Origin of the sequence: Halococcoides cellulosivorans, assembly GCF_003058365.1 — an archaeon.
In the GTDB taxonomy this organism is placed as follows: Archaea; Halobacteriota; Halobacteria; order Halobacteriales; family Haloarculaceae; genus Halococcoides; species Halococcoides cellulosivorans.
The window spans coordinates 280,170-333,949 of record NZ_CP028858.1; the positions used below are offsets into that span (position 1 = coordinate 280,170).

Genomic DNA, 53,780 nt, shown 5'->3' on the forward strand with positions numbered 1-53,780 from the left:
GCCGTCACCTCGAACTCGCCGTCTGCGATGGCGTGCTCGATCTCCCCGACCTGCTCGCCGTACTCGGGGCCGACGGTCGCGTAGTCCAGATCGACGTCTGCGATCGATTCGGTGATCTCGGGCGCCGATTCGAGCACGTCGAACGTGTCGACGTGCATCGCGCCCGCGATGGCGTCACCGAAGGCCGCGAGGTCGTCCTCGCTGTACACGGTGACGCGGTCGAGCGGTTCGTTCAGCGCGAGGCCCTGGTCGGTCTTGTACCCCCGGAGCGCGCCGATGACGCCCATCGCGGTCTCGCCCGCCGCGAGGTCGGCGTCGAAGCCCTCTGGGGTGGGCCAGTCGGCGGTGTGGATCGAGTCTGTGTCGCCCGCGTCGCCGTCTGCATACAGGTAGTGCCACAACTCCTCGGTGACGTGGGGGACGAGCGGCGCGAACAGTTTCAGGAAGGTGCGGTGGGCGTGATCGAGCGTGTACGCGGCGGACGCATCGTCGCGCTGCTTGGCGATTTCGAGGTAGTCGTCACAGAACGTCGACCAGAAGAAGGTGCGCAACTCGTCGCGCGCCTTCGAGAATTCGTAGTCGTCGAGCTTCGCGGTGACGCTCGCGACGGTCCGATCGAGCCCGGCGAGCAGCCAGCGATCGATCGCGCGCAACTCGTCGGGCTTCGCGGGCCGCTCGGCGGGGGTCTGTTGATCGACCAGTCGCGAGGCGTTCCAGAGCTTCTGGAGGAGGCGCTCGCCCGCTTCGAGGTCGTTTTCCTTGAACGGGAAGTCGTCACCGATCGACGTGCCCGCGGCCCAGTACCGCGCGGCGTCGACGGGGAACCGCTCCAGGACTTCGTCGGGGTGGACGACGTTGCCCTTGGATTTCGACATCGCCTCGCGGTGCTCGTCCAGCACCATCCCGTTGACCATCACCGTCTCGAAAGGCACCGCACCGGTGTGTTCGTAGCATTTGACGATTGTGTGGAATAACCAGAACGAAATGATGTCGTGGCCCTGCGGGCGGAGCGTCGAGGGGTAGAGTTCCGGGTTCTCGAAGGTGAACTCCTCGGCGTCGCTATCCCAGTCCCACCCGGCGTTGATCAGCGGCGTCAGCGACGACGTCGCCCACGTGTCGAAGACGTCCTCTTCGGCCTCGAAGTCGTCGTGCCCACACTCGGGACAGGCCTCGACCGGCGGGTCGTCGGCGATGGGATCGACCGGAAGGGCCGCCTTCTCCGCAAAGATCGGTTCGCCACACGACCCACAGTACCAGACGGGGAACGGAATGCCCGAGTCGCGCTGCCGGGAGATACACCAGTCCCATTCGAGCCCCTCGATCCAGTGCTGGTACCGGCTGATCATCTTCTCGGGGAACCAGTCCATCTCGCGGGCGGCGTCGAGGTACTCGTCTTTGCGGTCGAGCAACTCGACGTACCACTGCTCGGTGACGAGATACTCGACTTCGTGCTCGCAGCGCTCGTGAACCTGGACCGAGTGGTCGTGGTCGCGCTGTTCGAGGAGGTGGCCCGCCGCGTCGAGGTCGTCGAGGATCGCGTCGCGGGCCTGTTCGGTGCTCAAGCCTTCGTACTCGCCCGCGCGATCGGTCATCGTCCCGGACTCGTCGATGGCGATGCGCAGCGGGAGGTCGTGGGCCTGGTACCACTCGATGTCGGTCTGATCCCCGAACGTACAGCACATCACGATCCCGCTGCCGGTCTCCTGGTCCACGCGATCGTCTTCGATGATCGGCACCTCCTGGCCAAAGAGTGGGACTTCGGCGGTGCCGCCGACGAGGTGGGCATTCGCGTCGTCCTCGGGGTGGACGAAAATCGAGACACACGCGGGCAGGAGTTCGGGCCGTGTCGTCGAGATGGTCAGCGTTTCGTTCTCGACCGGCCCCGACCCGTCCGCCACCAGCGGGAAGGCGATGTCGTTGAACTGCGTCGATTTGTCGATGTCCTCCTGTTCGACCTGGCTGATCGCGGTCTCACAGTCCGGACACCAGATCGTCGGTGCGCGCTGGCGGTACTCCCGACCCTGTTCGTACAGATCGAGAAAGGAGAGCTGTGAGATGCGCTGGACTCGCGGCTCGATCGTCTGGTAGGTGTTCGACCAGTCCACGGAGATCGCCAGCGACTGGACGTCCTCGGTGAACGACTCCTCGTATTCGGCACAGACGTCGCGGCATTTCGCCTGGAACGCCTGGCGCTCGAAGTCGCCGTGACGCACCCCGAGTTCGCGCTCGGTGAGTCGCTCGGAGGCGATGCCGTTGTCGTCGAAGCCGAAGGGGAAGTAGACCGCGTCCTCGGACATCCGCCGATAGCGTGCGACGAAGTCCTGGAGGGTGAACTGATACAGGTGGCCCATGTGGAGGTCGCCCGAGACGGTGGGCGGCGGCGTGTCGATCGCGAAGACGGTGTCCGCGTCGACGGCCGCGTCGCTCGGCGCGTCGTAGGCGTAGGTGTCCGCCTCGACCCACCGCGATTGCCAGTCGGGTTCGACCTGGCGGGGATCGTAGTCGTCGGGCAGTGCGTCGGTCGTCGATGGCGTGTCGTCGTGGCTCATGATTTTCTGGTGTGTGGCGATCGGCAGCGAGGCGAATTTCGGGTCGACGTGAGAAAGAGGGGGCTCAGTGGGCCCCTACTACGGGTGGCCGACCGGCGGGTTCGATCGGTGCCGCGATCCACCCCATGGACGGCCCAGTCCGTCGCATAATAGCGATTGAGCGCGCGCCCGGATTGAGTGTTTCGAGTCGGGTCTCGCCCACGCTTGCCGCGACCCGAACGGCCTGGTCGCCGGCGGCCCCCTATCCACCATGGACCACGCCGATCTGGAAGCCCGGATCGCCGCCGACTTCGAGGACGCCGACGTGACCGTGACCGCGCCGCGACCGCACGACGACGATCATCTCGCCGCTGGCGTCGTCTCGCCCGCCTTCGAAGGTATGGACACGCTCGACAGACACGACCGCGTTCGCGACGCCGTGGGTGACCTGCTGACCAGAGAGATCCACGCGCTGAAGATCACGGCGCGCACACCCGACGAACTCGACGAGTGATCCTCGCGGACTGGAACCACGGCTCGCGGTAGTCTGTGACGCAGTCACGAAAACCGGACCGTGCTGCCGGCGACCGCGCTTTTTCCCCTCTGGCCGGCCTCGCCCAGACGATGACACCCGACACGTCCGATATCCAGACCGACGTCGACGCAGCGATCGCGGATCACGAAGTGATCTGTTTCATCAAGGGCACACCCGAGCGCCCGCAGTGTGGGTTCTCCCAGCGCGCGGTCGGCCTGATCGGTGAGCGCCGCGACGATTTCGCGGCGGTGAACGTCCTCGACGAACTGTCGGCCTATCGTGCGGCCCTTGAGGAACACAGCGGGTGGGAGACCATCCCCCAGGTGTACGTCGACGGCGAGTTCGTCGGTGGGAGTGACGTGCTCCAAGAGTTGGCCGAACAGGAGGAGTTGGCCGAGACGCTCAACGCCGTCGACGCCTAGAGGTTTTCGGGGCTCACCGACTCGCCGTTCGAGGAGTGCGCGCGGACCCACAACTCACCGATCCGTGAGAGGCGCGTCCGATACGATTTCCCGTGTTCGTCCTGTTCGATGTAGCCTTTCCCGCCCGGGCCGAGTCGATCGACGTTGTACAGCACTTTCGACCGGAAGCTGTCGGTGTACTCCTCGCCGAGTTCGCGGGCGAGCGACTGGGCAAGTTCCGAGACCGATTCGAAGGGGCCCTGATCGCCCAGCGTGAAGAGGATGACCTCCTCGAAGGGCTTGACGTTCGAAAACGAGGCGACCGGAAGTTCGAGGACGTACTGCCCGTCGATCTCTTTGGCTCCGATGGTCGTGCCGCGCTCGTCGAACTCTTCGATCAGATCGCGCGCGCTCGCGAGGCGCTCCGCGATGCGGTCGTCGCCCTCCACTTCCAGATCTTCCAGCAGGTCGATCTGGGCCTGTAACTCCTCGGCGAGTTCGGTTTCGAGATACTTCTCGGGGGCGGTGTAGTAGGTGTGGATCCGGTCGCGGTCGTCCTCGCGTTCGACCGCCAGCGAGTTCGCCGCGGTCGCGAACGCGAAACTCACCGTTCGAGGCATCGCGGAGATGTTCACCCACACCTCGGCGTCGGCGTCCCGGTCGAGTTCGTCGTCGATCAGGCCATACGCGCGCTCGAAGGCCGCGTCGTAGTCGTAGACGTCCGCGATCGAGATGCGCTCGGTGTCCGCGCCGAGCAGGTTCGCGAAGTCGGTTTCGAGTTTCGCCGCGATGGTCCGGGAGTACTCGACGTTGGCCTCGCTCCCGACCGCGCCTTCGAGCAGGATGGCCCGATCCACGTCGAGTTGCTCGCGGACGAGCGGCGCGATCAGCCGGTCGTAATCGAATCCGACCGGGACGATGTGGGTGTGCATGCCCGGAAAATAGAGCGGTGCCAGTAAAAGTGCCCAGTCTCGGGGTCGGTCGATAGGGGCTTGAGGCCGCCCCACGCAGTCCGCCCATGACCGATCGCGTCCAGGTGCTCGCGAGTCTGGCGGTCGCCCTCGGCGGTGCGATCGTCGCGCTGGCGAGTCTCCCCTTGCTCCTTGGCCCGCCTGGCGCGGCGTCGGCGGTCGCCGCCGTCGCGCTCGGCCTTGCGGCCAGCCTCGCCGCGAGCGCGAGCGCGCTCGCCGCCGCGGGTCGGACCGACCGCGTCGAGTACGGGGCTGCGCGCTGGGGTGGACTCTCCCTACTGCTCGCGGCGACCGTCCTCGTCCAGATTCCGGGGGCCGGATCGACGACCACCGCCCTCTTCGCGCTCGCGGCCGGCGTGTTGGTGCTCGTGGGCTTGGGCCAGGTGAGCGACGCCCTCGATTGATCGTCGGTCGCGCGCCATCGGACACGGTCCGGGGAGGCCCAGTCCCGCCCGGCGAGCCTCGCTGACGACCCGGACCGACCCGACCTGACAGTCCGGCACAGCTTTGGGGACCCCGGTCCCAGGTCCGTCGATGGACTCACGGCTGCAGATCGTCGCGAGCCTGGGGATCGTCCTACTGGGCGCGCTCGTCGCACTGGAACCACTTCTCTCGATCGTCGGCGGTCACGCCTCGCTTCTGGTGGTCGCCGCGGTCGTGCTCGTGCTTCTGGGAATGGGCATCGCGGTCGCGAGCGCCGCGGCGGCCGCGGGGCTGACGGGCAGGATTGCGTCCGGACCGGCGGTGAGAAGTGCGATTATGTTCGTCGGCGGTGGGATCTGCCTCAGTTCGATGCCAGCAGCCTCCCCACACAACATGGCGTATTTGCCGGCGGGCGCTTCGATATTGGTCACTATTGTCCTCGTGCTCGGGGCCGTCTATGCGATCGCCCTCGGGTCCCAGCAGATGCGCGCGGCCCTCGCCTAATCGGTCAGGAGCCACACGACCACGGCTACCACCGCCCCGAGCACGAGACACCATAGCGCGACCGAGAAGCCGCCGATCGCGGGAATCGGGCTCTCGGCGGGGAGCGGGCCGACCGTCGGCAGTCGGTGCCAGAACGCATCGATGACGAACACCGATCCGCCCGCGAGGATCCCGGCGATCGTGCCGCGCGCGGTCCTCTCCGACCAGTCACGTGAGACCACCACGGTCACCCCTGCCCCGAGCACGAGACACCACAGCGCGACCGAGAAGCCTCCGATCGCGGGAATCGGGCTCTCGGCGGGGAGCGCCCCGACCGCGGGGAGCAGGCCCCAGAACGTATCGAGGACGTACACCGACTCGCCCGCGAGGATCCCCGCGATCATGCCGCGCGCGGTCGTCCCCGACCAGTACAGCGCGAGCGCAACCGGGATCGCCAACTGGGCGTAGCCGTTGAACGCCTGCGCGCCGAGTTCGATCAGCGTCAGATCGGTCCCGAGGCTGAGCACGAGCGCAACGAGTGCGAGCGCGACGACGCCGATCCGGGCGACCAGATCCTCGCTCGCCTCGCTCCCGCCGACCAGCGGGCGATACAGGTCGCGGGTGAGATACGACGATCCCGAGAGGAGCATCGAGTCGCTGGAGGACATCATCGCCGCGACCGCGCCGGCGACGACGACCGCCGCGAACCACCCCGGGGTGGTGGCGTTGAGCAACGCGGGCAGAATGTTGCCGTTCGGGGTGGTCTCGATGCCCAACCCGGCGGCCCACGTCCCGAGCATGAACGCGGGCACGAAGAGGAGCACGACCAGGAGTGGCCACAGCGAGAGCGTGCGCTTGAGGACGCGCTGGCTGCGCGCGACGAAAAAGCGCTGGTTGATCTGGGGGAACATCGTCACGCCGACCGCGATGGTGATCGCCGTCGAGAGCACGTACTGGGGGCTGTACAGTCCGCCACCGAGTGCGAGGAATTCGGGGTTCGAGTCGCCGACCGCACTCGTCAGCGTCCCGAATCCCCCCGCATCGATCGCGACCCACGCGACGGCGACCCAGATCACGCCGAGCATGACGAGGCCCTGGAGCGTGTCGGTCCAGGCGACCCCGCGCATCCCCGCGATGGCGACGTAGAGGATCATAAACACCGTCAGCAGCGTCGCGCCCGCCCAGACGGGGACGACGCCGTCGGTCAGCGCCCGGAGCGCCCGGCCCGCCCCGACCTGCTGGAGCATGATGTACTGGAGGAGCCAGAACAGGCTGATCGTCGCGACGAGGACGCGGAGCGCGGTCGAGTCGAACTGGTCGTCGAGCAACTCCCCGATAGTGACTGCTCCGGTCGATTGCCCGATCGCCCACTGCTTGACGCCGATGACGTACCAGAGAATCCCAAAGAGGACGCCGTCCATCAGCCCCATCACGAGGATCCACTCGGGGCCCGCGGAGTAGGCCAGATTCGGCCCGCCGAAGAAGGTGAACGCCGAGAGGAGCGTCGCGAACGTCGTAAAGAGGAGGACGACCGTCCCGATGGTTCGACTCGCGAGATAGTAGTCCTCGGCGGAGCGCTCGGTGAGGCGGTACGCCACGAGGCCGATCCCGAGCGCGACGATCGCATAGCCCACGACGATGCCCAGATCGAGTGCGACGCTCACGGCTCACCTCCGTACGGGCGTTCGTCAGCGCCGTCGGGATCGGGAGTCTCTGCGTCCAGTTCCACGATCCCGAGCCCCCACGCGCGCCGGGTGAACGTCCAGAAGACGAGCGCAGTCAGCGCCATCCACACAATGTGCCACCAGATCCACACCGGGAGCGCGGCGACGACGGTGTCCGATCGCCAGAGAAACCACGGCACCGCCAGCGCGGCCAAAACGACGGCCACGCCACCCCAGAGCGCGATCCGCGTGCGGTCGGTCATCGGCCGAGCGTTGCCCATGGACGGTCTTAACCGCTGGCATTACCGACGAACTGGCCGATTGAAGACCGACGGTCTTCGATCGTGTCGATCGATCGCCGCCCGCCAGTGAAACATCCTCGGCGTACCCGATACGGCGCTGAACGACGACGCCGACGCGCCAGGAACGGTATTCTATGGTTGTGGGACTATTGCGAAATACTTTATTGCCAGCGTCCATAGTAGATGGCGTGACACGACAATGACAGGCTATGCAATCGTCCTCGCATCCCCCGAACTCGAACGGATTCAGGCAGTCAGCACCATCGCCTCCATCGCGGCCTCCTCGGACATCCCCGTCGAGGTGTTCGTCACGATGAACGCGCTCACGGCGTTCGAATCCGAGACCGTCGCCGAGGAGTCGTTCGAGACGGAGGGCGCCGTCGGTGAGGCCATGCTCGCGAGCGACGAGGTCCCGCTGTTCGTCGAACAGTTCGAGCAGGCCGCATCGATCGGTCCGCTCACGGTGTACGCCTGCGAGATGGCGATGGACCTCCTTCGACTGGAGACGGACGACCTCTCGGACGTGTTCGTGGACACGCTCGGGGTCGCCGGCTTCCTGAACAGCGCGCAGGACAAACAGGTCGTCTTTGTGTGATTCGCCCATGAGTGAACACGACCCCGACGTCACCGTCGACTCGCGTGGGGCGACCTGCCCCGGACCGCTGATGGACCTGATCGGCACGGTCAAAGAGTCTGAGGAGGGCACCGTCATCGACCTGTTGACCGGCGACAGCGGCTCGAAAAACGACGTGCCCGACTGGCTGGACGAGGCCGGCCACGAGCATCTCGGCACCGTACAGGCCGACGACCACTGGCGGATCTCGATTCGCGTATGAGTCACGTCGTCATCGTCGGCGGCGGGACCGGCGGCACGGTGCTCGCGAATCGGCTCGTCGACGCGCTGGCCGACCCCGACGCCCATCGGATCACCGTGATCAACGACGGGCCCGAGCAGACGTACAAGCCGGCGTTCCTCTACGTCGCGTTCGACGAACTCACCGTCGCGGACGCGCGCCGGCCGATCCGTGAGTTGCTCGACCGCCGGGTCGAGTTCGTCGAGGCCCGGGTCACCGACGTCGCGACCGACGCGCATGCCCTCACACTCGCGGACGGCACCCGTCTCGACTACGACGAACTCGTGCTCGCGACGGGGACCGGTGTCGATCTCTCGACGGTCGAAGGGCTCGCCGAGGGTGGCCACCAGTTCTACGACCCCGACGGGGCCCGCGCGCTCCGGGAGGCACTCGCAGCCTTCGACGGCGGCGACGTGGTCGTCTCGGTGATCGGCACGCCGCACATGTGCCCGGCCGCGCCGGTCGAGGTCACGCTGATGGTCGAGGACTGGCTCGACGAGCGGGGCCTCCGCGAGGAGAGTTCGGTCACCTACACGTATCCGATCAACCGCACGCACGGGATGGAGACGCTCGCGGCCTGGACCGACGAGCAGTTCGACGAGCGCGATATCGACGCGGAGACCTTTTTCAACGCCGAGCGGGTCGACCCCGAGGCGCAGGTCATCGAGTCGATGGAAGGGACCGCCCTGGAGTACGACCTCCTGATCACGATCCCACCGCACACCGGCAGCGCGCTGGTCCGTGAGAGTGGCCTGGGCGAGAACGGCTGGATCGACGTGGATCGGCATACCCTCGAAGTCACTGGCGTCGAGGACGTCCACGCCATCGGTGACGTGGCTGACGTGCCGACCTCCAAGGCTGGCAGCGTCGCGCACTACGAGGCGGGCGTCGTCGCGAAACGACTGCGGGCGCGTCTCGACGGGCGGACGCCGTCGGCACGGTACCACGGCAAGACCGTCTGTTTCGTCGAGAGTGGCCTCGACGAGGCAACCTTTGTCGAGTTCAGCTACGGGTCAGAACCCGAGGTTGGGCCCCCATCTCAGGCGACCCACTGGACGAAACACGCGTACAACAGTGCGTACTGGCTCACCGCACAGGGGATGATCTGAATGTCCGACGAATCCCCGACTGAGAACTCGGAGGCCGACACGACCGCGACTGGCGACGGGGCCGCCCTCGAAGCGGTCCTCGCGGACAGCGATGTCGACCCCGAGGCCGTCGCCCGATTGCTCGAACGGACAGACGACGTGCACGCCGTCCTCGATCTGGTCGCGGTCGCGACGGCGGCGCTCGACGACGAGTCGATCCGCACGCTGAGCGAGACGGGCGCGACGCTCGGTGGTCTCGCGAACCGTGCGACCGACGACGGAGCGGTTCGCGTGCTCGATTCCGGCCTGGTTGCGCTCGGCGAGGCCGGCGCGAGCGATCCCGAACCGGCCGGACTGCTCGATACGCTGCGGGCGCTTCGGGACCCGGACGTTCGGAAAGGCCTCGGCACGCTGCTCGCGATGGCGAAAGCGTTCGGCCGCGAACTCCGCGAGCGACAGGATTGAGGCCCGATACAGGTAATCTCACGATCGGGCAGACCTCTGACGGCTGGACCCGACGATTCACCCCCGGTCGCGCGACATCACTCTCGTCGATCCTTATTTCGTGGTGACATCACGACCGCCGTTTCTCATCGAAGTCTGCCACATCGAAGCCGTGTCGTCAGCATACAGAGAACGCGCCCCGATCGATGAAGTTGGCTGACCAGAAGAGATCCTGGAGTTCGTGCAAGGGTGCGGAGAGTTCGATGACGCCAACTCCGTCGGAGGTCTCCACGTTAATGTCAGTAATTGGGTCGAAAAAATCGGTGCCGCGTTGCTCGTACCGATCGATCACCTCGTCGATGAACTGTTCGACCTCGTCCGTACAGTCGGCCCTGATCCGCTCTGGATCAAATGATACCTCTCGTATAACCCCTGCATCGCCGTCGAATCCGGCGGTCGACCCGAAGAACATATTTGAATTGTGGAATGATATTTCTGACACGAATCCAGGGTCGAGCAGTGAGATAAACCGACCGAAATCGTCGTTCGTCTTCGTCATGCGCTTTGAACTGTCTAATCGGGTGTCCACGAGCGATTTGACGGACTCGACAGCCGCTGCGGGATCATCTAACAGGTTGGACACGACGACCATCGATTCGTTCAACGCAATCGCCCTGGTTGGTCCGGGCTTCACAAACCGCTGCCGATAGACGTCGAGCCCTCGATAGGAGTCGTCCGCTTCGACGGTGACATCGAGAATTTTCGACGGGTGCATCAACGCTTCGCGGAGTTGTCGATCTTCGAACTGTTGGGACACCAGCGAGTCCACGTCGATTTCACCGGTCGTCGCGAATCCCTGCCCGACCGATGTCGACGAGAACAGTGCCTCGTTGACGGATATCGCGTCTTGAAACAACTGCGCCCTTGGCCGAGGGCGCGCGTTTTCTATGAACAGCGGCCGCCGATCGGGCGAAAGTTTTCTCTCGATACGTTCGTACTGCGACTGATCCCAGCAGACGAGCCCGTTCTGCCAGTCTTTCTCGTGGTCCAGGGCCATCTCTTCGCCGATCCACTCCACTGGTGACCCGCCATCCCGCTGAAACAAATCCAGCGGATCGACCATTCCAAACACACCCGCGCCAGCGACAGTTGCCCCTGCCCCACCTGCCGCGAGCAGCTTTCGCCTGGTCAGATTGAAATCCATACTGCAGGTAATACTTTCACTGCAATAAACTCACGGAGAAAGCGTGAACGCCTCGTCGGCGGCGGTCTGGAGGGCGTCCGACCGGCCGTGATCGCCGGGCGCGATCGCGACCGTGTGGACGCCGTGTCGTCGGGCGACTTCGAGGACGGGCTTGAAGTCGCTGTCTCGTGAGACCACGATCAGCGTGTCGAGCGCCCCCTCACAGACGAGTTCGACCGCCTCGATGCCCAGGCGGACGTCGACGTCGTTGCTGGTGGTCACGACCTCGAAGCCACGCTCTTCGGCGGCCTGGATCAGCCCCGGCGTGGCGTGTTCGTCCACGTACAGCCGTGTGACGGCGCACTGGCCCCGATCGCGAGCGCGCTCGCGCAACTCGTCGAGATCGACGTCGAACTCGTCGCGAAACACGTTCGGCCCGTCGACGAAGATCCCGACGCGGGTCCGCGAATCCCAGGGTCGCCAGTCCAGAATGCCCATGCCGGGCCGTTCGCGCCCAGCGGCATCGATCTATCGGTCTGCGCTGGCCCGATCGCTCGGCTGTCCCGCTCTGTCACCGCTCGGCGTCGGTCCGGCGGACGGCCGTCAGATACCCGCGACCCGTGAGCGCCGTTCCCGACTGGCCGACCTCGACGAGCGATTTCGCGCCGAGTGTGTCCAGGATCGCGTCGAGGCGATCGGCGTCGACGTCGAGGAGCGCGGCCAGATCGGGGCGGGCGTCGGCGCTGGCGAGCGCGGCGAGGACGTCACGCTCGCCCGCCGAGAGCGCGATCCCTTCGATCTCGTTGACCTGATCTTGAAACGATCGCTTGAGAAACCGCTCGAACAGTGTCTGCAGGCGGTCGTCCCGGAGTGCGACCATCGCCGTCAGCATCCGGTTGTCGAGCAGGTAGCTGACATAGAGCACGCGGCGCTTGTCGGTGTCGACGTACTCGTGGTCGCGCTCGACGTGGACGACCTGACCCAGCGGGACGGTGAACTCTTCGGCGTCGCCGGTCGGCGCGCCGAACCTGATCTCGGTCGGGCGGACGTACAGCATCATCTCGGCGGCGTGCTCGCCCGTGTCGGCGCCGTCGATCGACACGGGGTTGGCCACGTCCGCGGGCGTGACGTTGAAGAGGAGGCGAAAGAGGACCGACCGGAACTTGTACTGCTTGCTCGGCGCGAGTTCGATCAACAGGACGTGCTGATCGTCGCCGTGTCGGTGCGCGATCGCGATCGACGACTCGAACTCCGCCGAGAGGTCGCTGGGGACGTAATCGAAGCCCACGTCGGAGACGGCCTCCAGCGGGATCAGGAGGCGTTCGGTGTCGGTGTCTCCGAAGGCGGCACTCGCGGTCTCGGTGAACGCCAGCAGTTGTTCCTGGCCCAGGAGGATGCGCCCGTCGACCACTCCTTCGCGGTCGAGCGCGTCGGAGACGAACCGCGCGGTGACGTTCGCGACCAGCGGCTTCGTGAGCAACTGTTCGGGGCTGCTCGCGGGGGCGGGTTCGCTGGCCGTCTCGGTCGGTGTCGGATCGGGCAAGCCGTGGCGGCGGCGTTCGGCCCGCCGGACTGCCTGGCCCAACTCGCCGTCGGCCCGGTCGACGCCCGCACCGTAGGGCCCACCGATCGACGGTTCGGGCGCGTCGCCCGGATCGACCGGTTCGGCCTCGAACGTCGTCGGATCGAAGGTGAGCGGAAACGCCTCGACGCTGTCGATCGTGGTCGGTGGGTCCCGCTCGCGGTAGAGTGCCGTCGCACTCGCGTCGGGCCGGCGGATCACCCCTGGCATCGACCAGGGGTCCCGACCGACGAGCCGCGCGATGCCCTCTCGGGAAACACCCACGTCGAGGAAGAACTGCACGCCCGTGCGTGCCAGGCGATCGCCGTCGACATCCGCCGGATCGAGCCCCGGAGCGGCCCGGGCGGCGTCTGCGAGTAGCCCCTCGACGTCAGTGATCGAGCCCTCGATGGCGTCGACCAGCGCCGCGAGACGGGCCGAAAAGCCGACCGGGATGGTCCGCGCCGCCCGCGTCTCGGGTGGCGTCCAGACGCCCGGCTCTCCGTCGGCACACGCCTCACAGTCACAGTCCGTCTGCGGGGGAATCGTGACCGTCATCCGGTCGCGGTCGAGCCACGCCGGGTCGAAATGTTCGATCTCGCTCGGCGCGAGACCGGCCCTGGCCCCGAGCAAGAGGGTGCCCGCTGCGGGCAGTCGACGCTCGGCATCGAGATCGAGTGCCCCGAGATAGAGCCCGTAGACCGCCGAGACGTCGAGTGGCCCGCGCTCGGTCATTCGTAGGGAACTCTCGGTCAGCCGCACTATTAAATCGTTGTTCTCGTTATCAGTTCGACTGAATATGATAATATATAAAACCCACCCCGCCGACGGATCGGTCGACCGCCACGTGGCGGCTGAAAACGATGGATCTTGCCGGATTCGCGGAGCAACACGCTCCACAGGACAGTGCCGAACAGTTCGACCTCGAAAACAGCAAACTCCTCGACGTGGCCGTCGACGGCACGGTGATGGCCAAGGCCGGGTCGATGGTCGCCTACGACGGGAACCTCTCCTTTACGGGGAAGTCCTCGGCCGAGGGCGGCCTGAAGGGGATGGTCAAGTCGAAACTCACCAGCGAGGGGACGCCAGTCATGGAGGCCGAAGGGACGGGCCATCTGTATCTTGCCGACCAGGGCAAAAACGTCCAGGTGCTCGAACTCGACGCGGGCCAGGAGCTGTCGGTCAACGGTGAGGACATTCTCGCCTTCGAGTCGCGGGTCGACTACTCGATCGGCCTGATCGACAGTCTCTCGGGGGTCTCGACGGGTGGGCTGACGAACGTCTTCCTCGAAGGCCCGGGCAAGATCGCACTCACGACCCACGGCGAACCGATCGTGCTCGAACCGCCGGTCCGGACCGATCCGGACGCGACGGTCGCCTGGGCGAACACCACCCCGAGCAGCAACGTCGACCGGAACCTCAAGGACATGGTCGGCCAGTCCTCTGGCGAGTCCTACCAGCTCGACTTTACGGGCTCGGAGGGCTTCGTCGTCGTCCAGCCGTTCGAGGAAGGCCCTGCTCAGCAGGCGGCGACCGACGGTGGCGGCGGGAACAACACGCCCGGGCTGGGTGACGTGATCAACGGCATCTGATCGGGTCGGTTTCTACTCGACAGCACCTCATAGCAGCGGGAGGAGCATGAACGCCGCCGCGGGACCGACCGTGAGCAGAGCGCTCACGGCGTAGACGCCCCGGTGCCAGTCGAGCACCGACCGGCCGTCGAGCGGGCCCGCGGGGAGCATGTTGAACCCCGCGAGCAGGAGGTTCACGAACAGGCCGAGGACCGCGATTCGCGAGAGGCCGGGGACGACCAACAGGCCGGCGAATCCGATCGCGAAGGCCATATTCGAGGCCGGGCCCGCGAGCGCGATCAGGCCGCGCTGGCGGGCCGTGATCCGGCCGCGATGATACACGGCGCCCGGCGCGGCGACGATCCAACCCGCCGCGCCCGCCAGGATCGAGAGGCCGAGCCAGGGGTAGGTCGCCCGGAACGCCGCCTGTTGGCCGTAGTGACGGGCGAGGGCTTTGTGGGCGAGTTCGTGGCCGATCACGCCCGCGCCGACGACCACCGCGCTCGCTAGCAGGGCCTCGACGATCACCGTCGGCGCGGCGTCGAAGATTCGGGGCGGCTGCATCGCGGGGTCGAGCGCCATCGTAAACGCGACCGTGAGCGCGGCCCACGCGGCCCCGAGGTCGCGTAGCTCCTGCCGATCGAACGGTCCGGGAACGTCGGCCACGGGTTAGAACAGCCCCACGACCTGGGCGAGCACGTCGGTGACGATGCCCCAGCCGTTGACGATCCCCTGGCGAAGCAGGCCCAGAAACTCCTCGCCCGACCCGATCTCCTCGGAGAGGCGGGGCAACATGAGGAGGAACAGGCCGCTCGCGATCATGCTTCCGACGTTCGTCATCGCGACGACGAGGATGAGTCGGGCGAGTGGCACCGCGCGCAGTCTCGCGAGCAACTCCATGAGCGTGGCCTCCTCGTCGGCAAGGATCTCGTTGAGCGTCCCGATGTCGCTGACGTTGACCGGTCGGGAGCGCAACTCCACGTAGCCCGCGAACCACCCCGGCGCGAGCGCGGGGTTGAGACTCGTCATCCAGGCGACGGCACCGCCGACGAGCGCACTCGTCCAGCGCGCGCCCGCGAGTTTCGCCATGCCCGCCGCGGCGATGCCGTTGACCAGAAACCACACCGCGAACAGGCCCAGCAGGAACTGCTGGGAGGCGCCGCCGAGGATCAGGAGGCCAAAGAGTGCGAGATAGCCGACGGTGAACACGTAGCCGACGATCTTCAGCCAGGGCAGGCCCGACCTGTCGATCTCGCCGGTCAGCGAGTCCATCGTGGGCAGCGTCTCGGGGTCCGCGAGATACTCCTCGATGCCGGCCTGGTGGCCCGCGCCGACGACGGCGATGACGTTGTAGCCCGCCTCGCGCAAGGCGATCAGGTTGTGGGCGAGATACGCGTCGCGCTCGTCGATCAGCGCCTCGGCGCCGCCCGGTGAGAACCGCCGAAACTCTTCGAGCATCGCGGTCAGCACGTCCGTGTCGGTGATGTCCTCGATGTCGAACTCTTCGACGGCCTCGGGGTCGTAGATCCAGTTGAGCCAGAGCGCCAGCGGCGTCCCGCCAGCGATCGTCAGGGCACCCCAGATGACCGCGAGGTCGACGATCCCGACGAGCGCCCCGGGGACGACGCCCGGTTCGACGACGACGGGGCCGATCGCGATCGTCACGAGCACGGCGAGAATGAATGCGACGGTCCCCACCGCGGTGTACGCCGTCGTCACTGGCGCGCCCATCTCTGCGAGGCCTTCGCCGAGCAGGCGTGCCTTCTCGCGGAACGTCAACCGGGTCCAGAACCGCTGGATCGTCGTCTGGATGTCTCGATCGACGAGTGCGAGGCCGCTATCCTCTTGTTCGGCGGCCTCGACGGCGGCGAGCATGTCCGCGCCGGGTTCGATGTCGAACTTCTCGCCCATCCGCGCCTGGACGTAGGAGAGAATCCAGTAGGCGATGAACTGATACAGCGTCCGCCCGCCGAGCAGGTCGTCCGGGTCGAGGTCGTCGGGCGTCTCGCCTTTGAACTGCCGGTACCGCCCCCGATCGAGTTCGACGGCGACGACGTCGTGATCGCGCTCGGCGATGCGCGATTCGACCTCTGCGACGCTCTCCGGGGAGACGTGGGCCGTCCCGATCACCTCGACGGACCCCTCCCCGGAGGGTTCGACGGGCCGTTCGAGGATTCTCGCCAGCCGTTCGTCGCTCATCACTCGCACGCCGGGCCCGACCCGCTTGTGCCTGTCGGGTCCCGCCCTGCGAACACCGTTTTGACCCCGGCCGTCGTAGCTCCGGGTATGCACGCGCGATCGCCCCACGCCGGGAGGGTCACCCGTGACTGACCTGACCGTCCTGTTCGTCCACGACCGCCCGGAGTGGGCCGATCTGATCGCTCGCCGCGTCGAATCCTACGACGGATCGATCCAGGTCAGGACCGTCGAGGACGTCGAGGCCGCCGAGGCGGCGATCGCCGAGGGCGGCGTCGACTGTCTCGTCTCGGATTATCGGCTGGAAGTCGCGGACGTCCACGTCCTGTTGAGTCGCCTCCGCGAGGCCGATCCCAGCGTGCCGATCGTCCTGATCGCCGACGACGGGCGGAGCGATCTCGCCGCGGGCGCGATCGAAGCGGGCGTGACCGATCACGTCCTGTTCGAGTCCGCCGCCGAGGAGCCCGCCGTGTTCGTCACCTGGGTGCGCTCGGCCGTCGAGAGCGCGGCGGACACGGGAGCGGAAGACGCTGGAGGGGCCGATGGGACCGATCAGACCGGGCGTGTCGGCATCGAGGCCATCCCGGACGCCGTCGCGATCCTCTCGCCCGAACGGCTGGAGGCGTTCAACGATCGCCTGATCGCGTTGACGGGGTTCGACCGCGCCGCACTCGCCGATCGCGATCTCGTCGAGGAGATCGTCCATCCCGCCGATCGACGGCGGATCGCCGCGTTGATCGAAAAACCACCCGTCGAGCCAGTCTCGATCGAGGCGAGCGTCGTCGACAGCGACGGCGCGGTGCGGATCTGTGACTGGCGGGCCGTCGGGCTGGCGGACGGGCCCGCAGTCTGTGTGTCGATCCGTGACGTCACCGAGCGCTCGCGCGACCGCCGCCGCCTGGCCCGCGATCGGTCGCTCCGGCGCGCGATCGCGCACATCGCGAGCGAGGCGCGCTCACGGTCGGAACTGGAGACCACGCTCGTCGACCGGCTGGCCGACCGGCGTGGGACGCGGCGGGTCTGGCTGGGTCGGATCGACGGCGAGTCGTTCGCGGTCACGGCCGACTCGGGCGGGGCAGAGCCACTGCCCGACCTGCCGCGCGAACAGGACGAGCGCGACCCACACCCGGCGATCCGCGCGGCGGCGACCCAGTCGCCCGCGAGCGAGGCCATCGACGACCGATGGACGCTCGCCGTCCCGATCGCGTTCCGCGAGGTGCTCGAAGCCGTCCTCGTCGTCGAGCACGAGCAACCGATCGACGACGCCGAGCGCGACCTCCTCGTCGAGACCGCCGACCTGATCGCCGTCGCGATCCACGCCATCGAGACCGAGGGCGCGCTGATCGCCGAGCGCGCGATCGAACTCGGCGTTCGCATCGCGAACGGAACGCCCTATACCGCCGCGCTCGCGGCGATCGACGCCGACGACGACGCCCGGGTCTCCGTGCGCGGGACGGTCCCGACAGGCGACATCGTCCGCCAGTTCGTCACGCTGCGGGACCTCGAGGCCGACGCCTTTCGCGAGGCGCTCGCCGAGCAGTCGGGCGTCCAGACGATCACCGCCTACGGGCCGGCGGACGGACCGGTCCGCCTGGAGGTGCTGCTCGACGGGCCGACCCCCGAGACCCTGCTCGCGGGCGCGGGCGTGCTCGTCGAGTCGGTCGTCGCGACCGCCGCCGGGACGGAGATCATCGTCGAGTGTACGCCGCGCCGCCCGATCGAGGCGATTCTGGACCTGCTCGAAGAGCGGGTCGGCCCCGTCAGTACGATGTGGCGTCGCGAGCGCGACCGCCCCGACGGGTCGAGCGTGCTCGAACGCGGCCAGGACGTGACGACGGCGATCCTCGAACGCGCGGATCTGACCGATCGGCAGCGCGAGGTGCTCGAAACGGCCGTCCACCGCGGCTATTTCGAACAGCCACGCGCGAGTTCCGCGAGCGAGATCGGCGACGCACTCGACATTACGGAGTCGACCGTCCGCGATCACATCCGTCGGGCCGAGGGCAAACTGTTCGGCGCACTGTTCCGGTGAGCGTGTCGAGCGCCGACGGTCCCGACCGCCGAACGGCCAGATTCAAGTTCGGCCGCGCGAAGGCGTCGGTATGAGCACCTGTCCCGAGTGCGCCGCGGATGTATCGTTGCCCGACTCCGTCGAGATCGGCGAAATCGTCGACTGCGGAACGTGTGGGGCCGAACTCGAAGTCGTCGACGAGGATCCCGTCGAACTCGACGTCGCGCCCGAACTCGAAGAGGACTGGGGCGAATAAGGCGTCTCGCGGTCAGTCGTCACCCGTTTTCCCAGCGGCGTCGCCGGTAGCGTCGGCGTCTTTCCCGTCACCCACCGCTCCCCGGACGCGCCGGCAGGCCGGCCAGACCGCCGTCATCGTGATCGCCGCAATGGCATTGACCGTCGCGTCGGCGACGCTCGCGGTCCGCCACGCCAGTGGCCACTGCAACAGTTCGATGCCCGCGCCGACGGCGATCGCGACGACCGGCGCGACGACGATGCCGAAGCGCCGATCACCGACCGCGCCGAGCAGCGCCGCCGTCAGTGCGGTGTAGCCCAGCACGTGCAGCCAGGTTGTGACTGCGAGGCCACCGAGTGGCCCTTCACCGGCCGGGCCGGCGATGCCGGGATCGATCAGCGAGGCTGCGAGAATCGCGGTCCCGATCACCGCGACGAGGCCCCACGAGCGATCGAGGGTCATGGGACCAGAACGGGCCAGTCGGCCTTAGCCGTTGGTCCGCGTTTCGGCGGCGCTGGGTCCGTATGGAACGTCGAGACCCCAAACCGGGGCGTGGGGGGAAGGAGGGGGAACCGGTCTGGACGACCGGTCGCGACAGTCACGTCCGAATCTCGATTTCTTTGCCCTGTGTGGTCGCACCGCGCTCGACCGGCAGGGTCACTTCGAGGAGGCCACTCTCGTAGTCGGCCACGATGTCGTCGTCCGCGATCGTCTTCGGGAACCGGAACCGGCGGTGATACGTACGCCGTTCGCCACGCGACTCCTCGGTGTGCTCGGCGGCGACGTTCAGGACCCCGTCGTCCCACGTGACCGTGATCTCCGCGGGATCGAATCCGGGCAACTCGACGCTGAGCACGAACTCGTCGTCCTGTTCGTACAGTTCGTAGTCGGTACCGCTGGTCTCGAACAGTCGAGGGAATCCGGTGCGCTGCAGCCAGGAACTGGCTGGGTTCGCTGGCAGTGCCATTGGCCGTTCACCTCGATTCCAGTTGATGATTGTCGGCGGTTCGTATTGAATTCAACTAAATATTTATGAGTGGAGAATTCTCGAAACATTCTGTGACCGGTCCGGATGGGTCTGCCGGGAGACCGGTCGATCGCCCGCTCGCGGCCGTCTCGCCGGTCGAACGCACAGAGTGCCGATTCGATCGACCTGGATCACTATCTTTTTAGGAAAGCCTAAATTACGGCTGGCCATGTCACCATCGCCCCCCGCGGTCGAGCGCGACGTCTGTGTGATCGTCCCGACGATACGCGAGTACGAGTGTGTGCGTGCGTACGTTCGGAACGCCCGCGAGCACGGCGTCGACGTCTCGCGACTCCATTTCGTGCTCGTCACCGAGGACTTCTGTGAGACCGGGGCCATGGAGACGATGCTCGACGAGTTGGGCGTCTCGGGCACGGTGTTCGACGCGACGGCCCGCGAACAGTGGTACGACGACCAGGGCGTCGCCGAGTACAGCCACGTCGTCCCTGCCGCGAGTCACGCCGAGACGAGTTTCGGACTCCTCTACATGTGGGCGAACCCGACCTTCGAGATCGGGGTGTTCATCGACGACGACACGCTTCCCCATCCCGAGGTGGACTTCTTCGGGCGTCACTTCCACAATCTCGCCTTCGAGGGCTCGATCGAAGCCGTCGAGTCCGACGAGCGGTGGGTGAACGTGCTCTACCAGAACGCCGACGAGCACGGACTCTACCCACGTGGATATCCCTATGCCGCGATGGACGAGACCGTCGAGACCGACACCACCACGATCGATCGCGGGTCGGTCGTCGCCTCGCAGGGTCTGTGGACGAACGTTCCGGACCTGGACGCCGTGCGCATTCTCATGGACGGCGACCTGGAGGGCCAGGCCCAGACCCGGACGACCGCTGACGATTTCGACGACGATTTCGTCGCCGCAGCGGGCCAGTATCTCACGGTCTGTTCGATGAATCTCGCCTTCCGCCGGGAGGTCATTCCTGCCTTCTATCAGTTCCCGATGGACGACAACGAGTGGGCGGTCGGGCGGTTCGACGACATCTGGAGCGGCGTCGTCCTCAAGCGGGCGTGCGATGTCCTCGGCCGGCAGATCTACAACGGCCAACCGCTGTGTGAGCACAACAAGGCCGCCCGGTCGACGTTCGACGACCTCCACAACGAAGTCGCGGGCCTGGAACTCAACGAGCACTTCTGGCGACTCGTCGACGAGGCGGGTTCGGAGGCCGACGACTACGCCTCCGTCGCGCGTGCGGTCGCCGATCGACTGGAGGCGGCCGACTCCGACGCCTACCGCAACGGTGAGTTCCTCCACCAGTGTGGGACCTGCTTGCACGACTGGCTGGACTGTCTGAACGCCCTCGAACGGGTCCCCGCGGTCGCGGACGACTGAATCGACACGGTTAACTGTATTTAGGCAAGCCTAAAAATATGCACGACGCGACCGACTGGATTGATCGACGACGGTTCCTCGCGGGCGCGAGTACGGCCGGTGTCGCCGGTCTCGCGGGCTGTTCGGGCCTGATCGGGGGCGACAGTGGCGAGGACGCGAGCGGCGCGGTCGGCCAGATCGGATCGGGCCGGTCCGGTCGGGGCGCACCGGGTGGGACGTCGATGGACGAGATGCCCGCGCTCTCGGGTGAACTGACCGTCTACTCCGGCCGGGGGGAGTTCCTCGTCGGTGACCTCGTGAGCTATATCGACGACCAGTACGACGACCTGTCCCTGTCGGTCCGGTACGGCGGATCGACCGATCACGTCAACAAGATCACAAACGAGGGCGATGGCTCGGCGGCCGACGTGTTCTACTCGGTCAACGCCGGCGCGCTCGCCGCGCTCGCTGCGGAGGGCCGCACGCAGGCGCTGCCGGGCGAGGTCCGTGAGATGGTCCGCGAGGAGTTTCGCACCGAGCAGTGGGTCGGCACCTCGGGGCGGGCCCGATCGATCCCCTACAACACCGACGCACTCGCCGCGAGCGACCTTCCCAGCGACGTCATGGCCTACCCCGACGTCGACGCACGACTGGGCTGGGCCCCTGGCTATGGCTCCTGTCAGGCGTTCGTGACCGCGATGCGCCTGCTGGAGGGCGAGGCGGCGACCCTGGAGTGGCTGGAGGGCGTCACCGCCGCGGGCATCCAGCAGTACAACAACGAGTTCGCGGTCTGTCGAGCGATCGCGAACGGTGACCTCGACGCCGGCTTCACGAATCACTACTACATCCAGCGCGTCCTCGACGGGTCGCCCGAGGCCCCCATCGCGACGACGTTCACCGCTGGCGACGCGGGCGCGATGTTCAACGTCGCCGGTGCGGCGGTCGTCGACACCGCCAGCGACCCCGACCTCGCGGCGAACTTCGTGCGGCATCTCCTCTCGGCGGAGGCCCAGGACTACTTCGCGCGGTCGACCTTCGAGTACCCCCTGATTCCCGACGTCGATCCGATCGGTGACCTCCCGACGGTCGACGAACTCGACGTGCCAGACGTCGATCTCTCGCGACTCTCGGAACTCGAACCGACGATCGACCTGATGCGCGAGGCCGGCGTCGAGATCTAAATCGCGTGTCGGTCCCTCGCTCGTCGACCGCCGCGGCACGCACCGTCCGCGAGTGGCTGGTCCGCCGGGATCGATACCCCCTCGCCGTCGCGCTCGTCTCGCTTCTCGCGGGCCTCGCGACCTTCGTGATCGCGGCGTGGGTCTTCCCGTATCACTCGACCAACCACGACGAGGCGGTTTATCTCATGCAGGCCGCACTCTTGCTCGACGGCCAGCTCGCGATTCAGGCCGGATCGATCGCGGACGCGGTCCGGCCCTGGTTTTTCGTCGCCGACGGTGGCCGGCTCTACCCGAAGTACTCGCCGGTCCCGGCGGCGCTGTATGCCGTCTCGATGGGCCTGGTCGGTGAACCGCGCGTGACGCTGGCGGTCGTCGCCGCCGCGAACGTCGCGCTCGTCGGCGCGCTCGGCACGCTCGCGGTCGATCGCCGGGTCGGCCTCGTCGCGAGTATGGCCTTCGCGGCCTCACCGATGGCCCTGCTCACCTCCTCGGTCTTCTTACCGTACGCGCCGACGACGCTGTTCACCCTCGCGTTCGCGGTCGCGTACCTCTACGGGATTCGGGAGCACTCGGCGATCGCCGCGGCGCTCGCGGGCGTCGCGATCGGTATCGCGGTGTTCTCTCGGCCCTACACCGCGCTGTTGTTCGCCGCGCCGTTCGTCTGTCACGCCGGGTGGCGGGTCCTCAGCGGCTTCCGCCGCCACGATCTCGGCCCGGCGCGTCGGCACGCGCTCACCGCCGTCGGCGGGCTGGGGGGCGTCGCGGTCACGCTCGCGTACAACGTCGCGACGACGGGCGATCCGTTGCTCTTTCCCTACGCCGCGTTCGCGCCGCTGGACGGCCCCGGGTTCGGGCATCGCGAGATCCTGGGCCACGCCATCGAGTACACGCCCGCGCTCGCCGTCCGCGTGAACGCGCACCTGCTCTGGGAGCTCGGGACGCGCTGGGTCGTCGCCGGGCCGCTCGGGACGCTGGCGGCGGTCGCGGGGCTGGCCGTGGCTACCCGGCGCTGGTGGCAGGGCCGCCCGGTGACCGATCGCGGGGCCGACCGGTCGAGCGAGATTCGAGCGGGGGGCCTGCTCGTCGCCGTCGTCGCGAGCGTCGTCGTCGGCAACCTCGCGTTCTGGGGCACCTACAACGTCCTCGGCGCGATCGGCGACCCGACCGACGGCCTGATCGCGCTGTTCGGCCCGTTCTATCAGTTCGATCTGCTCGCGCCGGTCGCGGTGTTCGTCGGTATCGCGAGCGTCGCCGTCTGGCGGGCGGGCCGCAGTCTCCGCGCTCGACTCGCCGACCGGATCGGCTCGCAGTCGGCGCGCGCGGCCCTCGGCGTCGCGCTCGCACTCGCCGTCCTGATCGCGGGCGTGTCCGCGGCGAGTGCGGTGGCGACCCCCGTCGAGCGCAATCTCGCGCACACCGACGGCTACGCGGAGGCGTACGCGCCGATCGAAGAGAGCGACTTCGAGCACGCGCTGGTCTTTTTGCCGACGCCGTATGGCGACTGGCTCCACCATCCGTTTCAACCGCTCCGGAACGACCCCGGTCTCGACGGCCCGGTGGTGTACGCGCTCTCGGGCGGGCCCGCCGAGCAGTTCGACGTGATCGACGCCTATCCCGACCGCCAACTCTACCGATACACCTATCAGGGGACGTGGACCTCGGGCCCGGATCGGGACGTGACGCCGCGTCTGGAGGACCTCGCGATCCGGCGTGCGGAGACGCTGTCCGTCGAGACCCGCGTCGGCGTCCCCGATCGGGTCGCCGCTGCGCAGGTGCGCCTGGAGACCCGCGAGGGCTCGATCACCCACTCGATCGCCGACCCCCATGGTTCGCTGACCGTCCCCTGGTCGCTGTCGCCCGACGGCGCACGCCTGACGGGGCTGCCCGACGAGCGCGTCGGACTCGCGGATTCCGATCACGTCGTCCTGACGATCACGCTGATCCAGCCCACGGGCGGGACGCTCACCTATCGCCAGGACCTCGACGTGCGCATCGCAAACGGCCGTGTCGCCGCGCTCTGGCCGCCCGAACGCTCGGTCTGTACGCTCGTGACCGACTGCGGGCGCGAGGGGACCTATCTGCCCGATCGACCGGAGACCCACCGCGACGGCGTCAGTTTCGAGACGCGCGTCGACTGATCGCGGGGAGAAGACTTAGAACCGCTCGTCGACCCAGACCCGCCCGATCGAGGCGGCGATTTCGGCCCCGCCACGGAGCGGGTCGAGCGTCGTCTCGCCCGCCCGATCGCGGTAGGGGATCTGTCGTTCTGCGACGTCGTAGTCCCGCAGGAGCGGACGCATGAGCAGTTCCGCCGAGAGGCCGGTGTTCTCGGTCCACTCGATCGACTCGATGACCTCGCGGCGGTACGCGCGCATCCCGGTCGTGGTGTCGCGGACGCGCTCGCCGAGCAGGACGCTCGCGAACGCCGCGAACAGGTGGTTGCCCCATCGGTTGACCGCCGGCATGGCCGTCGCGCCACCCGAGAGTCGGTCGCCGCTGACCACGTCGCGGCCAGCGTTGATCGCCTCCAGGAACGCGGGCAACTGCTCCATCGGGTAGGTATCGTCACAGTCGGTCGTGACGATCACCGGCCGGTCGGCCGCCGCGAGCGCGCGCTCGACGGCGACGCCGTAGCCCTGGGGCTCCTGGTCGATGACGCGTGCCCCGTGCTCGCGAGCGATTTCGGGCGTCCGATCGCTCGACCCGTCGACACAGACGACGTTGGCGCGGCCCCCGGTCACCCGGTCGATGTCCGTCAGGACGGTCTCGACGGCGGCTTCCTCGTTGTACGTCCCCATCACCACGCTCACGTCGTCGAACGTGTAGCGATCCTCGCCGGCGGCCGACGGCGCTGCGGTCGCCTCGACCGACGCCTCGACCGCCATCCCCGCCCCGCTCTGATCTGCGCTCGGTGCGCTCATATCCGATCCAGCGGCTGGGCACACTTGAGGTTTTAGGTTCGCCTAAAACACACTCGTGGCCACGATCAGCACTCACAGCCACGCATCGACCGCGTCGCTCACCCGGAGCGCGAGCGCGGCGATGGTGAGTGTCGGATTCATCGCCCCGCTGGTCGGGAAGACGCTGCTCGACGCGATCCAGCAGTTCGCTACGTCGTGGGTCCGACAGTCCGCATCGACGACGCTACTCGTGGGGTCGGTCCCCATCCGGGTCGTCCCCATCTGGTGGGCGGCGGGGCCGGTGTTGTCGGGGCCGACTTGCCAGGTGATCTCCGCGCCCAGAGCGTCGAGGATCGACTCCTGAATCTCGTTGGCGCGTTCGATCGTCCGGAGCGCGCGGTCACCGACCGCCCAGTCGATCCGCGGGACGGGATTGCCCCGGTCGTCGGTGCGCTCGGGGTCGAGGCCGACGGTGCTGTCTTCGCGCGGAAGTTGCTCGACGAGCGCGCCCACGCCGACGCTCGTCCCGTAGTCGGCCCGCAGGTCGTCGAGGAGGGCGTCGCCCCAGTCGTCGCCTGCGAGCGCGCTCTCGACCGGCGACGGGCCGGCGTAGTTCAGAAACTCCAGTTTGATCGGGCCGATATCCGCGTCGGCGTCGTCGTAGAACTGGTGGGACTCGCTGGTCGTAAACCCGACGTGGTGCTGGCGGGTCGGTTCGTCGAGGACGCCGCCGGTGCCCGCGAACAGGTGATCCATGAAGTAGCTCCCGACCAGGCCGCTGGAGTTCGCGAGGCCGTCGGGGAACTGTTCGGACTCCGAAAGGAGGAGCAGCCGCGGAATCTCGACGCCCCCGGCGGCGAGGACGAACGACTCGGCGGCCTGGCGATGGCGCTCGCCGTCGGGCGTGGCGTACACTGCGGCGGTCACGCGCTTAGCGTCGTGGTCCAGGCGCTCGACCGGAGCCCGATCGATCACGGTCGCGCCCGCGTCTTCGGCGCGCTCGACGTGGACGGTCGCGTCGTATTTCGCGCCCGCGGGACAGACCGGCTGGCAGGTGCCATAGCCCACGCAAGGCCCACGCCCGTCGTAGGGCTCGGCGTTGCGCGCGTTCGGGACCGCGTGCATCGCGACGTCGGCCGCTTCGCATGCCTCGGCGAACAGCGCGTCGCTGTGGGAGGGCTCGAACGGGCCCATCGGGTGGGGTTCCTCCCGGGGTGGGGCATAGGGCGTGTCCGCGCCGGCGACGCCGATCTCGCGTTCGGCCGCCGCGTAGTAGGGCTGGAGATCGCTATACTCGATCGGCCAGTTCGGCCCGACGCCGCGGGCCGACCCGGAGGCGAAATCGTCCTCGTGGAGGCGCATCACCATCCCCTGCCAGGCGAGCGTCGAGCCGCCGACACCCTTGACGCGGAGGTGGTTCAGCGGGTAGAACCACCCGTCGGTCGACGTGCTCGCGTCGCGAGGCCCGCCGACGTCCCACACGTCCGGACGGTCGTGGGCGGGCCGGAGCGCTCGCTCCATGCGTTCCTGGCGGTCGGCGTACTCGAATCGCGGGCCCGCTTCGAGGATCACGACCTCGTGGTCGTCGGCGAGGCGGTCGGCGACGAGCGCGCCCGCAGGGCCAGCGCCGATGATACAAACGTCGGCGTCGGAGGCCGGCGATCGGTCCACACTCGACGCGTCGGTCGTACTCATTGGGATCCTCGTGCGTAGCTCGTGATGCCGCCCGGATGCCCCGGGGGGTTCTCGATACCGACGAGTTCGCCGCCCGTCGGTGAGGCATACAGTGCCAACAGGAGTTCGTTGACGACGTAGTAGCGGACGCGCTCGGCGGTCGTCCCCTGGGGATCTGAGTCGGCGGTGTCCGCACCGACACCCCGGAGCAGTTCGTCCCGATCGCCGGGCTCCAACTCCGGGACCGGCGCGTCGTACCAGGATCGTGCGCGCTCGTCGAGCGTGGCGACCGTCTCGCGCAACTCCTCGGCCCGGTCGCTGTCGTCCAGGCGCCCCTCGAGATACCCCGAGACGAACGCCTCGATGCCCGAGACCTCGGTGGGGTAGACCACTTCTGCGACCGCGACCATCGTCTCGCGGATGTCGACCCCCCGCTCGCCCGATTGCCATCGCGCGACGCCCGCACCGACGCCGCCGGCCGCACCGATCGCCGCGAGCGCGGCCACCGCGTCCCGCCGCGTCAGTTGCATGGTCCATTTAGGCGAACCTAAACCCTTATACCCGTCGGACCGGTTCGACCGGATAGACGATGGGTCGCCAGTGACCATGCTTTCGAACGTCGACGATCGGCCAGTCGGGTTGACGCTGCTCAGCGGCGCGATCGCCGCGCTCTTGATCCTGCCGCTGACCTGGCTGGTCGTCGAGGCGACGACGGTCGAGCCCGCGCGCGCGATCGATCTGATCTGGAGTGTCAAAACTCTCCAGATCACGCTCGCCAGTCTCGCGCTGATGGGTGGGGTGACTGCGGCGTCGATCGCGCTGGGCGTTCCACTCGCCTATCTGACCGTCCGGACCGACCTCCCCGGACGGCAGTTCTGGACGGTCGCGGTCGCGCTCCCGCTGGTCGTGCCAAGCTACGTCGGTGCCTTTGCGTTCGTCTCGGCGTTCGGGCCGCGTGGGGAGTTTCACGACTTCCTCGCGCCGCTGGGGATCGAGCGCCTGCCGGAGATCTACGGGCTTCCCGGCGCGATCGCCGTGGTGACGCTGTACACCTACCCGTACGTCTATCTCACCACGCGAGCGGGGCTGATCGCGTTCGACAGTCGCCAGTTGGAGGCCGCCCGAACGCTCGACTCCGGTCGACTCGCGGCGATCCGACGGGTCGTCCTCCCGCAGATTCGCCCGTCGATCGCCGCCGGGGCGCTGCTCGCCGCGCTGTACGCGATCTCGGATTTCGGGACGCCCGCGATCATGCGCGCGAACGTGTTCACCCGGCGGATCTACGTCGAGTACCACGCCTACGGCAGCGAGTACGCCGCGCTGCTCAGCCTCCAGTTGCTCGCGATCGTGCTGGTCGTCCTCGCGCTCGAACACCGGATTCGGCCCGATCGCGACGTCACCAGTGGCGACCGATCGGCGTCGCCGGTCGCGCTCGGGCGGTGGCGCTGGCCGGCGACGCTGTTCCCCGCGACGATCGCCCTCCTCGCGCTCGCGGTCCCGATCTGGATCCTGCTGGGCTGGCTCGTCCGGGCCGATTCGGGCGGCGCTGCGATGGCCTTCGAGTGGCTCCAGGTGTTCAACTCCGTGGGGATCGCGACGGCCGCCGCGGCGGTCGCCGTGCTCGCGGCGCTGCCGGTCGCGTACCTCGCCGCTCGGTCGGACGACCGACTCGCGGCCGTCTTCGAGCGGGCGACCTACGTCGGCTTTGCCGTCCCGGGGATCGTCCTCGCGCTCGCCGTCGTCTCCTTCGGGTCGAGCGCGGTGCCCTGGATCTACCCCTCGCTCGTCCTCCTCGTCTTCGCGTACGTCGTGCGCTTTCTCCCGCAGGCGGTCGGGGCGGTCCGATCCTCGATCCTCCAGATCGATCCCCGATTGCTCGAAGCCGGGCGCACGCTCGGCGATTCGCCCACGCGGGCCGTCCGGCGGATCACGATTCCGCTCGCCCGGTCGGGGATCGTCGCGGGCGCGGCGCTCGTCTTCCTGACGACGATGAAAGAGCTGCCCGTGACGCTCGTGCTCCGCCCGACGGGCTTCGAGACGATCGTCACCCAGATCTGGCGCGCCCAGGAGACCGCGTTCTACCAGTACGCCGCGGTGCCCGCGCTGTTGCTCATCGGGATTTCGGGGCTGTCGATGCTCGTCTTGCTCGCCCAGGACGGCACTGACGGGCTCTAGACCACCTTTTTGCGCGGAGGGTTCGCACCGCGAACCCTCCGACGGAAAAATCTGTCTCCGCGAGCGGTTGCGAGGCACGAACGGAGTGAGGGCCTCGGAAATGCGAACGGCGCAGCCGTGAGCGGAGTGAGTCTTCCAGTGGATCAAAATGACCCGGACCCTCCTCGCCTCGCGGCGTCGCCGCTCGGCTTCCCGAGGTCGCTCCGCGACCTCGCACCGGTCGGGTCCGGTGAACCGCGCCGCGGTGCGGCGCGGACAGGCCTGTCACAGCCCGATCAGGCCATCAACCTCGAACGACGCCAATATAGTGACGACCGTCGGTCTCTGTCGTGCTCGCCCAGCGGGACCACGGGATTTGAGTCTCCGGCCATCACCGTCCGTAGACGAGCGCTGAGATCACGACGAATGAGAGTGCGAACCCGCCGAACATCACGCCGATGAGTGTGAGCGGGTGGTTCGGGAGCGCGATGAGGTCGAAATCGTGTGCGAGGAGCGTCGCGACCCAGACGACGATCATGCCCACCATCGATCCGAGAATGATCGCAGCGCCTTTCGCCCACGATAGCATGAAGTTGACGACCGGGTCGTCGCTCATACGTGTCCGTTTTCGTGATGGGAGATGTCGATTTCGATCGAGTGGTCCTGAGGGACGCCCAACCACCTTTTTCTTCGTCGGGTCGCCTTCGGCGACCACTCCTCGAAAAATCTGGACCAAAAAGACCCGGCCACTTCGTGGCCGGTGAACCGCGCCGCGATGCGGCGCGGACACTCTCCTTACGCCAGCAGCCACGTCAGTAAGCCGTTCTGCGCGTGCATCCGATTCTCCGCTTGCTGCCACACCACGCTGTTCGAGTGTTCGACCGCGCCGTCGGTGACCTCCTCGCCGCGATGGGCGGGCAGGCAGTGCATCAACTCGCGATCGCCGATCCAGTCGGCGGTGATCTGAAAGCCCTCGAAGGCAGCGAGCTTCTGGTCGCGCTCGTCTTCCTCGCCCATGCTCACCCAGACGTCGGTGTAGATCACGTCCGCGTCCGCGATCGCCGCGTCGGGGTCGGTCGTCGTTGCCGGGGCGGACCCGACCGCCTCGCAGCGATCGAGAACCGACTCGTCCAGCGCATAGTCGGCGGGCGTCGCGACGGTCAGATCGAGGTCGACCATCGCCGCGCCGATCGCAAAGGAACTCGCGACGTTGTTGCCGTCCCCGACCCACGCGACGCTCACGTCCTCGAACCCGCCGAACCGCTCGCGGATCGTCAACAGGTCCGCCAGCGTCTGACACGGGTGGGCGTCGTCGGTGAGCCCGTTGATCACGGGCACGTCCGCGTACGCGGCGAGGTCTTCGGCGTCCTCGTGATCGAACAGGCGGGCCATGATCGCGTCGACGTACCCCGAGAGCGCGCGCGAGGTGTCTTTGATCGGCTCGCCGTGGCCCAGATGGATGTCGTCGGGCCCGAGGAAGATGGCGTGGCCACCGAGGCGGGTCATCCCCGTCTCGAAGGACGTGCGCGTGCGCGTCGAGGGCTTCTCGAACAGCATCGCGAGCGTCCGATTTTCCAGCGGCCGTTCGTCTTCCTGGAGGCGACCGCCCGATTTGAGTTCGGCCGCCCGGTCGAGGACGGCGTGCAGTTCCGCGCGCGTCAGGTCGTCGATGTCGAGGACGTGCCTGGTCATAACAGATCCTCCGTCGCCGCCCGGAGCACGTCGATCGAGCGGTCGTACTCTGCGAGGACGAGATGCTCGTCGGGGGCGTGATCCAGGTCGGCGTCGCCGGGCCCGTAGGTCACCATCGGAACCGACCACGCGTCGGCGTAGATGTTCATGTCGGCGGTCCCGGTCTTGCGCAACATGCGTGGGTCGCCGCCCGCGCCGCGGATCGCCGCGCGGAACGACCGCGCCACGTCGGTCCGCGGACTCACCATCACTGGCTCGACCCGGTCGTCCCAGTTGACGGTGCCGTTCGTGAGGTGGCCGTCTGCGATCTCGCGGATCTCGTCGACGGTGTACTCGGGCGGGACGCGCAACTGCACGCGCATCGTCGTCTCGACCGAGAGGCCGTCCTCGCTCATCCCGCCCGAGATGTCGACGGGCTTGGGCGTGACGCGCTCGAAGATCGGCACCCACTCGTCGGGGTCGAACTCGTCTTCGACGGCGTGCCACCAGTTGATCGCGTCCTGGATCGCGTTGTCGTCGGGCCGCGAGGAGTGGCCGGATTCGCTCGTCGCGACGTACGCCCCGCCGAGCAGGCCCCGATAGCCCAGCGTGATCCCCGTCCAGCCCGAGGGCTCGCCGTTGATGACGGCGTCGGGTGTGTCGCGGTGCTCAGCGAGATACCGGCCGCCACGGGAGTCGACCTCTTCGCCGACGACGCCCGCGAAACTCGCGCCGGTCTCGACGGCGACGACCGCCATCGCCGCGAGCGGGCCTTTCGCGTCGACGCTGCCCCGGCCGGTGAGCACGTCGTAGGTGCCGTCCGGCAATTCGCCACCGACGTGGGCATTATCGAGCGAGCGCCGTTCGACGGCGACGGGAATGTCGCCCGGGACGGTGTCGATATGCGAGGTCAGGAGGATACCGTCGTCGGCGGGGGCCCGGACGTTGCCCACCTCGTCGATCCAGACCTCCCGATCGTGGGTCTCGAAGAAGTCGACGAGCCGCTGGGCGCACTCCGATTCCTTCGGCGCGATCGACGGCGTCTCGACGAGGTCGACGAGCAACTGGCGGGCCGCCTCCTGGCTCACCTCGGTGGTCGGGATCGATGCGCTCACGACGACCCCCCGATCGCGCTATCCAGCGCGTCGATGGCCTGATCGATCTCACTCTCATCGATCGTCAGCGGCGGGAGCAGGCGGACGACGGTCCGCCCGGCCGGGAGGGCGAGCACCTGGTGTTCGATCGCGAGCTCTTTGAGGATGCGATTGGCGTTGCGTTTCACCTCGATGCCGACCATCAGGCCCTCGCCGCGGACCTCACGCACGCGGTCGCCGAGGCGATCGCGCAGGCCCGAGCGCAGTCGCTCGCCCATCGTGGCGGCGTGGTCCGGGATTCCGTCGGCGACGATCGTGTCGACGGTCGCACCGGCCGCCGCCGAGATCACCGGGCCGCCCGAGAACGTCGAGGCGTGATTGCCGTAGTCGTCGGCGATCCAGTCCCGACAGAGCGTCGCGCCGATCGGGAACCCGTTGCCCAGGCCCTTCGCGGTCGTGAGCACGTCCGGGACGACCTCGGCCTGCTCGATCGCCCACAGCGATCCCGTCCGACCGAGCCCGGTCTGGACCTCGTCGACGATCATCGCGGCGTCGTTGTCGGCGGTCACCTCGCGGACGGCCTGGAGGTACGCCGCGCTCGCGGGGTTGATCCCGCCCTCGCCCTGGACCGGTTCGACGATCACCGCAGCGGTGTCGGGATCGACCGCCTCGGCCATCGCATCGGCGTCGTCGTAGGGCACGAACTCGACGCCGTCGATCAGCGGCTCGTAGTGTTTCTTGTACTTGTCTTTCCAGGTGGTCGCGAGCGCGCCCATCGTCCGCCCGTGAAACGCCTGCATCGTCGCGACGATTTTCGTACTGTTCGTCGCCGACCGGGCGAACTTCAGCGCCGCCTCGTTGGCCTCGGTCCCCGAGTTACAGAGCCAGACGTTGTCGGCGTCGCCCGGGCCCGCCTCGGCGAGCCGTTCGTACAGCGCCGTCCGCGCGGGATTCGGGTACGAGGCCTGGACGTAGGTGATCCGATCGAGTTGGTCCCGGACGGCCGACTGGACGGCCGGATGCCCGTGGCCCAGCGGGACACACGCGTAGCTCGCGCCCAGATCGAGGTATTCGGTGCCCCGATCGTCGACGACCGTGGTTCCATTGCCCGATTCGATCGTGATGGGTTTTTCCGAAAAGACGAATCCGCCACTCATGACTCGCGTGCCTCCTGGTGAACTGTCGTGCCCGCGCCGTCGAGGGCCGCACGGATCGGTGCCTCGGAATTCGCGTCGGCGACGATCGCCGTCGGTGCGCCCGCATCGAGTGCTTCGGCGGCGGCCATGACCTTCCGGGTCATGAAGCCCTCGGCGCTCGCTTCGAGGGTCGCCCACTCGTCGGCAGTCGCGACCGACTCGATTTTCGTCGCCGGATCGTCGGGATCGCGATACACGCCCTCCACGTCGGTCAAGAGGACGAGATCGGCGTCGAGCGCCCCGGCGATCGCCGCCGCAGAGCGGTCGGCGTCGACGTTCACTGGTGTGATCCCGTCATCCTCTTGTCCTGCCATCGGTGGCCCGACCACCGGGGTGTAGCCCGCGTCGAGCAGCGTCTCCAGCGGGTCGGGATCGACGGTCTCGATCGACCCCGAGTGATCGCCGCGCTTGATCTTGCGTTTGCCGTCCTCGATGATTCGGATCGCGGACGTGCGCGGGCCGCTGATGAGTTCGCCGTCGACGCCGCTCAGCCCGATCGCGTCGACACCGGCGGTCTGTAAGTCCGCGACGAGATCGGTCCGGATACGCCCGAAGACGGCCTCGACGACGCCCATCGTCTCTGCATCGGTAAAGCGGCCCACGACGCCGTCGGGCGTCTCGACGTACTCGGGGTCGACCCCGCGCGATTCGAGGGCCTCGTCGACGGCGGTCGATCCGCCGTGGACCAGCACGACGCGCTCGTCGCCCGCGAGCGCGGCGACGTCGGCGATCGCGCCCGCGGGATCGACCGCGCGAGCGCCGCCCACCTTGACGACGACCGTCATGGGGCCCCCACCGGGTGGAGGCCCCGCTGGTCGAGTCCCGCGGTCTCATCGAGTCCGAGTGCGACGTTCGCGGCGTGGACGGCCTGCCCCGCCGAGCCTTTCATCATGTTGTCGATCGCCGCGAACACGACGACGCGGTCGTCCTCGGCGGCGAACCCGATCTCCGCACGGTTCGTCCCCGCGACGGCCTTCGGTTCGGGATAGCGGTAGACACCACCGCCGCCGGCGACCAGATCGACGAACGGTTCGTCGCCGTACGCGTCACGGAACGCTGTCCAGAGGTCGACCGTCTCCAACTCGCCCGCCGCTGCGGCCTCCGGAAAGGTGTGACAGGTCGCACTCGCGCCGCGGATCATATCGACCGCGTGCACCGTGAAATCGACCGAGCGGTCGAGATACGCCTCGATCTCGGCCTCGTGGCGATGCCCCGTCGGCGCGTAGGGCCGGACGACACCCGACCGTTCGGGGTGACTCGACGCCGCACCACCGCCCGCGCCGCCCTCGCTACTTCCGACTTTCACGTCGACGACCGTCCGGTCCGACGGTTCGAGAATGCCCGCCTCGACCAGTGGATAGAGGCCGAGCATCGTCGCGGTCGCGTTACACCCTCCGGAGGCGATCAGATCCGCGCCCGGGAGCGCGTCGCGATTGAGTTCCGGCAGGGCGTAGGTCGCCTCCTCGAGGAGTTCGGGGCGGGAATGGCCGTCGTAGTACTCGTCGTAATACCGCTCGTCAGGCAACCGGAAGTCCGCCGAGAGGTCGACGACGGTGTCGGCGGCGTCCCGAAACGCGTCGATCTGGTCCATCGAGACGCCGTGTGGCGTCGCGGCGAACAGCACGTCCACCGATGCGAGATCGTCGGGTTTCGAGAAGCGCAGGTCCAGATCCCGCAGGTTCGGGTGAACGTGGCCGATCGTGCGGTTCGCATCGCTCCGCGAGGTCGCCTGGACCACGTCGAAGGCGGAATGGTCGGCGAGCAGGCGGAGCAACTCCCCGCCCGTGAAGCCCGTCCCGCCGACGACGCTCGCGGTGTAGGTCTCACTCATTTCCTTCACCAACTGTTTCGAGGTAATCGACGACGCGCGCGGGCACGTCTTCGTCGCTCACCCCGTCGAGGGCCTTGAACTCGACGGTGTGGTTGATCTCGTGGACGGTGTAGCCCGTGACTTCGTCACCGTCGGTGCGTTCCATCAGGTCGATCCCGAGCAGGCCGCCGCCGACGGCGCTCGAGGCGTCGGCGACCAACTCGCGGACCTCGTCGCTGACCTCGAAGGTCGCGGTCTCGGCCCCTTTCGCGGCGTTGGTCAGCCAGTGATCCGAGGAGCGCACCATCGCGGCGACGACGTCGCCGTCCGCGGCGAGCACGCGAATGTCGCGGCCGGGCTTGTCGACGAACTCCTGGAGGTAGAATACCTTGTGTTCGTAGTGGCCGAGCACCTCCTTGTGCTCGAAGACGGCCTCGGCGGTGTTCGGCGAGTCGAGTTTCGCCATCAGCCGGCCCCACGAGCCCACGACGGGCTTGACGACGCACGGATAGCCCAACTCGGCGGCGGCGTCCAGCGCTTCGTCGCTCGTGAAGGCCACCCGTGTGGTCGGCGTCGGCACGCCCGCCCCGTCCAGCGCGAGACTCGTCTCGACTTTGTCCGCACAGATCCGCGCAGTCGCGGCGTCGTTGACGATCGGGATCTCGTAGCGATTCGCGAACTGGGTAATGTAGCGACTGCGCGAGGTCGCGAGACACCGATCGACGAGGACGTCGACGTCCTCGAACGAGTCCGGTGGGTCCGACAGATCGAACGTCTCGCGGCGGACGTCGATCTTTGTGACCTCGTGGTCGCGCTCGCGGAGTTCGCCGAGCAGGAGCTTTTCGTCCTCGCGAATCCGGCTGTAGAGGACGCCGACGTTCACGGCGACCCCTCCCCGAGCGGCGATGCGTCGCGGCTGGTCGATAGGTGTTCACACATAGGAATCAACGGCCTCCTGACGGCGCGAAGCGGCGTCGGCGACGGCGTCGCGAGCGTCGTCCAGCGCGTCGGCGTCCCGATCCAGCCGGTCGACGGCCCGATCGATCGACGCTGCCACCGCGGTGGGGGCTGGGCCGCCGCGTGAGTCGCGGCTGGCGACCGATTCGGCGGGATCGAGCAGGGCGTCGAGTGTCTCTCGATCGAGGTCCGGCGGGCGCTCGTCCAGGGCGTCGTCGATCGCATCGAGGAGCGCCTCGACCGAGGGCGTGCCGTCGCCAGCGACCTGGGCGACGATTTCGTGGGCGGTGCGGAACGGGACGCCCGCCATCGCGAGGCGGTCGGCGACACCCGTCGCGGTCCCAAAGCCAGTGCCGGCGTCGACGTCGGCCGGCCAGTCGGCGGTCGCGACTGCGCCGATCGCGACGGGGAGCGCGTCGGTGACCGCATCGATCGCCTGCCAGGCGTGGCGGTCGGCACGCTGCAGATCGCGGTTGTATCCCCGGGGGAGGCCCGCGAGTGTGGTCGCCAGCCCCGCGAACCCACCGGTCGCGTCGCCCGCACGCGCCCGGACGAGTTCCATCGAATCGGGATTTTTCTTCTGTGGCATGATCGACGACGTCGATGCGTAGTCGTCGTCGAGGGCGATCAGGCCGTCACTGGCGAACTCGATGGTGTCGGCGGCCAGCCCCGACAGCGTGATCGCGACGCCGGTCGCCGCCGCCGTGGCTTCGAGGAAGGCGTCGCGGGCGGCGACCGCGTCGGTCGCGTTCTCGACGACCCCCTCGAAGCCCAGCAGGGTGGCCGTGCGCTCGCGATCGATGTCGAAGGGGGTGCCCGCGAACGCCGCCGCGCCCAGCGGCGAGCGATTCGTGCGTTCGTAGGCATCGCGAATGCGCCCGGTGTCACGCGCGAGCGCGGACTCGTACGATAGCGCCCAGTGGGCGACGGTCGTCGGCTGTGCGGGCTGGCGGTGCGTGTAGCCCGGAATCAGCGTCTCGCGGTGGGCTTCGGCGAGTGCGATCAACTGGCGACGCGCTTCGACGAGCGCCCGTTGCAGGTCGAGCAGCCCATCACGCAGTGCCAGGCGCAGACACGTCGCGACCTCGTCGTTGCGCGACCGGGCGGTGTGCATCCGCCCGCCCGCCGGACCGATCCGATCGATCACGGCGGTCTCGATGGCTTCGTGGACGTCCTCGCCGTCGGGCAGGGCGTCGTATCCCGACTCCTCGATGGCGTCGAGTGCGGCGAGGATCTGGCCCGCATCCCCATCGTCCAGAATCTCCCGTTCGGCGAGCATCACGACGTGCGCGCGGTCGACCGCGAGGTCGGCCTCGAAGATGCGCCGATCGGCGTCGATCGAGGACATGAATTCGCGGGCGGGGCCGCCGCTGAAGCGGTCGCCACGGACCGCCGGGCTGGCCGCGCGGTCCTCGTCGGTCATCACTCAGTCGCCCCCGTCGGGGGTCTCGACCGCCGCGTCGTCCTCGGTCGTGGCCGTGGGCGACGCCGACCGCGCCAGACGGTCCTGGAACCCGTGGTATTTCGCGACGCCGGTCGCGTCGTCCTGGGTGATCCCGCCGGTGACGGCCGACTCGTCGAACGACGCGGCGGACTCGCTGTAGACCGCGTACTCGGACTCGCGGGCGACGGGACGGACCTGCCCGCCTTCCAGGCGGACGGTCACCGTGCCCGTCACGCGCTGCTGGCTCGAATCGAGAAAGCCTTCCAGGTCGTCGACCAGCGGCGCGTCGATCAGGCCCTCGTAGGCCTTTTCGGCCCAGCGCTGGTCGATCTGGGTCTTGAACTGGCGCTGTTCGGCGGTGAAGACCAGTTGTTCGAGCGCCTCGTGAGCGGTGAGGAGCACGGTCGCCGCGGGGTGCTCGTAGTTCTCCCGAACCTTCAGCCCGAGCATGCGGTCTTCCATCATGTCGGTCCGACCGACACCGTGGGCCCCGGCGCGCTCGTTCAACGTCTCGATCAGTGCGACAGGGTCGATATTTTCTCCGTCGAGGGTGATCGGGCGGCCGTCCTCGAAGGTGATCGTGAGGTCCTCACGTTCGCGATTCCCGGGTGTGGCGGTCCAGTCGTAGATGTCGTCCTCGGGGATCGTGGCGGGGTCTTCGAGTTCCGAGCCCTCGATCGAGCGACTCCAGAGGTTGGTGTCGATGGAGTACCGCCCGCCAGAGCCGCCCTCGACGGGCAACTCGCGCTCGGCGGCGTACTCCGACTCCCATTCGCGGGTCAATCCGAGTTCGCGCACGGGCGCGATCACGTCCATCTCGGTCGCCCGCCAGACCGCCTCGAAGCGCAACTGGTCGTTGCCCTTGCCCGTACAGCCGTGGGCGAGCGCGCTCGCGCCGTGCTCGCGGGCCGCGTCGGCGATGGCTTCGGCGATGACCGGCCGGGCGAGCGCGGTCCCCAGCGGGTAGCCCTGGTAGGTCGCGTTCGCGCGGACGCTGTCGAGACACAACTCGGCGAACTCGGCTTTGGCGTCGACGACGACGTGCTCGAGGCCGAGCGCCTCGGCAGTCTCGCGGGCCTCGTCGAACTCCGCGGCGGGTTGGCCGACGTCGACGGTGACGCCGAGGACCTCGTCGTAGCCGTACTCTTCTTTCAGCAGCGGTACGCAGACGGTCGTGTCGAGCCCGCCCGAGAAGGCGAGCGCGACGGTCTCAGTGGTGGATGTCATCGGTGGGTCGTGTGTCGCTGATTTCGATAGATCGGTGGTGACTGGGTGGTACGGCGAGCGAACGATCGGGGTGGTGAGAATGATGTGGGCCTACCGGCCCGTTCGGCGTCGTCGCTCACCGTCGGCACAGCGGGACGCCGACCGCTGGGCTGTCGGGACGGGATCGGCCGACGAGCCAGCCGCAGTCGTCATACTGCCGTGTTGGCCAGTCGGGATACAAATAGCTTCCGAGACGCGCCAATACGGTCGGGGGTGGACGTCCTAGACGACCTGGGCCGAGGCGTCCTGGAGATCGACCGGTCGGTCGCCGGCAGCCAGCGCGTCGACGTGGTCCTGGACGGTGTGGACGGTCTCGCCGGCGGTACACGGTGAGACCTGCACGAGTTCGCCGTCCTGGTACTCCGCGAGGCCCATCACCGGCAGCACGATCGTCGTCTCCGTCTCGACGTCCGACTCGGGCCCGCTCGATCGCGTCTGATAAAACGAGTCCAGCGAGACGTTCGTCGACAGTGCCCACTGCTGGAACTCCGCGACCCGGTTGAGCACGTAGCGTCCCTTGAGCGATCTCGCCGCGACGCTCTCTCGGGAGATCTGGTCGCCCCAGACGACGACCGAAAACGACTCGATCTCGTCGTCGCCTTCCAACTGCTCCAACCGTTCGAGGATGGCTTCCTGGCGCTGGTGGGCGCCCTGGGGGTGGAGTGAACGGACGAAGAGTTCGAGGGAGGGGGGTGTCATTGGAGGTCGAAATCTTGGACACCTTGGCTCATATAGATATTGTATAGCTTCAAAATCGAGGCGGCTTGCATGAATTAGGAATGACCATGAAAGATAGTGGTTCCGGGCGGTAGAGACAGTTTCAGTGGGCATCCCTGTCCGGAAGAAAAACCTTGTACGAAGGAATGATTGGGGTGCTCCGGACCGTGACCGCTGTCGGGGCCGGTGCCGACGGGGCGTCCTCGATGGTCGCTCGCGAGCTATGTCAGGCGTCGACGGTTGGGACTGCTCGCGAATCGTCGGTCGAAATCGGTCGGGGGCGTCCGATCACGCGATTTCGTAGCCAAGTTTGATAACCCTTCACACCCAAGTTCGAGCGTACGATGGATATTGCCGATATCGCCACGAGAGAGTACGTCGACGTGGACGGGAACGAACGGATCGCGAAGGTCCGGTCGATCTTCGAGCGCGAGCGGCCGCGTGGCGTGATCGTCCTGGAGGACGGCGAGTACGCCGGGGTGCTCTCGGAGCGCCAGTTCGTCCAGAGTCACGTCGAGGATCGCGCCAAGGCTGCCAAACTCGCCCGGAACGCGCCCAAAGTCGAGCGGACTGCCGACGTCCGCGAGACGGCCCGCGTGCTCGTCGAGAGCGGGTCCCGCGTCGCGCCGGTGTTCGAGGCCGACCGACTCTGGGGGATCGTCACCGACGACGCGATCCTCGGGGCCGTCCTGGAGAACCTCGAAGCGATCGACGTGTCGGACGTCTACACCGAGTCGGTGACGACCGTCTCCGAGGAGACCACGCTCGGGAAGGCGATCAACCTGCTTCGCGATCGGGGCATCTCCCGATTGCCGGTCGTCGAGGACGGCGTTCTCACCGGCATCGTCACGACCCACGACATCGTCGATCTGGTCGTCCGGAACATGGACAAATCGACCGTCGGCGAGCGCGCGGGCGACGTCGATCGGATGCTCGACCTGCCGGTGTACGACGTGATGTCGAGCCCCGTCGAGACGATCACCGTCGACGAATCGGTCCGGACCGCCGTCGACCGGATGCTCGCCAACGACTACGGTGGCCTGGTCGTCACGCCCGAACGCGACGACAGCCTCGTCGCCGGGGTCGTCACCAAGACCGACGTGCTCCGGGCGCTCACCTTCACCGAAGAAGAGCACATGGACGTCCAGATCACGAACGTCAACTTACTCGATACGTTCTCTCGGGACAGCGTCCGTGAGGGCATCGAGGCGGTCGCTGACAAGTACCAGGACATGCAGGTCCAGCACGCTCACGTCCGCCTCCACCAGCACAAGGAGCGACTCCGGGGCACGCCGCTGATCCAGTGTCAGATCCGCCTGCGGACGAACAAAGGCCAGATGGCCGGGTCGGGCGAGGGCTACGGCGCGAAGACCGCGTTCAACGTCGCCTGTGACAAACTCCAGCGAAACGTCCTCCAGGCGAAAGGGATTACGAGCGACGAGGAGTACCGCGGACAACTCCTCCGGAAACTCGGTGAACTGTAGGAGACCCGCCACCGTCGGACACTCGGCGGGCGGTCTGGGCGCTCTCGACGCCTGTCGCTGTGGCCGATCACTCCTCCTCTACGGTCTCTCCTTCGTCCTCTCCTCCCTTCTCGTCCCCTTCGGTCTCTCCGTCCTCGTCGTCGACGACGTCGACTCCGCGATTGTTGACTGCGCTGGGGTCGAGGCCGACCTCCTGAAGGAAGGTCTTGTACTCGCGCTCGCACTGCTCGGCGTCTTTCTGGCGGTCGCTCGCGCGATCACACAGCGCGACCAGGTCCTCGGGGACGTCGTTGGTGTGGACGATCCAGTGGTTGATGAGGTCGCTCAGCCGTCTGATGGGCGAGGTGAAGTGCCCGTAGATCTCGAAGTTGAGCGCGTGATGCCCGCCGAACGGGTCGTTCATGTACCGGGCGCGGGGCATGACCTTCATCACGGCCCACTGGATCTTGTCGAGTTGGCGCTCGGGCGCGGATTCCAGCGTCGCGTTGACGGCTTTCCGGGGGTCTTCGAACCCACCGCCGGAGATCGAGACACCGTCGAGGTCCTGGATTTCCTGGAGCGCCTCGTTCCACTCCTCGGGGCTCGGTTGGGGATGGACGCGGTACATCGCTTCGACGCCCCGATCCCACATGAGAACGTGCGTGACGGCCTTGTTGGCCTTGAGCATGCACTCCTCGACGATGGTGTGGGCGCGATCCCGCCGCGGATTGAGGACGAGCGAGCCGTCTTCTTTGCGCTGGTCGTGCATCCGATCGGCTAGTTCCCAGATCGATGCGGTCTTCTCTGCGAGATCGACCGACTGGTCTTCGAGCAGGTCCGCGGCGGTCTCTGGTTCGTCCAGCAGGCGCTCGGCCTCGCTGTAGGTCAGGCGGGCGTCCGATCGGATGATCGATTTGTAGATCTCGATCGAGTCGTAGCCCAGATGCTCGGGATCGAGGTGCATCTCGACGGTGTGCGCGAGTCGGTCCTCGTTCGGGACGAGCGAACAGACCGTCTCCGCGAGGATCGGCGGGAGCATGTGGACGGTGTATCCGGGGAGATAGACGGTGTTCGCACGCTCGACGGCGCTGTCCCAGATCGCCGTCTCGGGGTTGACGTAGTGAGTCACGTCGGCGATGTGCACCCAGAGGACGATCTCGTCGTCGCGGCGCTCGATCGAGACGGCGTCGTCGAAGTCCTGGGCGTCGACGGGGTCGGTCGTCCACGTCGTCAGATCGCGCAGATCCTCGCGCTCGGAGAGTTCCGCGTCGACGTCAGACTGGACGTCGTCGGTCAACTGGTCGGCTTCGACTTTCACGGCGTCGGGGAACTCGTCTGGAATGCCGAACTTCTCGAACAGTTCCTCGCGTTTGTTTTCGAGGTGGCGGGCCATCTCCGCGTCGATCTCGACGGGGCCTTTGGCCTCGGCGGTCCCGGCCTCGGCGTTCGCGTCGGTCATGGGCGGGGTACGCGGACCGATCGGGTAGGCGTTTCGACGCCCTCTCGATTTCACTCCCGGGACGTGTCGTCGGACTCGAACCCGTCGGTCTCGCCAGTGACCGTAGTGTAGATCTCGGCAAGAACGGCGATCAGGACCGTCGAGACGACGGCCCACCAGAACGTGCTCGCGAGCCTGAAGGCCGGAACGGCGAATCCGACGACGGACTCCATCACCGCGCCGGAGTCGTGATTCGTCGTCCACCGAATCCCGTCGAGGACCGAGAACGGCGTCACGGTGACGATCCAGACGAGGACGATCCCCAGCAGCGACCGGCGGTGATCGCGTGCGATCTCCGCGCTCCGCCCGAGAGCGGCGAACGGACCCCGGTTTTCGACGGCGATGGCGAACGGGACGAACGGGACGGTTACCGCGGCGTAGATCCAGAGTCCGGCCAGAGCCACGAGTCCGAGCACGACCATCGGAAGCCCGATGACGGCGAGCAACTGGAGGCCGAGGAGAGCCACTGCGAGGGCCACGCCGAGAGCGATCTGGACGACCAGCAGCGATCCCACGGCCCGGAGGATGCGGTCTGTGAACACGCCGAGGTCGACGGTGTCGAGTGTGTCGATCTCGCGGACGAACAGCCGACAGGCTCCGACGGTGACGACCAGCGAGAGGCCGCCCCCGACGAGCGTGAGGACTCCGATCCAGACCTTTCGACCGGTACCCAGGTAGGTGAAATAGTCCATCGTTCGTCCGACTGCCCTGGGATCGAACCCCGAGTCCAGCAACGTCTCGACGACGACGAACAGCAAAAAGACGATCATCCCAGACGGCGTTTTCGCCCGATCGATGCCCCTACCGATCACCTGCCCAACACGGAATGCCACGGATATTTTCCGGTTCGGCTCCGGCAACTTTAGTGACTGCGGTCGTCGGCATCTCGTACCAGCGTGAACGCCGAGCGGTTACTCGGGGCGGACCGCGACGTCTCGAATCTCGCGCAGGCGCACGACCGCCTCGACGAACACGCCGATCAGCGCGAGTTGGACGGCCGTCAGCAGCGCCGCCCGGAGCAGGCCACCGACGAACGGGACCGCGATCGCGAGCAGCGACCCGACGAGGCCGACGAGAACGCCGACCGCGAGCAGCGTAGCGACGACTGCGACCGTCGCCCGATCAGTCGCCGCGAGCGCCCACGCGCGATCGAGTGCGCCGGCGGCCGACCGATCCTCGATCGCGATCGTGACGAGCGCGATCGCGCCCAGCGTCACGACCGCGATCCCCGGAACGACGGCGAGGAGTGTGCCGCCGAGCGCGAGCGGGGCGAGGACGACCGCGAGCGCGACCGTCGAGGCCATCGCGCGGCCGATCCGGCGGGTGAACGGGCTTCGATCGCCGGGGACGGCCGGGCCCATCGTGCGGGCCGCGACGACGTGGGCGTACAGCGTCACGACCGCCGTTCCGATCCAGAGGGCCGCGAGTATGGCGAGGACGCCACCCGCGACCCACCAGCGCCGACTCACCAGCGTGGTCGGGAGGCCGAACAATATCGTCGCGAGCGTGCCATAGGAGGCCACGAGATAGCTTCCGAACAGGAGTCCCGCGACGGGCACCAGCGACGCCGACAGCGATCGGCCGAGCCCATCGGTGATCGTCGCGACCGGGTCGATCCGCATACAGAGGGGCGGATCGGCCCGGACAAAACGGTGTCGAGGCCGACGCCGGCCGCCGCGGTCAGCCGGACGATTTATTCACGCTCGCGGGCGATCACCGCGCATGGACGTGAAATCGCGACACCACCTCCGCGCGGACGCCATCGACGCCATCGACACGGCGCTCGCGGACCGACTCGGCGTGCCCCTCGACGGTGACACCTACGAACGCGTGACCTTCGAGGCCGACGACCGGGAACTCGTGCTGGTCGACGGCGACCCGCTCGTGCTCTACCTCGACGAGGAGTCGGTCGGCGGGGCCGACGGCGACCCGTTCGTCACCGTCCGGGGCGCGAACGCGACCGATCCCGAGCGCGCGACCGTCACGGTCGACGCCGGCGCGATCGAGTTCGTCTCCGACGGCGCGGACGTGATGCGCCCGGGCATCGTCGCGGCCGACGACGCGATCGAGGCGGGCGACCCGGTCGTCATCGTCGAAGAAGCTCACGGGAAGGCGCTCGCGGTCGGGCGCGCACGCGTGGAGGGGTCCGACATGGTCGGTGAGGAGGGGAAGGTCGTCGACTCGATCCACCACGTCGGTGACGACATCTACGAGTTCGCGCCGTAGCTCCGGGCGACGCCCGCCGATCGGCTGGCGCCCGGTCAGTGCCAGGCTCGATCGAGCACGTCCGGGCGGCACTCGCCGGCCGTCCGGGTCGGCCCGCCGATCACGTCGACGGTGACGGTCGCGGGCGCGAACAGGTCGCGATCCAGGTCGGCGTACGCCCAGTCGGCGTCGTCGAAGATCGATTCGAACGGCGCCTCGGCGGTCGAGACGAGCGCGGCGGGATCCGGGCCCTCGCCGTCGACGGTCAGGTGGACCTGGCCGCCGTGGGCGACGGCGTCGGTCCCGCGCGCCATCGCGACGCGTTCGTCGGCGGCGACCGGTGGGACTGGCGCGCGACCGCTGGCCGACTGGAGGGACGCGAGGTCGCCGTCCGCTTCGAGCCATCGATAGACGCCCAACTCGGCCGCACGGGCCGCCGCGGCGACGCTGCCGGTGAGACTCGCCGTCCGGAAGCCCACGAGCGTCACGGCGGACTCCGCGACACCCGCTCGATCAGCGACCTCGCTCGCGATGGCGTCGGTCGGTCGCTCCTCGGTTTCGAGACACAACACCGCCATCTCGAAAGACTCGTCGTGCGCGAGGTGTGCGAACACGTCCTCGGCGGCGGCGAGTGCGCGAGCCGGCCCGCTGCCCAGCGCCTCCTGGTCACCGGTGAACTCCCAGCCCGCTTTCTGTGAGCCCAGCAGGGCGAGACCGGGGTGATCGGTCGCGACCGTCACCACTGGGCGGGTCGCGCCCGCGACGCCGTCGAGGTCGGTCTGGACGCTCGCCAACCCCCCGGTCTGGATGTCGACGACGAGCGCGCCGGCTTCGAGGCCGCCGCGGTGTTCGATTCCACAGTCGAGAACGGTCGCGCCCGAGTCGAGACGATCGACACCGATGCCGTACTCGTCGGCGAACTCGACGGCCTCGTCGACGATCTCGGTCGCCCCGCGATTGAGTGGATCCATACCACCGCGTGCGCGCCCGAACAGTCAACGGTTGCGGTCGATCGCGTGGAACGGTTGCGGTCGATCGCGTGGCCGGGGCTTCCGATCAGTAGTGATCCCGAACCGGTTCGCGCCCGAGTTCCGCGGCGAGGTCCTCGACTTTCTCGCGAGCGCGCTGGTCGACCGTGCGTTTGTCGTCGACTTTCAGCGTCGTCTCGACGCGGTCGCCGTCGACGGCGTCGTGGGCCGCCTGCGCCGCTGCGAACAACGTCTCGGTGTCCTCGGCCTCGATGATCGTCCCCATCGGCGTGGTCTCGTAGGCCACGTCGAACGCCTCCAGCGCTTCGACGGCCTTGGCGACCTGGCCGGCGAGACTCCCTTCCATCATCGGTACGACGGCGAGAAATCCGAACACGCTCACGATCGGTCCCTCCCGGTCGTCGATTGGGTCCGTGACATCGTCGGTCGTTGGGCGGGCCACCTGTTGAACGGTTCGATCAGGCGGCATCGATTGCCGGTATCCGGTCGGGACGCCGGACCGCAACGCCGTTGTGGCCCCGGTGTGAACAGTGGACTGTGACCGACTGGCGTGATTCGATCGCCGCCGAACGGATGGAACTGGACGGAGCGTTCGCCGACCGCGTGACGGACGCTGGCCTCTCGAACCGGCAGTGGGATCTGGTGATGGCTGCCGTCGAGATTCGCATCGAGACCCCCGAGTCGCCCGCCGAGGCGGAACTCCGGGCCGACACCAGCGCGCTCGGGTCCGTCCTCGACGAGTTGGTCGCGATGGACGACGAGGGCGTGGTGGGCACGTCGAGCGGTGACGACGGCGGCTTTCTGGACTGGCTGGGGTCGCTCACCGACGACGAGACCAGCGAGATGCGAGCGACGGCCGCGGGGCTGGCCGAGGCCTACGTCGAGACCCTCGAAACCCGACTCCGGGAGTCCGGTCGGTGGACGGCCGTCTGCGAGCAGGCTCGTGACGACGAATAGCGCGGGACTGGCCGGTCGCCCTAGATCTCGTCGCCCGCACGGAACAGCGTCATCTCCTCGGCTTCGTAGATGTTGATGAGTTCCGTGACGATCTCGTCGTAGGTCTCCTCGTCGACACGGAGGCTGTCCAGGCGGTCGACCGTCTGTTCGGTGAGTTCGACTGTCGGCATGCCTGACCGTTGGCCCGCCCGGTACAAAAAACGATACCCCCGGTAGTACTCGTCGTCTCTGGCCGTCTCGACCCGGCAACGACGGGCTGATCGCTCGATCGGACGGGTCGACTCGGACCCCGTCTCGCTCGCTCGATCGCCCGGGAATACGTCCACTTCAGTCTTCCAATCTGTACGGTATGTTTATGTGCCATGGCTTCGATGACCGCGATGAGTGCGCACGTGGCGCACTCGGTGTCCCCCATGCCAGTGTCAGACCTGATGCGGTCGAACGTCGTCACGGCCTCGCCCGAGAGTTCCATCGACTCCCTCGCGGAGTCGATGCGTGACCACGGCGTCGGAAGTGTGGTGATCGAAGACGACTCAACGGTGTCCGGCATCGTCACCGATCGCGACCTCGTCACACGAGTCATGGCCGAGAACGCCGACTGGTCGACTCTGCAGGCGAGCGACGTCATGACGCCCGATCTCCAGACTGTCTCCGCAGACACTGGGATCGCTGAACTCGTCGAAACCCTCAGTGAGGAAGGTGTCCGGCGCATGCCCGTCGTCGAGAACGACGACCTGGTTGGGATCGTCGCACTCGACGACGTGTTCGCGTTGCTCGCGGTCGAACAGGATCGCCTTGCGAACGTCGTAGAGGCCGAATCACCCGTCTTCGAGTGATTATTCGGGGCGGCGTCTGCACCCCTCCGACTGCTTTTCCACCCCTCGTCCTCGTTTCGGCGGGAACTGTCTTCACTCGCGGGGCCGAAGGGGCCCCATGACCACGCCACCTCGTCGCCGTGGAGGCCCGAGCGCATGACCGGTCCTCACCAGGACCAGCCACTCAAGCGCGCGGGCGCGGACCCCGCGGCCGCCGAGGCGAGCGTCGTCCTCGTCCACGGACGCGGGGCGACCGCGGACAGCATCCTCCAGATGGCCGACGCGTTCCCGGACGGCGTCGCGTACCTGGCTCCTCAAGCCGCCCGGAACACCTGGTATCCGAACCCGTTTACCGCGCCCGTCGAGACGAACGAACCCGGCCGGTCGTCGGGATTGCGCGCCGTCGGCGACGCCGTCGCGGTCGCGACCGACGCCGAGATCCCTCGCGAGCGCGTGGCACTCGTTGGCTTCTCTCAGGGCGCGTGTCTGGCCAGCGAGTTCCTCGTGCGCAATCCGGACCGCTACGGTGGGCTGGCCGCACTGAGCGGCGGGCTCGTCGGTGAGTCGATCGATCCCGACGAGTATCAGGGCGATCTGCAGGACACGCCGGTCTTTCTCGGCTGTAGTGACGTCGACCCGCACATCCCGGTCGAGCGCGTCCACGAGACCACCGCGGTGTTCGAGCGGTTGGGCGCGGACGTGACCGAACGGCTGTACGACGGCATGGGTCACGGCGTCAACGCCGACGAGCGGAGGGTCGTCGCGGACATGGTCGCGGATCTGCTCGACGACGGCGAATGAGCCGGCCGTGAAAAATGCGATCTTACTGCGGGAAGATGCTCTGGCCCGCGCTGCCCGAGACCTCGGTCAGACCGGCGTGGACGTCAGCGATGCGCTCGCGGACGTTCCGCCCGCCGACGCGGGGGTCGAAGACGTCCTTGTTGGGCGACCAGTCGACGCCGTTGTAGAAGGTGTCGCGCTCGTCTGCGACGCCTTCGGGCGGGATGATCTCGTCGATGTGGTCGGTGTACAGGTCGGCCAGCGTCCGGGTGAACTCGTACTGGTAGCGAGTGTCCTTGTTGACCTTCGCGATTCCCCGTCCCATGAAATCAGAGAGCTGATCGGACTGCAGCCCTGAGGAGCCGTGGAGAACGAGCGGCGTGTCCAGGCCGTGATCAGCGAGTGCCTGGCTAATGTCGCTGGCCAGGTCGGGCTTGAGGTCGAGGTCTTTGCCTTTCGCGACGCCGTGCTGTGTTCCGACGGAGATGGCGAGCAGGTCACAGCCCGTCCGGTCGACGAACTCGACGGCCTGCCCGGGGTCGGTGTAGAAGGCCTCTTCAGCGACGATCTCGTCTTCGACGCCTTTGATCTGGCCGAGTTCGGCCTCGACGAGGATCTCCTCGTCGGCGGCCTCGGTCTTCTGGACGACTTCCTTCGAGCGGGCGACGTTTTCCTCGAAGTCCTCGTGGGAGGCGTCGATCATGATCGAGGAGGGGATGGCCGTCTCGACTTGCATGTCGATGAAGTCCATGTCCGTCTGGTGGTCCATGTTGAGGAACACGCCGATGTCGTACTGGTCGGCGACGACGTCGATATAGTTCCCCATGGCGCGCAGGCCGTCTTCGGCGTCGCCGTTGCCGGCGAACCGACAGGCCCCGGCGCTCATCTGGATCAACAGATCGGAGTCCTTCCGGGCGGCCCCCTCCATCAGACCGGCCATGATCTGGGGCTCCGCGACGTTGCTCGCGACGAGACCGTAGTCCTCGTCCTGGGCGTTCTCGTAGACCGTCGCCAGTTCTGCGCCTCCGTAAAATGGCATTGTACACCGGGCGTTTCGGAGCCTGGGGCTTACAGGTTGCGATGCGGGCCGGTCCCGGTGAATCTGTCCGGGGGTTCGCACTCGCGGCCACCTTACCGCATCGACCACAGCCGAACGTCGTCGATCCGGGCCTCGGGGTCCAGATCGCGCGCACTCGGGCCGTGGACCTCGACGACCTGTGAGGAGACCGAGACGGCGGTCTTCAGCGCGTCTTCGTCGCTCCGCCCCTGTTCGTACGCCCAGAGCGCCCCCGCGAACATCGAGTCGCCCGCGCCGACGGTGTCGACGGCGTCGACGTCCAGCGCGGGGGCGTACAGCGTCTCCTCGGGCGTGACGAGCATTGCGCCCTCGCTGCCCATCGAGGCGAGCACGCGCTCGAAGCCCATGCTCTGGAGTTCGCGAGCGGCCTGGGCACAGTCGTCGATCGAGTCGATGTCGACGCCGGTCGCGGCTTCGAGTTCGACCTCGTTGGGCTTGACGTACTCCGCGCCGTGGTCGAGTTCGACCAACTGCTCGCCGTGGATGTCCAGGGCAGTCTCCCAGTCGCCCGCCGAGGCGATCCGATCGACCGCGTCACTCGACAGGCCCGGCGGGAGCGATCCACCGATGTTCAACACGTCGGGGTCGTGGTCCTGGGCGGTCGCGATGATGTCGTCGACGATCGACGGGTCGACGTCCGGGCCCGACTGGTTGAGTTTGTACTCGTTGCCCGCGGCGTGGATCGTCGTGTTCAGTCGGGTCGGCTCGTCGGTCCCGACGAAGTCGGTGGGCACGTCGTAGTCGGCGAGGTCCTGCTCGATGAAATACCCCGTGAACCCGCCGGTGATGCCCGTCGCGACGGTCTCGGCGTCGAACGCGCGGAGGAACTGCGAGACGTTGATCCCGTTGCCGCCGGAGTCGAACTGCGCGCCCGTCGAGCGCTGGACGCGGCCGGCTTCGAGGTCTTCTTCGATCTGGACGGTCTGGTCGACGGCGGGGTTCGGTGTGATCGTGAGTATCATCGTATCACCCGGCCAGGCCGGGAGTGGTCATCGCCCGGAACCACTCGCGCGTCGCCTTTAAACGGGTCGAATTCACTCCGCGCCGACGGGTCGGGCTGTGGGTCCGGACAGAAAGGCAGTTGAGCGCCGGTCCCAAAGCGGGGCCAAATGCGACTCGCGATTCCCAACAAGGGCCGATTGCACGATCCGAGCGTCGATCTCCTGGAGCGTGCCGGCCTCCACGTCCGGAACGGTGCCGACCGGCAACTGTACGCAGAGACGGTCGATCCGGACGTGACGATCCTGTACGCCCGCGCGGCGGACATTCCCGAGTACGTCGCCGACGGGGCCGCCGACGCGGGGATCACCGGCCTCGATCAGGTTCGCGAAGCCGACACCGGTCGGCTGGACTCGCTGCTCGATCTGGAGTTCGGGGAGTGCCGTCTCGTCCTGGCTGCCCCCGAGGACGGGGCGATCGAAACCGCCGACGACCTCGACGGTGGGCGCATCGCCACGGAGTTCCCGACGATCACGCAGACCTACCTCGACGAGGCGGGCATCGACGCCGCGATCACCGAGGTGTCGGGCGCGACCGAACTCACGCCACACGTCGACATCGCGGACGCCATCGTCGACATCACCTCGACGGGGACGACCCTGCGGATGAACCGCCTCGCGGTGATCGACGAGGTGCTCGACAGCTCGGTCCGCCTGTTCGCCCGCGAGGAGACCCGCGACGACCCAAAGGTCCAGCAGGTCGCGACGGCGCTCGGGTCGGTCGTCGCCGCCGAGGACAAACGCTACATCATGATGAACGCGCCCGCCGACCGACTGGACGACGTCGAGGATGTCCTCCCCGGCATGGGTGGGCCGACCGTCATGGACATCCCCGACCGGGACGCGCTCGCCGTCCACGCCGTCGTTGCCGAGCGCGAGGTGTTCGAGACCGTCACTGCGCTCAAGGAGGTCGGCGCGAGCGACGTGCTCGTCACCGAGATCGAACGGCTGGTCGAGTGACTCGTCCGCTGGCCTGATCGAGTAGCCGGGAGCGATTTGTACCCGGCGCGTGTCGGCGTGGACATGACCGACGACATCGACGCCATCGCTGACTCGCTGGGGGCCGTCAAGGCCGGCCCGTCGATCGGGGCCGCCGAGGTGGCCGACGTCGTTATCAGTCAGGATTCTGTCGCGTTCACACTGGAGACGCCGGCGGGATCGACGGTCCACACCGAGGTGGTCCGCCCACCCGTCTGGGGCCCGAACTGTGCGCTCAAACGCCTCTGTGCGACGTATGGCGTCGAGCCACCCGACTTCGAGGCGTTCGAGGGCGAACAAGTGCCGGTCCGGCGGACCCTCGATGAGGGTCGCCCGCGCCTCGAAATCGACGTCGACGCGCTGTGATCGACGGGGCACGCGCTCAGCGACAGGGCACGCGCTCAGCGACGGCGCCGCGCTCAGTGGCGGCGCTCTGCGTGCCGTCTCGGTGGACCTTTGGGGGTCCTGTGGCTACAGCACGCATGGAGCGTCACGAGATTCGCATCGCGGACGGCGACGTCGAGATCGAAGCCGAGTCGGGATGGGCGACCGTCGGGTCGGTCGAGGCCGTCGAGGCCCTCGTCGGTGAGACCTACGAGATCGAGTACACGAGTCGGCAGTCCGCGACGGCCTGGCTGAACACCGACAGCGAGGACCGGGTCACGATCGAACTCCGGGAGGCGCTCGACGAGTTCGCACTCGATCCCGACCGGGCGAGCGACGTGCTCGCAGAACCGACCGAGTCGGGCGAGAGTGGGCACTCGAAGCGAGCAGAGACGTTCGCGGACCGACTCGTCGAAATCTTCGATCTCCAGGGTGCGGATCGGTGATTGAGATCGAATTCTGTCTCTGACTGGCCGGTATTCTCCACGGACCGAATTGAGTGTTACAGCTACCCGAACAGGAGGAAAGCGATAGCAGTCAGTACGACGCCGAGTGAGAATGCACCCGCCGTCGCCGCAGTCAGGTATTGCTTTGTCCGTTCGAGTCGGTGCTGGCCGGCCCCAGTTTCGACGCCGAACTGGTGGTTCGCACAGGTCTGACACCACCTCTCGACCGTCGGGGTTGGACCGTCGACTCCCGTAACCCCGATGTGAGCGACTGGATCGGTCCACTCTCCGACCGTCGCACCGACGGCTACGTCGACGGTTGCCGACTCCGGAACGTGTTCCTCACAGTATGGGGATTCACACTGAACGGTGTCGCCTGACGATCGCCTGATCTCTGTTCGATCACTCATCTGTCGGTCGATCGATATCCATCACTTCGATCGTCTCCAGATACGCCTCTTCGTCGATGGAGCCATCCAGATAGGCCCGGAGCGAACTCTCGGGAACGATCGCTTGAACCTCGGCGGTGACGACTGTCAGCGTCACCGGTTGCTCATCAGACTCTTCGACAACTGCTGCGTACTCCGCGGCGATCCCGTTGAGTTCGGTCTGGAGAGCGTTGACACTCTCTGCGTCTGTTGGATAGTCCATCGCGATCGTGCCATCGTCGGAGATGAACACACGAGCGTTCGGGTAGTACTGATTTATCTGACGGTGGAACGCCGTTGCGAGTGGTTTCGACTTCGCGACCGAGTCGGGTGGGTTCTCGACGGTGGATGGTCTCCGGTTGTCGGCGCTACTTGGCCCCGTAAACCAGAGGCCTCCGAGGAGTCCAATGGCCCCGACTCCACCGATTCCTCCGAGGAATTTACGACGATCCATCGGTCTGACCCCCATCGTTGACCTCGTCGACGAGGAGGACCTCGCTCTGGATGTTCTTCGGCTCTTCACTGACCAGATAGATCCCGTTCCACTCGACGTAGTGGCCGTCGGTCGTGAAAAAGAAGATCGCGTCCCCGTTTTCACCGTACGAACCGTCCATCTGTGGGCTTTCGACGACCTCGAAACAGCCACTTTTGTCTTCTCGGTGGGTCGACTGAAGGCACTGGTTGGACGAGACGATCTGACGATTGTTCGTCAGTTTCGAGTTCACCGAGGAAACCTTGCCCTGTGCTGTGTAGTAGGAGATCACCTGACCGTTTTCAGACAACAAATACACGTGATGAACGTTCGTGCGGTCGTTGAGGTATTTGTACCGGTCGATGAGATTCTGTCTTTCGAGCGAATTGTCCATTACGAACGGTGGCTGTCCCTGTACGAGGCCGTACTGGTTTTTCTCAGTGATCTTCACTTCGTATTTGTACGATTCACCGATCGTGACGTTTCCAAGGTCTTGGTTGGTGTCTGCAGCCAGTTGTTCGCCGGTTCCAGTGTTCGGTGAGTTACAGCCTGCGAGAACGATCAGGAGAACGATTCCGAGGCCGATCAGTGTCGATTTACTCGTCATGGGATTGTTCGGGCGAGTCGCCCGATTGTGGTCGAAGGGATTGACCCAGGGACTGATATCCTTACGATTCTATTCGATCGGGCAGTCCGTCACACTGATCGTACGATGGTGGGGTTTGCTCTGGGTCGATCGGATCGCCCTCGACATCGACGTCGGTCGGGTGGTCGGCTGGATCCGATCCTGGGGGGCCCCTAATGGCGAATTGTTCGTCAACCTGGTATGGAAGATGACACTTGAAGACGGCCCGCGTGGCGTCACTCGACCGCGCGTTGTAGTCTGCGATCAGCGTTTCGAGAACGTTTTGATTCCCAGTAATTCGTTCCTGGATGCGTCCGTGCCGCGTCTCGGCCTGCCGACTCCATGTCTCTGGGTCCTCTCCGTGGATGTCGTAAAACCGATCGAGTTCGTCGTAACTATTCTGGACTTGTGCTCGCTGGGCCTGGATGTCCTCGTACTGGCGGCGGAACCAGCGGTACTCCTGGATCGCGGTGTCGGCGTCCATCTGGTCACTAACGATCTCTTCACCGGCCTGTCGCTGTTCGAACCACGGGAGAAACGGGAACCACACGTAGGAAATGACGTTGAGGACGACGAACAGCGCCAATCCAATTGCGATTATCGTCGCCCAGTCCCGCTGGGATTTCTTCGCTGGCATATACGAGTCCGTCGAACCCAGTGGTCAGACTTTCTTTCGATTCGGATTTTCCGACTGTCCTTGGCAGTGGCTGGGCAACCAGACGATCCGAACTGATTTCCAGGCGCGGTCTCCGCAATATCGTCGCGGATCGGTAGTCGAACTCCTCGATCGGACGCC

Annotated in this window: 58 protein-coding genes and 1 pseudogene (1 of these 59 only partly in view); 23 read left to right on the plus strand and 36 right to left on the minus strand. The window is 67.2% G+C overall.

Annotated elements, in window-relative coordinates; all coding sequences use genetic code 11:
- On the minus strand, positions 1-2,549 hold the 5' portion of the coding sequence (locus tag HARCEL1_RS01350) for a valine--tRNA ligase (protein WP_108380825.1). The gene continues 124 nt to the left of window position 1, outside the view; only the first 2,549 of its 2,673 coding nucleotides appear in the window; it begins with the start codon at positions 2,547-2,549; its stop codon lies beyond the left edge, outside the window.
- A 250-nt stretch (positions 2,550-2,799) separates the two neighbouring features.
- Between HARCEL1_RS01350 and HARCEL1_RS01355 the strand changes: the two genes are divergently transcribed.
- Both HARCEL1_RS01355 and HARCEL1_RS01360 read left to right on the plus strand, forming a co-directional pair.
- Positions 2,800-3,042 carry a BolA/IbaG family iron-sulfur metabolism protein gene (locus HARCEL1_RS01355; RefSeq protein WP_108380826.1) on the plus strand — a complete coding sequence of 81 codons (243 nt, stop codon included), beginning with the start codon at positions 2,800-2,802 and terminating at the stop codon, positions 3,040-3,042.
- Positions 3,043-3,152: 110 nt separating this feature from the next.
- Positions 3,153-3,485 carry a glutaredoxin family protein gene (locus tag HARCEL1_RS01360; protein ID WP_108380827.1) on the plus strand — a complete coding sequence of 111 codons (333 nt, stop codon included), beginning with the start codon at positions 3,153-3,155 and terminating at the stop codon, positions 3,483-3,485.
- Here HARCEL1_RS01360 and HARCEL1_RS01365 read toward each other — a convergent pair.
- Complete coding sequence (locus HARCEL1_RS01365) at positions 3,482-4,396, minus strand: HFX_2341 family transcriptional regulator (RefSeq protein ID WP_108380828.1); 915 nt, start codon at positions 4,394-4,396, stop codon at positions 3,482-3,484. The genes HARCEL1_RS01360 and HARCEL1_RS01365 overlap by 4 nt on opposite strands.
- 86 nt (positions 4,397-4,482) lie before the next feature.
- On the opposite strand from HARCEL1_RS01365, the gene HARCEL1_RS01370 reads away from it, so the two are divergent.
- Positions 4,483-4,839: a hypothetical protein gene (locus tag HARCEL1_RS01370; RefSeq protein ID WP_108380829.1), complete on the plus strand. Its 357-nt coding sequence runs from the start codon at positions 4,483-4,485 to the stop codon at positions 4,837-4,839.
- 130 nt (positions 4,840-4,969) lie between these two features.
- A complete protein-coding gene (locus HARCEL1_RS01375) occupies positions 4,970-5,362 on the plus strand; it encodes a hypothetical protein (protein WP_108380830.1) in 393 nt (130 codons plus the stop codon).
- Positions 5,363-5,574: 212 nt separating this feature from the next.
- Here HARCEL1_RS01375 and HARCEL1_RS01380 read toward each other — a convergent pair.
- Positions 5,575-7,005 (minus strand): annotated as a pseudogene (locus HARCEL1_RS01380) (sodium:solute symporter family protein); the annotation flags it as partial.
- Positions 7,002-7,268, minus strand: a complete 267-nt coding sequence (locus HARCEL1_RS01385; protein WP_108384034.1) for a DUF3311 domain-containing protein — start codon at positions 7,266-7,268, stop codon at positions 7,002-7,004. The gene HARCEL1_RS01385 and the pseudogene HARCEL1_RS01380, both read right to left, overlap by 4 nt.
- Positions 7,269-7,506: 238 nt before the next feature.
- Between HARCEL1_RS01385 and HARCEL1_RS01390 the strand changes: the two genes are divergently transcribed.
- The 4 genes from HARCEL1_RS01390 to HARCEL1_RS01405 are packed head-to-tail and all read left to right on the plus strand — an operon-like array spanning position 7,507 to position 9,714.
- Positions 7,507-7,902, plus strand: coding sequence for a DsrE/DsrF/DrsH-like family protein (locus HARCEL1_RS01390; RefSeq protein ID WP_108380832.1), 396 nt, complete (start codon positions 7,507-7,509; stop codon positions 7,900-7,902).
- A gap of 7 nt (positions 7,903-7,909) precedes the next feature.
- Complete coding sequence (locus tag HARCEL1_RS01395; RefSeq protein ID WP_108380833.1) at positions 7,910-8,143, plus strand: sulfurtransferase TusA family protein; 234 nt, start codon at positions 7,910-7,912, stop codon at positions 8,141-8,143.
- Positions 8,140-9,270 carry an NAD(P)/FAD-dependent oxidoreductase gene (locus HARCEL1_RS01400; protein ID WP_108380834.1) on the plus strand — a complete coding sequence of 377 codons (1,131 nt, stop codon included), beginning with the start codon at positions 8,140-8,142 and terminating at the stop codon, positions 9,268-9,270. Before HARCEL1_RS01395 ends, HARCEL1_RS01400 begins: the two co-directional genes overlap by 4 nt.
- Entirely contained in the window at positions 9,271-9,714 is a 444-nt protein-coding gene (locus HARCEL1_RS01405; RefSeq protein WP_108380835.1) for a DUF1641 domain-containing protein, read from the plus strand.
- A 157-nt stretch (positions 9,715-9,871) separates the two neighbouring features.
- On the opposite strand, the gene HARCEL1_RS01410 is transcribed toward HARCEL1_RS01405, so the two are convergent.
- From HARCEL1_RS01410 to HARCEL1_RS01420, 3 genes are all read right to left on the minus strand, one after another.
- Positions 9,872-10,897: a hypothetical protein gene (locus HARCEL1_RS01410; protein WP_159076969.1), complete on the minus strand. Its 1,026-nt coding sequence runs from the start codon at positions 10,895-10,897 to the stop codon at positions 9,872-9,874.
- Between the two features lie 30 nt (positions 10,898-10,927).
- Positions 10,928-11,374: an NYN domain-containing protein gene (locus HARCEL1_RS01415; protein ID WP_108380837.1), complete on the minus strand. Its 447-nt coding sequence runs from the start codon at positions 11,372-11,374 to the stop codon at positions 10,928-10,930.
- Between the two features lie 73 nt (positions 11,375-11,447).
- Positions 11,448-13,172, minus strand: coding sequence for a CheF family chemotaxis protein (locus HARCEL1_RS01420; protein ID WP_108380838.1), 1,725 nt, complete (start codon positions 13,170-13,172; stop codon positions 11,448-11,450).
- Positions 13,173-13,300: 128 nt separating this feature from the next.
- Here HARCEL1_RS01420 and HARCEL1_RS01425 point away from each other — a divergent pair, with 128 nt between their 5' ends.
- Positions 13,301-14,029 (plus strand): AIM24 family protein, encoded by a 729-nt coding sequence (locus HARCEL1_RS01425; protein ID WP_108380839.1) that lies wholly within the window; start codon positions 13,301-13,303, stop codon positions 14,027-14,029.
- Between the two features lie 27 nt (positions 14,030-14,056).
- On the opposite strand, the gene HARCEL1_RS01430 is transcribed toward HARCEL1_RS01425, so the two are convergent.
- Positions 14,057-14,674 carry a metalloprotease gene (locus tag HARCEL1_RS01430; protein WP_108380840.1) on the minus strand — a complete coding sequence of 206 codons (618 nt, stop codon included), beginning with the start codon at positions 14,672-14,674 and terminating at the stop codon, positions 14,057-14,059.
- Between the two features lie 3 nt (positions 14,675-14,677).
- Positions 14,678-16,207, minus strand: coding sequence for a TraB/GumN family protein (locus tag HARCEL1_RS01435; protein ID WP_108380841.1), 1,530 nt, complete (start codon positions 16,205-16,207; stop codon positions 14,678-14,680).
- A 124-nt stretch (positions 16,208-16,331) separates the two neighbouring features.
- Here HARCEL1_RS01435 and HARCEL1_RS01440 point away from each other — a divergent pair, with 124 nt between their 5' ends.
- Both HARCEL1_RS01440 and lysW read left to right on the plus strand, forming a co-directional pair.
- Entirely contained in the window at positions 16,332-18,236 is a 1,905-nt protein-coding gene (locus HARCEL1_RS01440; RefSeq protein WP_108380842.1) for a bacterio-opsin activator domain-containing protein, read from the plus strand.
- Between the two features lie 70 nt (positions 18,237-18,306).
- Positions 18,307-18,471: a lysine biosynthesis protein LysW gene (lysW, locus tag HARCEL1_RS01445; RefSeq protein ID WP_108380843.1), complete on the plus strand. Its 165-nt coding sequence runs from the start codon at positions 18,307-18,309 to the stop codon at positions 18,469-18,471.
- A gap of 12 nt (positions 18,472-18,483) precedes the next feature.
- Here lysW and HARCEL1_RS01450 read toward each other — a convergent pair whose 3' ends face one another.
- Together HARCEL1_RS01450 and HARCEL1_RS01455 are read right to left on the minus strand one after the other, a co-directional pair.
- Positions 18,484-18,912, minus strand: a complete 429-nt coding sequence (locus tag HARCEL1_RS01450) for a VanZ family protein (protein ID WP_108380844.1) — start codon at positions 18,910-18,912, stop codon at positions 18,484-18,486.
- Between the two features lie 136 nt (positions 18,913-19,048).
- Positions 19,049-19,417, minus strand: a complete 369-nt coding sequence (locus tag HARCEL1_RS01455; RefSeq protein WP_108380845.1) for an Hsp20/alpha crystallin family protein — start codon at positions 19,415-19,417, stop codon at positions 19,049-19,051.
- Positions 19,418-19,646: 229 nt separating this feature from the next.
- On the opposite strand from HARCEL1_RS01455, the gene HARCEL1_RS01460 reads away from it, so the two are divergent.
- Genes HARCEL1_RS01460 through HARCEL1_RS01470 form a run of 3 tightly spaced genes read left to right on the plus strand, consistent with a single transcriptional unit; the run spans position 19,647 to position 24,123 of the window.
- Entirely contained in the window at positions 19,647-20,825 is a 1,179-nt protein-coding gene (locus tag HARCEL1_RS01460; RefSeq protein ID WP_108380846.1) for an alpha-1 4-glucan-protein synthase, read from the plus strand.
- A 38-nt stretch (positions 20,826-20,863) separates the two neighbouring features.
- Positions 20,864-21,985, plus strand: a complete 1,122-nt coding sequence (locus HARCEL1_RS01465; RefSeq protein WP_108380847.1) for an extracellular solute-binding protein — start codon at positions 20,864-20,866, stop codon at positions 21,983-21,985.
- Between the two features lie 5 nt (positions 21,986-21,990).
- A complete protein-coding gene (locus HARCEL1_RS01470; protein WP_233357373.1) occupies positions 21,991-24,123 on the plus strand; it encodes a DUF7846 domain-containing protein in 2,133 nt (710 codons plus the stop codon).
- A gap of 15 nt (positions 24,124-24,138) precedes the next feature.
- On the opposite strand, the gene HARCEL1_RS01475 is transcribed toward HARCEL1_RS01470, so the two are convergent.
- From HARCEL1_RS01475 to HARCEL1_RS01485, 3 genes are all read right to left on the minus strand, one after another.
- Entirely contained in the window at positions 24,139-24,906 is a 768-nt protein-coding gene (locus HARCEL1_RS01475) for a dolichyl-phosphate hexose transferase (RefSeq protein ID WP_108380848.1), read from the minus strand.
- Between the two features lie 72 nt (positions 24,907-24,978).
- The gene (locus tag HARCEL1_RS01480) at positions 24,979-26,580 is read right to left on the minus strand and encodes a GMC family oxidoreductase (RefSeq protein WP_108380849.1); all 1,602 of its coding nucleotides are present in this window, start codon (positions 26,578-26,580) and stop codon (positions 24,979-24,981) included.
- Positions 26,577-27,089, minus strand: coding sequence for a gluconate 2-dehydrogenase subunit 3 family protein (locus HARCEL1_RS01485; protein ID WP_108380850.1), 513 nt, complete (start codon positions 27,087-27,089; stop codon positions 26,577-26,579). The genes HARCEL1_RS01480 and HARCEL1_RS01485 overlap by 4 nt, the downstream gene beginning before the upstream one ends.
- A gap of 76 nt (positions 27,090-27,165) precedes the next feature.
- Between HARCEL1_RS01485 and HARCEL1_RS01490 the strand changes: the two genes are divergently transcribed.
- Entirely contained in the window at positions 27,166-28,734 is a 1,569-nt protein-coding gene (locus HARCEL1_RS01490) for an ABC transporter permease (RefSeq protein WP_108380851.1), read from the plus strand.
- Between the two features lie 370 nt (positions 28,735-29,104).
- Here the strand turns inward: HARCEL1_RS01490 and HARCEL1_RS01495 are convergent, their stop codons facing one another.
- From HARCEL1_RS01495 to HARCEL1_RS01540, 10 genes are all read right to left on the minus strand, one after another.
- Positions 29,105-29,329, minus strand: coding sequence for a hypothetical protein (locus tag HARCEL1_RS01495; RefSeq protein WP_108380852.1), 225 nt, complete (start codon positions 29,327-29,329; stop codon positions 29,105-29,107).
- 179 nt (positions 29,330-29,508) lie between these two features.
- Complete coding sequence (gene argF / locus HARCEL1_RS01500; RefSeq protein ID WP_108380853.1) at positions 29,509-30,405, minus strand: ornithine carbamoyltransferase; 897 nt, start codon at positions 30,403-30,405, stop codon at positions 29,509-29,511.
- Positions 30,402-31,499 carry a [LysW]-lysine hydrolase gene (locus HARCEL1_RS01505; protein ID WP_233357374.1) on the minus strand — a complete coding sequence of 366 codons (1,098 nt, stop codon included), beginning with the start codon at positions 31,497-31,499 and terminating at the stop codon, positions 30,402-30,404. Before HARCEL1_RS01505 ends, argF begins: the two co-directional genes overlap by 4 nt.
- Entirely contained in the window at positions 31,496-32,635 is a 1,140-nt protein-coding gene (locus HARCEL1_RS01510) for an aspartate aminotransferase family protein (RefSeq protein ID WP_108380854.1), read from the minus strand. Before HARCEL1_RS01510 ends, HARCEL1_RS01505 begins: the two co-directional genes overlap by 4 nt.
- Positions 32,632-33,459, minus strand: coding sequence for an acetylglutamate/acetylaminoadipate kinase (locus HARCEL1_RS01515; protein WP_108380855.1), 828 nt, complete (start codon positions 33,457-33,459; stop codon positions 32,632-32,634). The genes HARCEL1_RS01510 and HARCEL1_RS01515 overlap by 4 nt, the downstream gene beginning before the upstream one ends.
- Positions 33,456-34,505, minus strand: coding sequence for an N-acetyl-gamma-glutamyl-phosphate reductase (argC, locus tag HARCEL1_RS01520; RefSeq protein WP_108380856.1), 1,050 nt, complete (start codon positions 34,503-34,505; stop codon positions 33,456-33,458). Before argC ends, HARCEL1_RS01515 begins: the two co-directional genes overlap by 4 nt.
- Positions 34,498-35,367, minus strand: coding sequence for a lysine biosynthesis protein LysX (gene lysX / locus HARCEL1_RS01525; RefSeq protein WP_108380857.1), 870 nt, complete (start codon positions 35,365-35,367; stop codon positions 34,498-34,500). Before lysX ends, argC begins: the two co-directional genes overlap by 8 nt.
- 48 nt (positions 35,368-35,415) lie before the next feature.
- On the minus strand, positions 35,416-36,864 hold the full coding sequence (gene argH, locus HARCEL1_RS01530) for an argininosuccinate lyase (RefSeq protein WP_108384037.1): 1,449 nt from the start codon (positions 36,862-36,864) through the stop codon (positions 35,416-35,418).
- Between the two features lie 3 nt (positions 36,865-36,867).
- Positions 36,868-38,112, minus strand: a complete 1,245-nt coding sequence (locus HARCEL1_RS01535; RefSeq protein WP_108380858.1) for an argininosuccinate synthase — start codon at positions 38,110-38,112, stop codon at positions 36,868-36,870.
- Positions 38,113-38,373: 261 nt separating this feature from the next.
- A complete protein-coding gene (locus HARCEL1_RS01540) occupies positions 38,374-38,850 on the minus strand; it encodes an HTH domain-containing protein (protein WP_108380859.1) in 477 nt (158 codons plus the stop codon).
- 362 nt (positions 38,851-39,212) lie between these two features.
- Here HARCEL1_RS01540 and HARCEL1_RS01545 point away from each other — a divergent pair, with 362 nt between their 5' ends.
- On the plus strand, positions 39,213-40,352 hold the full coding sequence (locus HARCEL1_RS01545) for a CBS domain-containing protein (protein WP_108380860.1): 1,140 nt from the start codon (positions 39,213-39,215) through the stop codon (positions 40,350-40,352).
- A 67-nt stretch (positions 40,353-40,419) separates the two neighbouring features.
- On the opposite strand, the gene HARCEL1_RS01550 is transcribed toward HARCEL1_RS01545, so the two are convergent.
- The 3 genes from HARCEL1_RS01550 to HARCEL1_RS01560 all read right to left on the minus strand — a co-directional run bounded on the left by HARCEL1_RS01550 (position 40,420) and on the right by HARCEL1_RS01560 (position 43,451).
- Positions 40,420-41,790 carry an RNB domain-containing ribonuclease gene (locus HARCEL1_RS01550; protein WP_108380861.1) on the minus strand — a complete coding sequence of 457 codons (1,371 nt, stop codon included), beginning with the start codon at positions 41,788-41,790 and terminating at the stop codon, positions 40,420-40,422.
- Between the two features lie 50 nt (positions 41,791-41,840).
- Positions 41,841-42,662: a hypothetical protein gene (locus HARCEL1_RS01555; RefSeq protein ID WP_159076970.1), complete on the minus strand. Its 822-nt coding sequence runs from the start codon at positions 42,660-42,662 to the stop codon at positions 41,841-41,843.
- A 78-nt stretch (positions 42,663-42,740) separates the two neighbouring features.
- A complete protein-coding gene (locus tag HARCEL1_RS01560; RefSeq protein ID WP_108380863.1) occupies positions 42,741-43,451 on the minus strand; it encodes a hypothetical protein in 711 nt (236 codons plus the stop codon).
- Positions 43,452-43,551: 100 nt separating this feature from the next.
- On the opposite strand from HARCEL1_RS01560, the gene HARCEL1_RS01565 reads away from it, so the two are divergent.
- On the plus strand, positions 43,552-44,055 hold the full coding sequence (locus HARCEL1_RS01565) for an RNA-binding protein (protein ID WP_108380864.1): 504 nt from the start codon (positions 43,552-43,554) through the stop codon (positions 44,053-44,055).
- A gap of 35 nt (positions 44,056-44,090) precedes the next feature.
- On the opposite strand, the gene HARCEL1_RS01570 is transcribed toward HARCEL1_RS01565, so the two are convergent.
- Both HARCEL1_RS01570 and HARCEL1_RS01575 read right to left on the minus strand, forming a co-directional pair.
- Positions 44,091-45,005, minus strand: coding sequence for a methenyltetrahydromethanopterin cyclohydrolase (locus tag HARCEL1_RS01570; protein WP_108380865.1), 915 nt, complete (start codon positions 45,003-45,005; stop codon positions 44,091-44,093).
- Between the two features lie 85 nt (positions 45,006-45,090).
- Positions 45,091-45,405 (minus strand): thiamine-binding protein, encoded by a 315-nt coding sequence (locus HARCEL1_RS01575; RefSeq protein WP_108384038.1) that lies wholly within the window; start codon positions 45,403-45,405, stop codon positions 45,091-45,093.
- Positions 45,406-45,560: 155 nt separating this feature from the next.
- Between HARCEL1_RS01575 and HARCEL1_RS01580 the strand changes: the two genes are divergently transcribed.
- Positions 45,561-45,980: a DUF5799 family protein gene (locus HARCEL1_RS01580; RefSeq protein WP_108380866.1), complete on the plus strand. Its 420-nt coding sequence runs from the start codon at positions 45,561-45,563 to the stop codon at positions 45,978-45,980.
- A 20-nt stretch (positions 45,981-46,000) separates the two neighbouring features.
- Here the strand turns inward: HARCEL1_RS01580 and HARCEL1_RS13580 are convergent, their stop codons facing one another.
- Positions 46,001-46,150, minus strand: a complete 150-nt coding sequence (locus HARCEL1_RS13580; RefSeq protein ID WP_174182910.1) for a DUF7557 family protein — start codon at positions 46,148-46,150, stop codon at positions 46,001-46,003.
- A 243-nt stretch (positions 46,151-46,393) separates the two neighbouring features.
- Here HARCEL1_RS13580 and HARCEL1_RS01585 point away from each other — a divergent pair, with 243 nt between their 5' ends.
- The gene (locus tag HARCEL1_RS01585) at positions 46,394-46,816 is read left to right on the plus strand and encodes a CBS domain-containing protein (RefSeq protein ID WP_108384039.1); all 423 of its coding nucleotides are present in this window, start codon (positions 46,394-46,396) and stop codon (positions 46,814-46,816) included.
- Between the two features lie 135 nt (positions 46,817-46,951).
- Positions 46,952-47,596: an alpha/beta hydrolase gene (locus HARCEL1_RS01590; protein WP_108380867.1), complete on the plus strand. Its 645-nt coding sequence runs from the start codon at positions 46,952-46,954 to the stop codon at positions 47,594-47,596.
- Between the two features lie 22 nt (positions 47,597-47,618).
- On the opposite strand, the gene fba is transcribed toward HARCEL1_RS01590, so the two are convergent.
- Both fba and pfkB read right to left on the minus strand, forming a co-directional pair.
- The gene (gene fba / locus HARCEL1_RS01595) at positions 47,619-48,614 is read right to left on the minus strand and encodes a class II fructose-bisphosphate aldolase (RefSeq protein WP_108380868.1); all 996 of its coding nucleotides are present in this window, start codon (positions 48,612-48,614) and stop codon (positions 47,619-47,621) included.
- A 92-nt stretch (positions 48,615-48,706) separates the two neighbouring features.
- Positions 48,707-49,615, minus strand: coding sequence for a 1-phosphofructokinase (gene pfkB / locus HARCEL1_RS01600; RefSeq protein WP_108380869.1), 909 nt, complete (start codon positions 49,613-49,615; stop codon positions 48,707-48,709).
- A 147-nt stretch (positions 49,616-49,762) separates the two neighbouring features.
- Here pfkB and hisG point away from each other — a divergent pair, with 147 nt between their 5' ends.
- The 3 genes from hisG to HARCEL1_RS01615 all read left to right on the plus strand — a co-directional run bounded on the left by hisG (position 49,763) and on the right by HARCEL1_RS01615 (position 51,459).
- Positions 49,763-50,611: an ATP phosphoribosyltransferase gene (hisG, locus tag HARCEL1_RS01605; RefSeq protein ID WP_108380870.1), complete on the plus strand. Its 849-nt coding sequence runs from the start codon at positions 49,763-49,765 to the stop codon at positions 50,609-50,611.
- A gap of 63 nt (positions 50,612-50,674) precedes the next feature.
- Positions 50,675-50,995, plus strand: a complete 321-nt coding sequence (locus tag HARCEL1_RS01610) for a hypothetical protein (RefSeq protein WP_108380871.1) — start codon at positions 50,675-50,677, stop codon at positions 50,993-50,995.
- A gap of 116 nt (positions 50,996-51,111) precedes the next feature.
- Positions 51,112-51,459, plus strand: coding sequence for a hypothetical protein (locus tag HARCEL1_RS01615; RefSeq protein ID WP_108380872.1), 348 nt, complete (start codon positions 51,112-51,114; stop codon positions 51,457-51,459).
- Positions 51,460-51,521: 62 nt separating this feature from the next.
- Here HARCEL1_RS01615 and HARCEL1_RS01620 read toward each other — a convergent pair whose 3' ends face one another.
- The 4 genes from HARCEL1_RS01620 to HARCEL1_RS01635 all read right to left on the minus strand — a co-directional run bounded on the left by HARCEL1_RS01620 (position 51,522) and on the right by HARCEL1_RS01635 (position 53,621).
- On the minus strand, positions 51,522-51,869 hold the full coding sequence (locus tag HARCEL1_RS01620) for a hypothetical protein (protein WP_108380873.1): 348 nt from the start codon (positions 51,867-51,869) through the stop codon (positions 51,522-51,524).
- The gene (locus HARCEL1_RS01625; protein WP_233357375.1) at positions 51,862-52,110 is read right to left on the minus strand and encodes a hypothetical protein; all 249 of its coding nucleotides are present in this window, start codon (positions 52,108-52,110) and stop codon (positions 51,862-51,864) included. The genes HARCEL1_RS01620 and HARCEL1_RS01625 overlap by 8 nt, the downstream gene beginning before the upstream one ends.
- A gap of 217 nt (positions 52,111-52,327) precedes the next feature.
- Positions 52,328-52,966 (minus strand): hypothetical protein, encoded by a 639-nt coding sequence (locus HARCEL1_RS01630; protein ID WP_108380874.1) that lies wholly within the window; start codon positions 52,964-52,966, stop codon positions 52,328-52,330.
- Positions 52,967-53,027: 61 nt separating this feature from the next.
- Positions 53,028-53,621: a hypothetical protein gene (locus HARCEL1_RS01635; RefSeq protein WP_233357376.1), complete on the minus strand. Its 594-nt coding sequence runs from the start codon at positions 53,619-53,621 to the stop codon at positions 53,028-53,030.
- Between the last annotated feature and the right edge of the window lie 159 nt (positions 53,622-53,780).

What these genes read in the sequence shown, in the direction of transcription:
- HARCEL1_RS01400 (WP_108380834.1), top strand. Translation starts at nt 8,140, where the DNA reads ATGAGTCACGTCGTCATCGTCGGCGGCGGGACCGGCGGCACGGTGCTC.
- HARCEL1_RS01620 (WP_108380873.1), bottom strand. Translation starts at nt 51,869, where the DNA reads ATGAGTGATCGAACAGAGATCAGGCGATCGTCAGGCGACACCGTTCAG.
- HARCEL1_RS01415 (WP_108380837.1), bottom strand. Translation starts at nt 11,374, where the DNA reads ATGGGCATTCTGGACTGGCGACCCTGGGATTCGCGGACCCGCGTCGGG.
- HARCEL1_RS13580 (WP_174182910.1), bottom strand. Translation starts at nt 46,150, where the DNA reads ATGCCGACAGTCGAACTCACCGAACAGACGGTCGACCGCCTGGACAGC.
- HARCEL1_RS01585 (WP_108384039.1), top strand. Translation starts at nt 46,394, where the DNA reads ATGCCAGTGTCAGACCTGATGCGGTCGAACGTCGTCACGGCCTCGCCC.
- argC (WP_108380856.1), bottom strand. Translation starts at nt 34,505, where the DNA reads ATGAGTGAGACCTACACCGCGAGCGTCGTCGGCGGGACGGGCTTCACG.
- pfkB (WP_108380869.1), bottom strand. Translation starts at nt 49,615, where the DNA reads ATGATACTCACGATCACACCGAACCCCGCCGTCGACCAGACCGTCCAG.
- HARCEL1_RS01385 (WP_108384034.1), bottom strand. Translation starts at nt 7,268, where the DNA reads ATGACCGACCGCACGCGGATCGCGCTCTGGGGTGGCGTGGCCGTCGTT.
- HARCEL1_RS01355 (WP_108380826.1), top strand. Translation starts at nt 2,800, where the DNA reads ATGGACCACGCCGATCTGGAAGCCCGGATCGCCGCCGACTTCGAGGAC.
- HARCEL1_RS01365 (WP_108380828.1), bottom strand. Translation starts at nt 4,396, where the DNA reads ATGCACACCCACATCGTCCCGGTCGGATTCGATTACGACCGGCTGATC.
- HARCEL1_RS01560 (WP_108380863.1), bottom strand. Translation starts at nt 43,451, where the DNA reads ATGCGGATCGACCCGGTCGCGACGATCACCGATGGGCTCGGCCGATCG.
- HARCEL1_RS01435 (WP_108380841.1), bottom strand. Translation starts at nt 16,207, where the DNA reads ATGAGCGACGAACGGCTGGCGAGAATCCTCGAACGGCCCGTCGAACCC.
- HARCEL1_RS01475 (WP_108380848.1), bottom strand. Translation starts at nt 24,906, where the DNA reads ATGAGCGCACCGAGCGCAGATCAGAGCGGGGCGGGGATGGCGGTCGAG.
- argH (WP_108384037.1), bottom strand. Translation starts at nt 36,864, where the DNA reads ATGACCGACGAGGACCGCGCGGCCAGCCCGGCGGTCCGTGGCGACCGC.
- HARCEL1_RS01615 (WP_108380872.1), top strand. Translation starts at nt 51,112, where the DNA reads ATGGAGCGTCACGAGATTCGCATCGCGGACGGCGACGTCGAGATCGAA.
- HARCEL1_RS01570 (WP_108380865.1), bottom strand. Translation starts at nt 45,005, where the DNA reads ATGGATCCACTCAATCGCGGGGCGACCGAGATCGTCGACGAGGCCGTC.
- HARCEL1_RS01455 (WP_108380845.1), bottom strand. Translation starts at nt 19,417, where the DNA reads ATGGCACTGCCAGCGAACCCAGCCAGTTCCTGGCTGCAGCGCACCGGA.
- HARCEL1_RS01375 (WP_108380830.1), top strand. Translation starts at nt 4,970, where the DNA reads ATGGACTCACGGCTGCAGATCGTCGCGAGCCTGGGGATCGTCCTACTG.
- HARCEL1_RS01540 (WP_108380859.1), bottom strand. Translation starts at nt 38,850, where the DNA reads ATGACACCCCCCTCCCTCGAACTCTTCGTCCGTTCACTCCACCCCCAG.
- HARCEL1_RS01635 (WP_233357376.1), bottom strand. Translation starts at nt 53,621, where the DNA reads ATGCCAGCGAAGAAATCCCAGCGGGACTGGGCGACGATAATCGCAATT.
- HARCEL1_RS01545 (WP_108380860.1), top strand. Translation starts at nt 39,213, where the DNA reads ATGGATATTGCCGATATCGCCACGAGAGAGTACGTCGACGTGGACGGG.
- HARCEL1_RS01480 (WP_108380849.1), bottom strand. Translation starts at nt 26,580, where the DNA reads ATGAGTACGACCGACGCGTCGAGTGTGGACCGATCGCCGGCCTCCGAC.
- HARCEL1_RS01590 (WP_108380867.1), top strand. Translation starts at nt 46,952, where the DNA reads ATGACCGGTCCTCACCAGGACCAGCCACTCAAGCGCGCGGGCGCGGAC.
- HARCEL1_RS01405 (WP_108380835.1), top strand. Translation starts at nt 9,271, where the DNA reads ATGTCCGACGAATCCCCGACTGAGAACTCGGAGGCCGACACGACCGCG.
- HARCEL1_RS01495 (WP_108380852.1), bottom strand. Translation starts at nt 29,329, where the DNA reads ATGAGCGACGACCCGGTCGTCAACTTCATGCTATCGTGGGCGAAAGGC.
- HARCEL1_RS01510 (WP_108380854.1), bottom strand. Translation starts at nt 32,635, where the DNA reads ATGAGTGGCGGATTCGTCTTTTCGGAAAAACCCATCACGATCGAATCG.
- HARCEL1_RS01420 (WP_108380838.1), bottom strand. Translation starts at nt 13,172, where the DNA reads ATGACCGAGCGCGGGCCACTCGACGTCTCGGCGGTCTACGGGCTCTAT.
- HARCEL1_RS01515 (WP_108380855.1), bottom strand. Translation starts at nt 33,459, where the DNA reads ATGACGGTCGTCGTCAAGGTGGGCGGCGCTCGCGCGGTCGATCCCGCG.
- HARCEL1_RS01450 (WP_108380844.1), bottom strand. Translation starts at nt 18,912, where the DNA reads ATGACCCTCGATCGCTCGTGGGGCCTCGTCGCGGTGATCGGGACCGCG.
- HARCEL1_RS01550 (WP_108380861.1), bottom strand. Translation starts at nt 41,790, where the DNA reads ATGACCGACGCGAACGCCGAGGCCGGGACCGCCGAGGCCAAAGGCCCC.
- HARCEL1_RS01490 (WP_108380851.1), top strand. Translation starts at nt 27,166, where the DNA reads ATGCTTTCGAACGTCGACGATCGGCCAGTCGGGTTGACGCTGCTCAGC.
- HARCEL1_RS01360 (WP_108380827.1), top strand. Translation starts at nt 3,153, where the DNA reads ATGACACCCGACACGTCCGATATCCAGACCGACGTCGACGCAGCGATC.
- HARCEL1_RS01425 (WP_108380839.1), top strand. Translation starts at nt 13,301, where the DNA reads ATGGATCTTGCCGGATTCGCGGAGCAACACGCTCCACAGGACAGTGCC.
- HARCEL1_RS01370 (WP_108380829.1), top strand. Translation starts at nt 4,483, where the DNA reads ATGACCGATCGCGTCCAGGTGCTCGCGAGTCTGGCGGTCGCCCTCGGC.
- HARCEL1_RS01460 (WP_108380846.1), top strand. Translation starts at nt 19,647, where the DNA reads ATGTCACCATCGCCCCCCGCGGTCGAGCGCGACGTCTGTGTGATCGTC.
- HARCEL1_RS01485 (WP_108380850.1), bottom strand. Translation starts at nt 27,089, where the DNA reads ATGCAACTGACGCGGCGGGACGCGGTGGCCGCGCTCGCGGCGATCGGT.
- HARCEL1_RS01390 (WP_108380832.1), top strand. Translation starts at nt 7,507, where the DNA reads ATGACAGGCTATGCAATCGTCCTCGCATCCCCCGAACTCGAACGGATT.
- HARCEL1_RS01630 (WP_108380874.1), bottom strand. Translation starts at nt 52,966, where the DNA reads ATGACGAGTAAATCGACACTGATCGGCCTCGGAATCGTTCTCCTGATC.
- HARCEL1_RS01465 (WP_108380847.1), top strand. Translation starts at nt 20,864, where the DNA reads ATGCACGACGCGACCGACTGGATTGATCGACGACGGTTCCTCGCGGGC.
- lysW (WP_108380843.1), top strand. Translation starts at nt 18,307, where the DNA reads ATGAGCACCTGTCCCGAGTGCGCCGCGGATGTATCGTTGCCCGACTCC.
- HARCEL1_RS01610 (WP_108380871.1), top strand. Translation starts at nt 50,675, where the DNA reads ATGACCGACGACATCGACGCCATCGCTGACTCGCTGGGGGCCGTCAAG.
- HARCEL1_RS01625 (WP_233357375.1), bottom strand. Translation starts at nt 52,110, where the DNA reads ATGGACTATCCAACAGACGCAGAGAGTGTCAACGCTCTCCAGACCGAA.
- fba (WP_108380868.1), bottom strand. Translation starts at nt 48,614, where the DNA reads ATGCCATTTTACGGAGGCGCAGAACTGGCGACGGTCTACGAGAACGCC.
- HARCEL1_RS01410 (WP_159076969.1), bottom strand. Translation starts at nt 10,897, where the DNA reads ATGGATTTCAATCTGACCAGGCGAAAGCTGCTCGCGGCAGGTGGGGCA.
- HARCEL1_RS01565 (WP_108380864.1), top strand. Translation starts at nt 43,552, where the DNA reads ATGGACGTGAAATCGCGACACCACCTCCGCGCGGACGCCATCGACGCC.
- HARCEL1_RS01535 (WP_108380858.1), bottom strand. Translation starts at nt 38,112, where the DNA reads ATGACATCCACCACTGAGACCGTCGCGCTCGCCTTCTCGGGCGGGCTC.
- HARCEL1_RS01395 (WP_108380833.1), top strand. Translation starts at nt 7,910, where the DNA reads ATGAGTGAACACGACCCCGACGTCACCGTCGACTCGCGTGGGGCGACC.
- argF (WP_108380853.1), bottom strand. Translation starts at nt 30,405, where the DNA reads ATGACCAGGCACGTCCTCGACATCGACGACCTGACGCGCGCGGAACTG.
- hisG (WP_108380870.1), top strand. Translation starts at nt 49,763, where the DNA reads ATGCGACTCGCGATTCCCAACAAGGGCCGATTGCACGATCCGAGCGTC.